The sequence below is a fragment of the Bacillus hominis genome (assembly GCF_030348325.1).
Taxonomy (GTDB): domain Bacteria; phylum Bacillota; class Bacilli; order Bacillales; family Bacillaceae_G; genus Bacillus_A; species Bacillus_A hominis.
In genome coordinates, this window is sequence record NZ_JAUCFS010000005.1 from 593,357 (window position 1) to 651,027 (window position 57,671).

A 57,671-nucleotide genomic window follows, 5' to 3' on the forward strand; every position below is an offset into this window, starting at 1 on the left:
CAAGAAATTGCAGAAGCTGCACAAGAAATTGTGGATGGGAAGTTCCATGATCAATTTATTGTAGACCCAATTCAGGGCGGGGCAGGGACTTCAATTAATATGAATACTAATGAAGTAATTGCTAATAGAGCGTTAGAACGTATGGGGTACGAAAAAGGTGAATATGCGAAAATTAGCCCAAACACTCATGTGAACATGGCGCAATCAACAAATGATGCGTTCCCAACTGGGATTCATATTGCAACTCTTATGATGCTAGAAGAACTTCTTGTTACAATGGAAAAACTCCATTCTGCTTTTCATGATAAAGCAAAAGAGTTTGATCACGTTATTAAAATGGGACGTACACATTTACAAGATGCAGTTCCAATTCGCCTTGGACAAGAATTTGAAGCATATAGCAGAGTGCTAGAGCGTGATATAAAAAGAATTAAACAGTCTCGTCAACATTTATACGAAGTTAATATGGGTGCGACAGCTGTCGGTACGGGATTAAATGCAAATCCAACTTATATTGAGCAAGTTGTAAAGCATTTACGAACTTTTAGTGGATTCCCTCTTGTTGGTGCAGAGCACTTAGTTGACGCGACGCAAAACACAGATGCATATACAGAAGTATCTGCAGCATTAAAAGTATGTATGATGAATATGTCTAAAATTGCAAATGATCTTCGTATTATGGCATCTGGTCCACGTGTTGGATTGGCGGAGATTCAACTACCAGCTCGTCAACCAGGCTCATCTATTATGCCAGGTAAAGTAAATCCAGTTATGGCAGAAGTAATTAACCAAGTTGCTTTCCAAGTAATTGGAAACGATCATACAATTTGCTTAGCGTCAGAAGCAGGGCAATTAGAGTTAAATGTAATGGAGCCTGTATTAGTATTTAATTTAATTCAATCCATCAGTATTATGAACAATGGATTCCGTGTATTCCGTGAATATTGTATTAAAGGAATTACAGCGAATGAAGAGTTGCTTAAGCAATATGTTGAAAAAAGTGTTGGGGTTATTACAGCAGTGAATCCTCATATTGGTTATGAAGCAGCTTCGCGCATTGCACGTGAAGCAATTACGACAGGAAAATCTGTTAGGGAGTTATGTTTAGAACATGGTGTACTTACAGCAGAAGAGCTTGATATTATTTTGGATCCATACGAAATGACGCATCCTGAAATTGCTGGCGCTTCTTTATTAAAGAATAAAGTGAAACTTTAATCAGTAGGGGGTGTCCATCCCCACTGATTATTAGCCTTCACCAATCGGGCTTTTACGGGCAGCCCGACTCCCACAAATAGCGGGATAAAAAAATGTAATGAAAAAAGCACCGATCCATTTGGATCGGTGCTTTTTTTTAGAAGATATTAAATACAGCGTTTAATTGAAGTAAGCTAATAACAGCTAAGAAGATTAAACTGTATTTCATTGCTGTTTTAAATAAGGCAGATTCTTGACCAACTAGTCCAACTGCTGCACAGGCAACTGCTACAGATTGTGGTGAAACCATTTTTGCCATTGTACCACCTACTACATTTAATGCAACGAGTGTAGAAGGAACGATGTTTAATTGGTCCGCAGTTACTGCTTGAAGCGGTGCGAATAATGAACCACTTGATACTACTGATCCTGTAATGAATACGCCAATCCATCCTAAGATTGGAGAAAGAACTGGGAATGCATTACCAGTAGAAGAGAATGCAAGTCCAAGTGTAGATGACATACCAGAGTAGTTCTCTACGTAAGCTAAAGCGATAACGCTACAAATTGTATATACTGGAGCTTTTAATTCTTTCATTGTTTCAACCAGTAATTCTTTAACCATTTTACCTTTTACGCGGTAAACGATAAGTGAAACGATAATTGCTAGTACGATCGCAGTAGTTGTAGAAGAGAATACATCGAATTTGAAAATCGCTGCGAAAGGTGTATCAGCCTTTGTAATTGGTGCAGTTTTCATAACCGCATTATGAAGACCAGGGAATTGAATGTTAAATACTAAGTTTGCCAACGGACCATCCGGAGCAAATAAAGCTTTAATCGGTTTTAAATTAAAGACTGTTACGAATGCAGTTAAGAATACGAATGGTGACCAAGCATATAAAATTTGATTGAATGTATGAGATTCTTTTTCTTCTTGTTTTTCTTCTTTAGCAGAAGATTTTGGTTGCCAAACACGTAAGAATAATGCAAGAGAGACCATACTTACAACGGCTGCGAAAATATTAGTAAGTTCTGCACCTAAGAAGTAAGTTACAAGGAACTGAGTAATGGCGAAAGAAACACCACTTACAAGAATACCTTGCCAAGTTTCTTTAATACCTTTAATTCCATCGACCATTGAAACGAGTAAGAAAGGTAAAATAATGCTAATGAAAGGTAAAATAAGAACAGTTTGACGACCTATAGTTAATGCATCTAATTGAGTTAATTGTGCAGGTACTGTAACTGGGATACCCATAGCACCCATAGCACCACCAGCGATATTTGCTACTAAACAAATACCTGCTGCTTTTAATGGATTAAAGCCCATACCTACAAGTAATGCAGCTGTAATAGCAACTGGTACACCTAGGCCAGCCGCACCTTCTAAGAAAGCACCGAAAGAATAAGCGATTAATAATACTTGTAAACGTTGATCATTTGTAATACTAGAAATACTATCACGAATTATATTGAATTGCTCTGTTTTAACAGTTAATTTGTAAAGGAAAATCGCTGCAATAACGATAGTACAAATTGGATAAAATCCAGATAAAACACCGAATCCGGCAGATGCTACAGCTACTGTTGCTGGCATTTTATAAACAAATATAGCAAGAATAATAGCGACAATCACACTGTAAAGACCAGCGATATAACTTTTCATTTTGAGTCCCATTAAACAAATGATGAAGCAGAAAATTGGAAGTGCTGCGATTAGTGCAGATAACCAAATATTGTTTAATGGGTCATAAATTTGTGTCCAAGTACTCATAATAATGACAACTCCTATCTATTATATGTGAAGAAATTCACATTATTTGTGAAACTATTCACAATCAACTTACATGCTTAGTATATTCTCCTTCAACACTATTGTCAACGTAAAAAAGTATAATTATTCCATAATAGTGTTAAAAGTAACGCTTTGTTCATAAAGTGGACAAAAAGCGTAATCAAATTGATTTGAATACGCTTTTATAAATTATTTACATATTCTTTCATTTTTTCATATGTCATTGGTCCTACATGCTTATATTGAATGATACCGTTTGTATCGATGACAAAAGATGTTGGAATGCTGATGATTTGATATGCGGCACTTGCCTGTCCTTTTTGATCTAATAGGACGGGGAATGTATATTTGTTTTCTTCAAGAAATTGTTTTACATCGTTCGGGTCTTTTTCAGTAGCTGTTGCATTTACAGCGACCATTTCAATCCCCATATTTTTAGTATCATGATAAAACTTTTCCATATCAGGCATTTCTATTTTGCATGGACCACACCAACTTGCCCAAAAATTCAATATTACTTTTTTTCCTTTATAGTCTGTAAGGCGAACTTCTTGACCAGTAGTTGTTTCCAGAAGGAAATCAAGGGCAACATTGCCAACTTCAGTTCCAATTGGGATGTTTGATTTTGAAGCTATATCTTCTTTTTTGTCTAATAGGAAGTGATCGATAATAGTCCAGCCAACCGCAATGCTAATTAACATAATAATAAACCATTTTTTAATATTACATCATCCTCCTTACTTAAATTTCCTTTTTATCGTAACAAAATGGTTAAATATGGTCAAATTACTTTACGATAAGTTATCAATTATAGACGATATTTTACAATATCATTACTGTACATTTCAGTAAGGTGAAAATATAACAAAAAGGCTGATAAATCAACATTTGTAAGCAAAGTATTACTATCCCTTTGTTTTGCTTTTTCTTTATATCATATAGTATAATATTCAAAATCAGCAGGGATTTTTTCCTGAACTGTGTGCTGATAAAAGGAGGAAAAATTTTTCAGCATTATAGGTTGATAAAGTTATGTCGTAACAGGAAATATAAGAACAGATATATAAATAAATAATAAAGAAAATAAAAAACGAAAATGAGGGGAACTTTATGAACCAAAATCAATTTGACTGTCGTATTTCAGAAGAAGACGTACAGATGTTAAGAGCATTAGCTCATCCGCTACGTCTACGTTTAGTAATGGAACTAATGCAGCGTGGAACATGTAATGTAACACAATTACAAGAGGTATTAGAAATTCCACAATCAACTGTTTCACAGCATTTAACGAAATTAAAACAAAATAAAGTAGTACGCTTTGAGAGACGCGGGTTAGAAGTGTACTATCAAATTCATAACGATAAAGTAAGTGAAGTAGTAAAAACATTATTTTCTTAATTTTTGAATATTATGGAAAGAAGACGTGTGAAATATACGTCTTTTTTTATTTGGAAAGGATGTAATAATAGGAAAATATTAGCGCGTGAGAAAGAAACAAACTATCGGTTGAAGTGCTAAATTGACGGAATATATTCTGAAGGGATATGAAAAGATAGAAAGGAGTGTTGTAAGCCAAAGGAGGAATAACATAATGGATGTAAAACGTGTGAAACAGATATTATCTTCTTCAAGTAAAATTGATGTTACATATGAGGGAGTCCCCGTATGGATTGAGAGCTGTGATGAGCAGAAGGGGAGTGCTCAAGTGTATGACGTATCCAACCCAGGAGAGAGCGTTCACGTGGACGTGACGGCTTTAGAAGAGAGGTAATAGAAAAGACGCTTCTAATTGTAGAAGCGTCTTTTCTATTTGCTATTCCATCATATGTGCAATTTTCTTAGAGAACATAAGAAGTACTAATCCTAGCACGATTACGATAACACCGATGCTTGCGAATACTTCTAAATATCCTAAAGATTGAGTGAAAGCAGCTAATTGTCCTGCTAATAAGTTTGCAAATCCAGTACCAGCTAACCATACACCCATTAATAAAGAAGCTAATTTAAGAGGAGCGATTGCACTTACCATAGATAATCCGATTGGTGATAAGAATAATTCACCAATTGTATGGAACATGTAAGTGAAGATAATGAAGAATAAGTTTGCTTTCATTGCAATATTACCTTCATCGCTACCAGTTTTTAAAACAGCTAAAGTTAGAACTAAATATCCAACCCCTAGTAAAATCATACCTAATGCCATTTTTGTTGGGATTTTTAAATCACCATTTTTTGTTTTTGAAAGTTTAATCCATAATGCAGAAACAGGTAATGCCAATAAGATAATGAACAATGGGTTTATAGATTGGAACCAAGGTGTTGGAATTGTAAATCCACCAATTGTACGATCTACGAATTTATCTGTATAAAGTGTTAAAGAACTACCAGCTTGTTCAAATCCTGCCCAGAAGAATACAACGAAACAAGTTAAAATTAAAATTGCAGCTGTACGTTTTTTCTCTTGTGCTGTTAAAGGTTTTTTCTCAATTACTTTTGCATTGTTTTCTTTAGATTTCTTTCCGACAACAGTTGTTCCGATTGAACCTAAGTAACGAGGTGCTAATGTATTAAATGCAATCTGACCAATGATCATACCGATACAAGCTGTTAAGAATCCGTATTTATAATCTGCGAAATAACCGCAAATGAATGGAGCGATAAAAGCTCCTAAGTTAATTCCCATGTAGAAGATAGTGAAGGCACTATCACGACGAGAATCGTTTTCGCTATATAATTGACCTAATAAAGTCGAAATATTTGGCTTGAAGAATCCGTTACCAATAACTAATAATCCTAAGCCTAAGAATAGTCCAGTTTTAGTGTTCATTGAAAATAGTACAAAGTTACCAAGTGCCATAATGATACCGCCGATGGTAATGGCGTGTCGTTTCGTAATGAAATGGTCAGTTAGCCAACCACCAATAATCGGTGTGAAATATACTAACATTGTGAAAATACCGTAAATCTGTACAGCAACTGCTTTATCAAATCCTAAACCGCCGCTTACTAAGCTCGTTGTTAAATAAAGAACTAATAAGCCACGCATTCCGTAATAACTAAATCTTTCCCATGCCTCTGTAAAGAACAACAAATATAATCCTGGTGGATGTTTTTTTGGTGATTGTTGCTCTCCAGCTTTTTCTAATTTTAAAGCTGCATCCATGTTTGTTTCCCCCTAATCCTGTATAACGGATATTTATGTAATTATTTTAATTCACAAAATATTTAGAAGTCAATAGAATTATATGGAAATAGAAAGAAAATTTCTGAAATAATTCATTTTTTCTTCAACCGTTATTGTATTTTTCCCTGAAAACGAGATAATAAGCGTTTTCAAATGTAGTAATTGAATTCTAAAAGAAAGTAAAATAGTGATTAATCAGAAAATTTAGATTAAAATATCTATTCCGATATAGAGAAAATACACTGTATTTACTTTTATAATATAACATATTGGGAATAAAAATACAAAATGAAATAATGTGACACTTCAGTGAAATGAAAAAACCAGCTCCATAAAAGGGGGAGCTGGTTTTTTTATTATTTAATAAAGCGTTTTTCAATGTCGTCTAGTAGTAAGTTAGCAGCCATTACACCGCCTGCTGTATTCCAAATAACGTCGTCAACTTTGTATGCTTTACCATTCTTCACTGCATTTAAATTTTTGAATAGGGGATCGTTTATATACTCTTTTTCTAGTTCAGATCCTTTTTTCTCATTTCCTTTATCGAATGTGAAGTAGAATAATACATCGCCATCCATTGCAGAAATACGCTCTTTAGATACATTGCGTTCTGCGAAATCATCTTTGTTTTGATCTCCAGGACGTTTAAATCCAAGTTCTTTTAAAATAACGCCAGAGAATGTATCACCGTGATAAATACGAACATCACCAGGCATAAAACGTACCATAGAAATTTCTTGATTTACTTTATCGCCAAGTTTGCCTTTTAAATCTTTCATACGTGATTCGTAATCAGCTAAAACTTTTTGACCTTCTTTTTCTTTATTTAATGCTTTCGCATAAAATTTGAAGTTATCTTTCCATTCACCACGTAATGTTTCAGAGAAAACAGTAGGTGCGATTGCTTTTAGTTGCTCGTACACTTTTTCGTGACGCATTTTGTTACCGATAATTAAGTCTGGTTTTAAAGAAGCGATAGTTTCAACGTTAACTTGTCCTTCATCACCAACAACTTTTACATCTTTCATTTTATCCTTAATATGCGGATACCATGGGTCACCTGTCCAAGACTTTACAGCACCGACCGGTTTCACACCTAATTCAAGTAAAGCTTCAGTTCCTTCATTAGTTAAAATAACTACACGTTTTGGATTGGCAGGAACTTCTGTTTTACCCATTGCGTGCTCAACTGTAATCGTTTCTTTTTTATTATCTTTTGTTGTTTCTTCTTTGTTATCTGGCTTTCCACAAGCACTTAAAAGGAGTGAAAATGCTAGTAATAATACAAATACTGTAAACGATTTCTTTTTCATGGAATTCATTATGTACCCCCTACATGTTGAGAATATTTTTCAATAGCAAGCATGATATTAAGCCTTTATCTGTTGATTGTCAATATATATTACTGAAAATAGTTCTCATTATCGTTGACAATGAGAATTAAGTTGAAATACACTTACAACGTATCATTATACATTGAAGGGGAAACGCTGCATGTTATTAAAAACAAATCAAGCAAAATGGATTGGATTATTTGTTGGAATCATTGCAGTCGTTATTTGTATTTGGGGAAGTATTATTTTCGGATATACAAATACGAGTTGGAAATTAGCGCTAGATGCTTTTTTCCATTTTAATGGTTCAAATGAACATATTATTATTCAAAATGTGCGTCTACCAAGGGCGTTAATTGCGGCTAGTGTTGGTGCTAGTTTAGCTATTGCGGGTTGTTTAATGCAAACTTTAACAAAGAACCCGCTTGCTGCTCCAGATTTTATAGGATTAAATTCAGGTGCTGCTTTTTTTATAGTTGTAGCAATTGTGATTTTTTCCGTTACATCATTATCAGCTTTCACTTGGATTGCCTTTTTAGGAACGGCAGTTGCAGCAGTACTAGTATTCGCTTCTAGTTCTTTAGGAAAAGAAGGGACAACCCCGCTCAAGTTGACATTAGCGGGTGTAGCGATAAGCGCTTTGTTTTCATCATTAACACAAGGGTTACTTGTATTAAATGAAAAAGCGCTTGAAGAAGTGTTATTTTGGCTTGCTGGATCTGTACAAGGGAGAAAGCTAGAAATATTACAATCCGTATTCCCATACTTATTAGTAGGTTGGATTGCATCCCTTATGATGGCAGGGAAAGTAAATACATTAATGATGGGAGAAGATGTCGCAAAGGGGCTCGGACAACGAACTATTTTAATGAAATCATTAGTATTACTTATTATTGTACTGTTGTCAGGTGGCTCAGTTGCTGTTGCTGGCCCAATTGGATTTATTGGCATCGTTACTCCTCATTTTGCAAGAGCTCTTGTTGGGGTAGATCACAGGTGGATAGTACCGTATAGCGGGTTGTTAGGTGCAATACTACTAATCTTGGCTGATATAGCAGCAAGATATGTCATTATGCCACAAGAAGTACCAGTAGGGGTTATGACAGCATTTATCGGGGCCCCATTCTTTATTTATATTGCACGTAAGAGAGGGCTTGGCAAATGAAGAAGTATATTCCGTTTCGTATAGGAAAAGAGGGGCTCTCGTTTTTAATGTATAAACGAGCTGTTCTAGTCTTATTAAGTTTACTAGCTATTTTAATAGGGTTATTTTTTGCCAGTGCGGGTATGGGTGATATGAAAATTGCTCCTTATGATGTATGGCAAGCGATTACCGGAAATGGCGATGCAATGTCAAATATGGTTGTAAATAAGTTTCGTATGCCGCGTATTTTAATTGCAATCCTTGTAGGAATCGCACTTGCTGTAGCGGGTTGTATTTTACAAGGGCTCGTTCGTAATCCGCTTGCTTCTCCTGATATCATTGGAATCACAGGTGGTGCAAGCGTAGCAGTAGTACTCTTTTTAGCGATATTTAGTGATAAAAACAATGCGCTAACAGTAAGCATTCATTATATGCCGCTCGCAGCTTTTGCTGGTGCGACAATTGTTGCGTTTTTTGTATATTTATTTGCATGGAGAAATGACGGGTTATCACCAATTAGTCTTGTTTTAATTGGTGTTGGATTTTGGGCATTAACGAAAGCGGCAACGACTTTATTTATGTTGTTAGCCCCAATTTATCAAGCGAGTCAAGCGAATGTATGGATTACAGGTACTGTTTATGGTTCTTCATGGCAAAATGTTATGGTACTTGCGCCTTGGGTTCTCATTTTAACGATCATATCATTTATCGCTGCTAGACATTTAAATGCACAAGAGCTAGGGGATGATATAGCAGTAGGACTCGGTGTTCCTTTAACGAAGTCACGCGTATTCATGTTACTACTTAGTACAGCTTTAATTGGTGGAGCAGTCGCTTTCGCAGGAGGAATTGGATTTGTCGGTTTAATGGCACCTCATATTGCACGAAGATTAGTTGGCTCTTTCTACGGTGCATTGCTCCCAGTTGCGGCGATTATCGGTGCAATTCTAGTACTTGCTGCAGATTTAATTGGGCGTACAATTTTCACACCACTTGAAATTCCAGCAGGGGTATTTACATCAGCGATTGGTGCACCTTATTTTATTTATTTACTTTATAAAAGTCGGAATTCATAAAGGGAGATGAATATGCAAAAAGCATTGGAGACGAAACGTTTGACGCTGTCTTATGGTGAAACAATTATTATTGATGAGTTGGATTTAGAAATTCCAAAAGGGGAAATTACAATCTTCATCGGTTCTAACGGTTGTGGAAAATCAACTTTATTACGCTCACTAGCTAGATTGTTAAAGCCAACAACTGGGGACATTTTGTTAGATAATCAAGCAATTCAAAGTATGCAAACGAAGCAAATTGCTCGTCAAATGGCGATATTGCCACAAGGGCCTCAAGCACCAGAAGGTCTTACAGTATTGCAACTTGTAAAGCAAGGGCGTTATCCATATCAAACATGGCTGAAGCAATGGTCAGAAAAAGATGAGGAAATGGTCCAGAAGGCACTTGCGGCAACGGGTATGACAGAATTTGCTGAGCGTGATGTTCATGCTCTTTCAGGTGGACAACGTCAACGTGCTTGGATTGCAATGACGCTTGCACAAGATACAGATATTATTTTACTGGATGAGCCGACTACATATTTAGATATGACGCACCAAATTGAAGTATTAGATTTATTATTCGAATTAAATGAAACAGAGCAAAGAACGATTGTTATGGTATTGCACGATTTGAATTTGGCATGCCGCTATGCAGATAATATTGTAGCAATTCAAGATAAACAAATATATGCACAAGGTAAGCCTGAAGAAGTGGTAGACGAAAAGCTAGTACGTGATGTATTCCGAATGGAGTGTCAAATCAGTACAGATCCGTTATTTGGAACACCACTTTGTATCCCGCACGGAAGAGGAAGACGATTAGTTAAAGAAGTTGCTCAGGCGATGAGATAACGAAAAAAACGATGATTGATTCATCGTTTTTTTATTTGGTACAAGAAAATAAGAGGAAGAGAGGAATCCGTAAGCGACGGTTGTATTCTTCCTCGATTTGGAAGTTTCCTTTACTTGGTGTAGCTTCTTTTAAGTTTGTAATTGTAAATCCGGCTTGTTGTAACAATGTGAAATACTCTTCCGTTGTACGATGATATTTAATAACCTCTTGGTCAATCCATGGTTCAACTCGTTTGCCTGTTTTAAAATAATCATCGACGAGCCAGCTAGTTCTTTTACCACTCGTTTGTAAGCTTTCAAATGAAGAGGTAATAAGGGGATGTTGAACACTAAAGGTAAAAACTCCGTTTGGCTTTAAAGTTTGGTATACATTTTGAAAAATAGTATCAAGACGTTCAATATAATGTAAAGCGAGTCTAGATGTTACTAAATCAAAAGTAGAAGGAGGGTATGTGTAGTCTTTGAGGTTTAAAAAATGAACAGTGCCATTTTCATTTTCTAGTTGTTTTACTGCTTTTTCATACATAAGATGGAAGCCTTCAATGCCAGTGTAAGAGTGGCAGCCATTTTCTAATAATTCCACACCAAACTTAGCGTCACCACAACCTAAATCGAGAATTTGCTTTCCTTGCACATTACCAATGAGCTGAAAGAATGTTGGTTTCTCAATCGATTCATTCGGGCTATTTTCGCGATATCTTCGTTTCATATATTGTTCAAAAAATCCTTCGTTATTATATACATCAGATTCTGTAAATGCCATGTTTGAAGCCCCCCCTAAATATTCTTTTAATTCTATCAAATATGAAAAGTAAAAGATAGATTTCTTGTAAGGAATCATTTATAATTTAAAATTGTAAGCGGTTACTTTAAACTATTTTTCTATAATAAATTCTGAAAACGTGTTAAGCTAGTAGAGGGATTATTAGAACTATTAAGACAATAATTCGCTTACATGAACGATGGGAGGCTTCACGATGTCTAGTAAAACACTTGCAAACTTTTTAGAAGAAAATTTAGAGGATTTAAAATCAAAGGGGCTTTATAACGTAATTGATCCGCTTGAAAGTCCAAATGGACCGATTATTACAATTGGCGGAAAAGAATATATTAACTTATCTTCAAACAACTATCTTGGATTAGCGACTGATAATCGCTTACAAGAAGCAGCAATTGGGGCAATTCATAAGTACGGCGTTGGAGCAGGAGCCGTTCGTACAATTAACGGTACTTTAGATTTGCATATTAAATTAGAAGAAACAATTGCAAAGTTTAAACATACAGAAGCAGCAATTGCTTATCAATCAGGGTTTAACTGTAATATGGCAGCGATTTCAGCTGTTATGGATAAAAATGATGCGATTCTTTCAGATGAATTAAATCATGCATCTATTATCGATGGTAGTCGTCTATCAAGAGCGAAAATCATCGTTTATAAACATTCTGATATGGAAGATTTACGCCAAAAAGCAATCGCGGCGAAAGAATCAGGTCTTTACAATAAATTAATGGTTATTACAGACGGTGTTTTCTCAATGGATGGAGATATTGCAAAATTACCAGAGATTGTTGAAATTGCAGAAGAGCTGGATTTAATGACATATGTAGATGATGCACACGGTTCAGGTGTACTTGGCAAAGGTGCAGGTACTGTGAAACATTTCGGCCTTTCTGATAAAGTTGATTTCCAAATTGGTACATTATCAAAAGCAATTGGGGTAATTGGTGGATATGTAGCTGGGAAACAAAACTTAATCGATTGGTTAAAAGTGCGTTCACGTCCATTCTTATTCTCTACAGCGTTAACACCAGCTGATGCAGCTGCTTGTATGAGATCAATTGAAATTTTAATGGAAAGCACAGAGTTACACGATCGTTTATGGGAAAATGGTCGCTATTTAAAACAAGGGTTAAAAGAACTTGGCTTTAACATTGGAGAAAGTGAAACACCAATTACACCTTGCATTATTGGTGATGAAGTATTAACACAAGAATTTAGTAAACGTCTAAATGAAGAAGGCGTATACGCAAAATCTATCGTATTCCCAACCGTAGCAAAAGGAATGGGACGCGTTCGAAATATGCCTACAGCAGCTCATACGAAAGAAATGTTAGATGAAGCAATTCGTAAGTATGAAAAAGTAGGGAAAGAAATGGGTATCATTTAATTAACGACATCTTGTGAATAGCTTGCAAATGAGGAGTGGGAAAAATGAAAAAAATTCTAGTAACCGGTTCTTTAGGGCAAATTGGTTCTGAACTAGTAATGAAACTTCGTGATGTATACGGTGCATCAAACGTTATTGCAACAGATATTCGTGAAACAGATAGTGAAGTAGTAAAGTCTGGTCCATTTGAAACGTTAGATGTAACGGATGGACAAAAATTACATGATATTGCAAAGCGTAATGAAGTAGATACAATTATTCATTTAGCGGCTTTACTTTCAGCAACTGCAGAAAAAAATCCGTTATTTGCTTGGAATTTAAATATGGGCGGACTTGTAAATGCATTAGAAGCAGCACGTGAATTAAACTGTAAGTTTTTCACGCCAAGTTCTATCGGTGCATTTGGTCCATCAACGCCAAAAGATAATACACCACAAGATACAATCCAGCGTCCTACTACGATGTATGGGGTAAACAAAGTAGCAGGGGAATTACTATGTGATTATTATCATCAAAAGTTTGGCGTTGATACGCGCGGTGTACGTTTCCCAGGCTTAATTTCTTACGTAGCTCCTCCAGGAGGCGGAACAACTGACTATGCAGTTGAAATTTATTATGAGGCGATTAAAAAAGGCACATACACCTCATATATTGCAGAAGGAACATACATGGATATGATGTATATGCCGGATGCTTTACAAGCGATCATTTCATTAATGGAAGCTGATCCAACTAAATTAGTGCATAGAAATGCGTTCAACATTACAGCAATGAGCTTCGAGCCAGAGCAAATCACAGCGTCAATTCGTAAACACATCCCGACGTTTACAATGGATTACGCAGTAGACTCAGCTCGTCAAACAATCGCTGATAGCTGGCCAAACTCTATTGATGCAACAGCAGCAATGAAAGAATGGGGCTTTAAAGCAGAATATGATTTAGACAAAATGACAACTGACATGTTGGCTAAGTTAAAAAAAAAGCTCGCATCTGAGTTAGTAATGAATTAATAGGAAGAGCCGATTCTTAGGAATTGGCTCTTAATTATTTTAGGAAGGAAGAAAAGCAACATGCAAAGAGTTGATGTTGTATATGCACTAATACATGATGAAGAAAAAGATAAAATATTAATGGTACATAATGTAGAACAAAACGTTTGGTCATTGCCAGGCGGGGCTGTTGAAAAAGGTGAAACATTAACGGAAGCACTAGTAAGAGAAGTGAAAGAAGAGACAGGTTTAACTGCTATGGCAGGTGGACTTGTTGCATTAAATGAGAAGTTTTTTGAGGGAAAGGGCCATCATGCATTACTTTTTACATTCCGAGCAAATGTTATAACAGGTGAACTTGGTGCAGAAGATGAAGGAGAAATTTCCGCAATCGAGTGGGTAGATAGAAAAATCGCGAATGAGCGATTCCCATACTACGATGGAGGGTTCGAATTATTGTTAGAAGTAGCCATTCCATACAAGTTTCAACCAGAAACAAAGTGAGTGAACGAAAAGCAGGAGCCAAAAGGCTCCTGTTTTTCTATTCAATCGTCTTCAGTAATAGTTTTTTCAACAATGGTTTAATCTTCAGGCGTAAATCTTCAGCATGATTTGCAACTAAGAAGTGATGGTTATAAATGTTTTTCATTAATTGATACGTCGCTTCTTTCGCTTCGCCTTCTTCGATGAAGATACCGATTACTTCCATACCACTTTTACGAGCAAGTTTGACAGCTTCATGCGTATCTAAAATACCGTCTTGTTGATAGTCCAGCGCAGAAGGCTCACCGTCTGTAAAGACAAGTAAGAATTTATGCTTTTCTGGTCTTTTCGCAAGCTTTTCAGAAACGATACGAATAATATATCCGTCGCGGTTATCTTCTTCTTCGCGAAGCTGCATAATTTCAGGACCCACGTTTGGTAACGTTGAGTTTTTGTATGTCACAACTTCATGGATAACATTCGGCTTATCTTCAGGTTTAGCACTAGAAGCATCTTCCCAAAATCCGCTAATAGCGTGCGGGATTTTTAAAGATTTCAATGCTTCATGGAATAGGACCACACTCTTTTTCGTTTCTTCCATTTTGTTATACATAGAACCAGAGCAGTCCACTAACAATTGGAATGCAACATCGAGCTCTTGTGATTCTTGCCCTTTTTTATAAAACATGCGTGGCTGCTTTTCAGTATAAATACGAAGGAATTTCTTACGAAGTCTTCCGTAGTATTTATCACTGTTTGCATTCGTTTTATTTTCAATTGTTTTTTCGATAATTTTCTTTAATTCTTTTACATCTTTATTAACGACTGATTTGATAGCTTGGTAATCTTTTTTCTCATCAGGATTTGATTTGCGAGCTTCTTTAAATGTATGAGAAGCTCCCACATTATACTTACCGTATGCACCCTCGTTTTGACTAGAAGCGTGTGAAGCTCTTGCTTCTTCTGTATCAGCACCATCAAAGTTGGATTGTGTACTTTTTTGAGAAGTACCTTGTACAGAACCAAGTGCTTGATCGCCATCTTCTGACTCACGAGCTGTATCACCCATCATGTTTGTTTTTGTTCCACTTTCTAGTTCAAAGCGTAAAAAGTTCTCGTTCTCGTTATTTTTATTTTCACGATGCCATGTCGAGAAGCTTTCATCCATTTTGTTTTTATTATCATCGTCATCTATGAGTTGCGTATCATCATTCGCTAATTCTTCGACGCGGCAGTTTTTTTCATCTGCAATAACAGATAAATAAAGCGGGGCATGTCCGAAATAATTATTAAGCATATCACTTTCAAGAAGTCCTTCTAAGCGATAGCGAATTTTCTCAACGATATACATAGTATCTTCCGTATTACGAGCTTGGAATGTTTCATGCAAAATTGATTCAATTTGCTCGAAATATTCATTATTAAACATTTCATATTTATCACTTGTTAATGAAAGGTAGCATAGACAAAATAGACGGTCACCGTGATAGTTACGAACACGATTTATTTCATTTTGTGAGCCGAAATAATTGCGATACATTTCTTTTCGGCGTTTGAAAATATGCTTTGTGCCAGGTCGTAAATTTTTGACGATTTCCTCAACACGTAAATCTTCTAATAGAACAAATAATTGTGTTAAAAACTTTTTTAGAGGCGATTCTTGTAATTCAATCGCATAAGAACGAATTAAAGTCATGTCCGAGTAATGTTTATTACCAAGTGCTTTTAAAAACACTTCGCTTTTTAATCCGATTACTGTATCCTCTTCTTTTCGATCATCCCAAAAGTGACTAATGACAACCTTTTTTTCAATTTCGTCGTAGTATGCTTTATAGCCATACTCAAGATAGGCATCGTCTTCTTTTAGAAGAGCATACATTAAGTTTTCCATTTGTAGAAACAGCGACGCATCAATTTTTTTGTCACTAAAAATTTGTCTCATGAATTATCCCTCAAAGAAATAACTTTCTGCTAATTCACGGACAGTCATTTGTTCTGTTTCATCGTTTAATTTTGCGATAATACTGCGTTCAATTGCACGCATAATAGGAATATACACACCTAAATCACATGCGTCGATAATTCCACGAATACTCGCTGCTTCTTCACTTACGCGTCCATCACGAGCTAAAGGCATAAGATCGCTTGCGAACGCAACGAACTTTTCAATTGTTGCAACATCATTTAATTTTGATTCAGATAGTAATAGTTCTTTTAATGTATCACCTTGAATGTAAGGAACTTCAATAATAACGAAACGGTTTTTTAGCGCCTCGTTTAGTTCACTTGTCCCAACGTAACCTTCGTTAATTGCAGCAATTACTCGATATTCATCATCACCGTATACAACTTCTTGTGTAAATGGATTTGTAATCATTTTACGATAATCTAACGCACCGTGAAGTAGTGGTAACGTTTCAGGTTTTGCCATATTGATTTCATCAATATATAGGAAATGACCGTTTTTCATTGCTTTCATAAGAGGACCGTTAACGAATGTAACTTCAGATGCACCATCTTTTGTTTGTAATGTGTTGTATCCTAAAATACCTTCTACATCTAAGTCGACAGAACAGTTAATGCTATGCATTGGTTTTTGGAATAAAGAAGAAAGAGTTTCAGCAAGTACTGTTTTACCACTACCAGTCGGTCCTTTTAATAGAATGTTTTTACCAAGAAGAAGAGCTGTAATGGCATCTTCGATGATGCTGTTATCAGATGCTTTATATATTTTCTTTCCAATTAAATGTGCATTTTCGCCAGCTTCTTGTTTGTTTTTTTCGTGAATTGTAGAAAGCTGATGCTTTAAATCAGCATGTATATGAAATTGTTCTAACATGTATTTCCCACCTAACATTATTTTCATAAAGTAATACATCTTATGATAACTTGTTTTAATATGGTATGCAAAGAAAAGGAGAGAGGGGAAATGGAAAAGAAAAAGCAATCAATATTATATTGATTGCTTATAGTAAAGGAGAAATGAGTCGCATGAAAGACTCTAATATTCGTTTTTTGATACTTCTTTTTTGGAACGAGTTCCATTTAATTTCAGTGGAATGCTTAAAGTCTTCTTCAAAATCATGTTTAATATCATGAACGGTTTCTGATTCATAAAGTACACTAATAATTTCATAATTCAATTCAAAACTGCGTACATCCATATTCGCTGTTCCAATGGTTGCAATTTTATCGTCAACGAGTACAATTTTCGCATGCATAAAACCATCTTTATAACTGTAGATGGAAGCACCAGCTTTTAAAAGTGGAGTGAAATAGGATTGAGATGCTTGATCGCTAATGATGCTATCACTTTTACCTGGATATAAAATGCGTACATCTATGCCGGAAATTGCACTTAAGCGTAATAATGTTAAAGTTTCTTGATCTGGAATAAAGTATGGTGTAGCGATCCAAATAGACTTTTTTGCAGAGCCCATAACAGCTAGTAAAGTATTACGAATACTTTTATCATCTGAGCTTGGCCCACTTGCGACAATTTGAACAGCACCTTCTGCATTCGAAATTTCTTTACCAGGGAAGTATTGTCTATTCATAAATTGTTTCCAAGAGTAAGTATTCAATCCACTAGAGGCATAGAGCCAGTCCTCTAGAAAGATTGCTTGTAATTTATATAATGCTTTTCCTTCTATTTTTAAATGACTATCACGCCAAACAGGGAATTTTTTCGAACGACCAAGATATTCATCACCGACGTTGAGTCCCCCAGTAAAACCGATTTCTCCGTCTACAATAACGATTTTTCGATGGTTACGATAATTGACCGTTTCAAGTAACCAAGCTGAAAAAATAGGGTCAAATTCTACAATTTCAATTCCAGCTTCTTTCATAGGTTGTAAAAAGCGTCTTCTTAAAGTATTACTTCCCAGTCCATCATAAAGGAAGCGTACAATAACACCATCTTTTGCCTTTTGTATTAAAGCATCTCGTACTTTTGTACCAATCTCATCAGATTTATAAATGTAGTATTGAATATGTATATGATGTTTTGCATGCTCGATAGCTTGCAAGATTTCTGAAAATGTTTGATCACCGTTTGTTAAAAGTTTTGTAGTTGTTCTATCTGCGGCAGGCCCGCCTCCAAATTTTTGTACGACTTCTGTTAAATGTATAGAACGTTCTTGTAATGGAACTGTAAGTGATAATTCTAATCGTCTTCTTTCTAAAATTTCACGAAATAATTTTCTTTGCTCTTCTGAACGATGGAGATGCTTTTTTCTTCTCCAACGGCTACGTCCGAAAAGAGAGTATAAAAGTACACCGATAATAGGTAGAAGCGCTAATACTAAAAACCAAGCTAATGTGCTTTGGGGAGACCTATTTTCGATAAAAATAACGAATGAAATCCCTACGATTGTGATAGACCATAGAACACCGACAAATGTATATAACGAAATAGCCGATATATTTAAAAGTAAAAGAACGATAGATACAATTGTAAATACTAATAATAATTGAACGATAGGCTTCTTCATTTTTATATAATTCCTCTAATCTTTCTTGAATATAGACTTTTTAAATAGGAAATGTAATGTGACACCTTTATTATAAAGTGTTTTGTGTTTTTTACAAAATGTAGGTATTTCCCTATACTCTCCGCATTTGTCCTACATACAGTATAATGTGACGTTTTTATATAAAAAAGGAGTTGAGTAAAATGTATGGTCGTCCAATTGGAGGATTTGGTCACGGCGGTGGTTTTGGTCATGGAGGTTTCCAGGGTGGCTTTGGACATTCGCCGTTTTTGGGTGGAGGTTTCTTTCCAGGGTTTGTAGCAGGTACTTTACTCAGTCCAACATTTGGTTATGGCGGATATGGTTATCCTTATTATTCAGATTATCCATACTATGCGGATTATCAACAGAATCCTTATTATTCCACATATTAAAGAGAGGCATAACTATATGCTAAAAGGAGAGGAAGAAAAATGAACTATACTGGAAATTATGGAGGATATGATCGGAATCATCACGGAGGGCACAATCATCACGGAGGGCACAATCATCATGGTGGACATAATCATCACAGTGGATACAATCATCATGGCGGACATAATCATTATGATCACTACCACCATCATGGTGGCGGGTGGGGCGGAGGATTTTTCCCAGGGGGTTTTGCAGGGGGCGTAGTAGGAGGACTTACAGCTGGGGCATTAACAGGTGCAGCTAGTGGTGGGGGATATTATCCAGCACCATACCCGATAACTTATCCAGCGCCGTACCCGGTACCATACCCAGCTTATCAACAAACATCGTATCCGTATTATTAACCTAAAAAAGAGGATACCCTCTTTTTTAGGTTAATAATGTATTTATTTATAAAATACTTCCAAAATCAAGGTGAAAATATGTTAATATTTTGTTATTGTAATTCAATGTGTTAAATGCAAATTTTGATTTTATATTATTATTTGTGAATAGTCGCATTTTGTATTTTAATCCTATTTCATTATGTATCAGCAATCAGATTTACATCTTAACATTTCAAGAAATAAAAGAGATTAGGTGTGAGGCCACATTAGTAGGGAATAGAGGCTAATAGTGATGAAATTGTCACTTTAAAAATTAAAGGAATGTAAGAGAATACTGTATAATAAGCTTAGATAAGCAGAGAGATGAGAAGCTTCTACTATAATTAAAACAGCACCATATTGCTTTTTATTACAAATAATATTATGTTATTTTAATCGGTCTATTTAATAATCTGGTTTATGTAAAGGTCTATTATGAGAAAATGAAATATCTCTATTTCTATGAAGAGAAACGAGTTGTGTTTTAGTCAGATAGGAAGCAAGGAGAGATGAGCATGCTAGAACAAAGAGATCATGCATTATATGACTCTTCATTGCAAGATTTAAAATTAGCATTAGATGAGTCTTCAATTGTTGCTATTACAGACCGAAAAGGTCTTATTACATATGTGAATGATAAATTTTGTAAAATCTCAAAATATAAAAGAGAAGAGTTAATAGGAAAAGATCACCGTATTTTAAATTCTGGATACCATCCGAAAGCATTTTTTCAAGTCCTATGGAAGCGTATTTTGAGTGGAAAAGTCTGGACGGGGGAAATTCAAAATCAAGCAAAAGATGGTACGTATTATTGGGTTAAAACAACAATTGTTCCATTTTTAAATGAAAAGGGAGAACCCTATCAATTTATTGCAATTCGAAATGATATAAGTAGTAGGAAAGAAGCAGAACAAAGATTACGATTAAGCGAAAGTCGTTATAGGGAACTTGCTTATCACGATGCGTTAACAAGTTTACCAAACCGTTTACAGTTAATTACGACTGTAAATAAGATGATTGCAGAGAAAATAGAGTTTGGTATGATTTACTTTGATTTAGATCGTTTTAAATTAGTGAATGATACGTTAGGTCATATGATAGGAGATTTACTTTTAAGCGAAGTCGCTTCACGATTGCATTATGTACTAGGAGATAAAGATGTTCTAGCTAGGCTGGGTGGAGATGAATTTGTGCTATTAACAAAAAAACATACACAAGATGAGATGAGGCAGTTAGCGACATCTGTGTTGTCATGCTTTCAAGCGCCATTTATGCTTGAAGGTCATGAAATATATATTTCAGCCAGTCTAGGACTTTGTTCCTATCCGCAAGATGGAAAAGACGTTGAAACATTATTGAAAAATTCAGATTTAGCCATGTACAGTGCGAAAGAGCAAGGAAGAAATGCGGCTTGCTTCTTTACAGATGAATTACGTGCGAAAATAAATCGTAGAATGAAAATAGAGTTTGCTTTGCAAAAAGCAATTCGTGACGAAGAATTAAAAGTGGCATTACAGCCCATTATTGATTTGAAAACAAAGAAATGTACTGGTATTGAGGCTTTAGCACGTTGTCAGACAGAAGAAGGTCCTATTTCACCAAGTGAATTTATACCTGTAGCTGAAGAGTGTGGACTTATTATAAAACTAGGAGATTGGGTACTAGAAAAGTCATGTCGACTGTTTAAAACTTTACCGGAGTATCAAGAGGGACTGAAGTTATCTGTTAATTTATCAATACAACAATTGATGCAAAAGCGATTTATTTTATCTGTTCGTAGTATATTGAAGCGAACAGGGTTTTCACCAAATCGTTTAATATTAGAAATAACAGAAAGTATAGCTGTACGTCATTTTGATTATATTATTGCTACATTACAAGAATTAAGAAGTATGGGAATTTTAATTGCTTTAGACGATTTCGGAACAGGGTATTCCTCATTATATTATTTAAAACAACTACCACTTGATATTGTAAAAATTGATCGTAATTTTATTCGTGAGTTTCATTATGATAACGCACAGCCAGAGCGAACGATTGTAAAATCGGTTATTGAAATTGCCCATAGTTTAAATTTATTAGTGGTTGCTGAAGGGGTAGAAACGGTAGAACAAGAAAGCTTATTACAATCAATGGGGTGCGATTTTGTACAAGGTTTTTATTATGCGAAACCGTTAGGTGTAGGTGAACTAAAAGAAAAGTTATTAACTGACTTTTAATAAAAAAAAGAGAAGCGGAAAGCTTCTCTTTTTTATTATTTTTTTTGTGAATCTTTCATTAAAATTGGATAAAGAATAAGGCCTAATACAAACAACCCAATTCCTAAGAAGAACGTTTTTAAATCAGCAGTTCCTGTTTTAATAACCCAAATGGAATATAAAAATGCTAGTGCAGTAATGATCCCATCTTTTATTCGAGATCCAGGCATTATATCATACGTTTCCCCCGTAATAACTAATTTTAACTGGTACAAGGTAGAAACAAGGTACGGGATTAAATATGCTAATGTCGCCACAACAATAGCGAAATTATATGCTTCTGAAACAGTACCAGAAATCGTTGAAAATAAGAAAATTTGTGTCATCACATTTGTAATAAATAATGATTTTGAAGGACTTCCTTTTTTATTTGTTTTTCCGAAAAACTTAGGGAAAAGCCCATTTTTTGCTGCTTGGTAAGGTACTTCTGAGCTAACAACGATCCATCCTACAGTAGAGCCGAATAAAGATACGAGTGCAAGTAAGGCCATTATATAAGCACCTTTAGTACCAATTGCTAAATTTAATGCATCTACTAATGGCTTTTGAGACTCTTTTAAAGCGTCTTGTGGAAGAGCACCCATTGTTAGTAGAGTAATTGCCATGTAAATAATAAGGGCGATAATTAATCCGAAAATCGTAGCTTTCTTAACATCGCGCTGAGATTTTGCGCGGTTAGAGAGCATAACTGCTGACTCAATACCGATAAACGCCCAAAGTGTTGCAATAGCAGCTGAATTTATTTGTCCACCCAACGCAATAGGTTGTCCAGCTTCATTCATAAATGTTTGACCATCCCCGAAATTAGAGGCATTGAAAATGAATAATGTGATTACAATAAACATTGTAAATCCGATGATTTTTGCGATCGTTGCAAGAAGGTTCATATTTCCTGCTCTATCAATATTTTGAGAAAGAATATATTGAATTCCCCATAGCATCATACTACATACTAGGAAGGTTAAAGCTTTTCCAAGTTCTAATGAAAATCCGTTTGTTGAAAAGAGAATTTGCTTACTTTGTAAAACTGGGAAGAATGTTGATAAATATCCGGCAAAGGAAATAATTACAGATGCTGTAGCAGCCCAGTTAGCAGCCCAATAACCCCAAGCCATACTATATCCTGCAACTTTACCTGCCTTTTGGGAAGTAAACATTGCTTGGGCGTAACTTTGTGGTCCTGCTTTTAATTCTGGTTTACGAATTGCTAAATTTCCGAATACGAGTGCAATCATAAATACACCAAGTCCTGTAATACTCCATGCAAGTGTAGATCCCATTGGACCTGATACGTGTGCTAAATTTGCTGGGAGCATAAATACGCCGCCACCAACCATATTCCCGATAACAAAAGCTGTTAAAACCCATAATCCCCATTTTTTCGTTTCCATTTTTGTTAACTCCTTTGTAGTAAGATTTGCTTAAACATCATTTTTTACTAGCTTTTTGGCAATAAAAAAAGAGCCATGTAGATAAAAAATACCTACATGGCTCTTCGCCTAACGTAGGTACAACGGGAATAACCCTTGTACCTACGCGTAATTTTTCCGCTAGGTTTCAAGGGTTACGTATGATGATGATGTTTTTGTGCAAATGTAACTACAATTGTTGTATAAGTAAGCATAGTTCTTTGCTCCCTTTCTCCTCTGATTTTGAAGTTAGTATACTACATGTTTTTTTGAATGAAAAGAAAAATATAAAAATTTTTATAAAAATACGTTTTAAAGATTAAATATTTACCTATATTTTTCTTGTACTGGAAAATAAGAGAGAGATTGGCAGAAGAGTGTAGCATGGTATAATACATATAGAATTAGAAGGTGACAAGGGGCTATTGTAAATGATGAGTAAGTATGAACAAATTTATATAGAAATCAGTAAGTCTATTGATAATAAGCAATTAAAAGAGGGATGCAAAATCCCATCAGAAACAGAATTAATGAAGCAGTATGAGGCAAGCCGAGGTACTGTAAGAAAAGCAGTAGATTTATTGCAAGAGCGTGGATATGTTCAAAAAATACACGGAAAAGGTGTTTTTGTATTAAAGCGCAAAAACATTGAATTTAACTTTGGTGGTATTGTAAGTTTTCAAGAAGAAAATGAACGTTTAGGACGTTACTGTATTACAGAAGTCGTGGAAATAGAGAAAATGAAAGCGACGAAAGATGTAGCAAAGTTATTAAACGTGAAAGAAAAAACGGAAATAGATCATATTAAACGTGTACGAAATATTGATGGAGAAAAAGTAATTTTAGATATAAACCATTTTGTATCGGAGTATATTCCAGGATTAACGAGAGAAATTGCAACTGCATCGATTTATAAATACATTGAGAAAGAATTAGGGCTACATATTAGCTATTCACAGCGGGTAATTGAAGTACAACCATGTACAGATGATGACCGAAAGTACTTAGATTTAAATGGAACAGACTATGTTGTCGTTGTAAAAAAATTTACTCATTTATACGATGGGAGTCAGTTCGAATATACGGAATCACGTCACCGTTTAGATATTTTTCACTTTTCGGATGTGGCGCGAAGAAAGTAAAGAGATGGAACAAAATATTGTTCTATCTCTTTTTTTTATAAAAAAATCACCAACTCGTATATACGAGTGTTGACTAACTTATATATACGAGTTAATATGTAAGTGTAAACGGTATCAAAAAAAGAAAAGAGGGACGGGAATATGGGGAAAGACTATCGCAAAACAGCAGAAGAATTGCTGCAATATATTGGTGGGAAAGACAATATCGATCAAGCGGCACATTGTGTAACGAGGCTTCGTATCGCTTTGAAGGATGAAAGTAAAATAGATAATGATAAATTACAGTCTGTTTCATTAGTGAAAGGAGCGTTTCATAACGCTGGGGTATTTCAAATTGTAATTGGTCCAGGTGATGTGGATCGAGTATACGCTGAATTGATAACGCTTGCAGGTATGAAGGAAGCAACAGTAGCAGATGTAAAGGACTCTGGAAATCAAAAATTAAATCCAGTTCAAAAGTTCGTAAAAGTATTTTCCGATGTATTTATGCCAATTTTACCGGCGATTGTAACAGCCGGTTTACTAATGGGGATTAATAATTTATTAGGGGCAAAGGACTTATTTTTTGATGGTAAAAATTTATTAGATGTTTATCCGAACTTAGGTGGACTTTGGGATTTAATTAATATGATGGCGAATACAGCATTTGTATTCTTACCAGCACTTGTTGGTTGGTCAGCGACGAAGCGTTTTGGCGGTAGTCCGATATTAGGAATCGTAATGGGATTAATGCTTGTGCATCCTGCCTTATTAAACGCTTGGGATTATGGAAAAGCAGCAACTGGTTTAGAGGGACAAAAGATTGAGTACTTCAATATTTTAGGATTGTTCCAAATTGAAAAGGTTGGATATCAAGGACAAATTTTACCAGTTTTAGTAGCGGCATTCGTATTAAGTAAAGTTGAAATTTTTTTAAAGAAACATGTACCGAATGCAATTCAATTATTAGTTGTACCAATTACAACGATTGTAGTAACAGGAGTGTTAGCTTTAGGAATTATCGGTCCAGTTACACGTCATATTGGAGACTTATTAACAGCTGGATTAGTAGGTGTATATGAAACAGTACCAGTAGTTGGAGCAGTATTGTTTGGAGCATTGTATGCACCACTTGTAATTACAGGTATGCATCATATGTTTATTGCTATCGATTTACAATTAATTGCACAGCACGGTGGTACATTCATTTGGCCAATGATTGCCCTTTCTAACATTGCGCAAGGTAGTGCGGCACTTGCGATGTTCTGGATCTCTAAAAATCAAAATGATAAAAGCATGGCATCAACATCAGCAATCTCAGCATATTTCGGTATTACAGAGCCAGCGATGTTTGGTGTGAACTTACGAAATAAATTCCCGTTCTATGCAGCGATTATAGGATCTGCTGTGGCAGCGATATTTATTACATTAAACGGTGTATTAGCACCGGCTATCGGAATTGGCGGATTGCCAGCATTTATTTCTATCATTCCGAAATCGATTCCAATGTTTATTGTAGGAATGGTAATCGCAGTTGTAATCCCATTTACGTTAACGTGGTTATTTGCAAAAAGAGTAAAACAGAAGTAGGAGGAAGTTAAGTATGAAAGATTGGCATAAAAGTGTAGTCTATCAAATTTATCCGAAAAGCTTTAATAGCTATTACAATAAAGAAACTGGTGATATAAAAGGAGTTACAGAGAAACTAGATTATTTAAAAGAACTTGGAGTGGATTATATTTGGTTAACACCGATATACCAATCACCACAACATGATAATGGATACGATGTAAGTGATTACTACAGTATTGATCCATCTTACGGAACGATGGAAGAGTTTGAAGAGCTTTTAGAAGAAGCGAAAGCACGTAACATTGAAATCATGCTCGATATCGTTGTAAACCACAGTTCGACGGAGCATAAGTGGTTTAAGGAAGCGAAGGAAGATAAAAATAGTCCATATCGTAATTATTATATTTGGCGTGATGAAAAAAATAATTGGCAATCTAAGTTTGGTGGATCTGCTTGGAAGTACGATGAGAAGACAGAGCAATACTTTTTACATCTATTTGATGAAACACAAGCTGATTTAAATTGGGAAAATGAAAAGCTTCGTGAAGAAGTATATGATATGATGCGCTTTTGGCTGGATAAAGGGGTAACTGGATTCCGATTAGATGTTATTAATTTAATTTCAAAAGATCAACAGTTCTTAAATGATGACGGAAGTACGGCGACAAGTGATGGCCGTAAATATTATACAGACGGCCCGCGCGTTCATGAATATTTACAAGAGATGAACCGAAATGTGTTTGAAGGGAAAGAGGTAATTACAGTTGGAGAAATGTCATCTACGACAATTGATAATTGTATTAAATATTCAAACCCTGAGCGTAATGAATTGAGCATGACATTTAGTTTCCATCATTTAAAAGTAGATTATCCGAATGGTGATAAGTGGACGAAAGCGGATTTTGATTTCATTAAATTAAAAGAGATTATGTCTAATTGGCAAATTGAAATGCAAAAGGGCGGAGGATGGAATGCGTTATTTTGGTGTAATCATGACCAACCTCGCATTGTGTCACGCTTTGGTGATGATGGAAAGTACCGAAACGAATCTGCAAAAATGTTAGCAACGGCTATGCATATGTTGCAAGGGACACCTTATATTTACCAAGGGGAAGAGATTGGTATGACGAACCCTAACTTTAATTCTATTGAGCAATATCGTGATGTAGAATCGTTAAATATATACGATATAAAGCGAGAAGAAGGATTATCAAAAGAAGAGATTATTGGGATTTTAAAACAAAAATCTCGTGACAACTCCCGTACTCCGATGCAGTGGAATGAAGAGGTAAATAGTGGTTTTACAACAAGTACACCTTGGATTTCAGTGGCTGAAAACTTTAAAGAAATAAATGTAGAGAAGGCATTAGAAGATAGAGAGTCTGTATTTTACCATTATAAAAAGTTAATTGAACTTAGAAAAAAATACGATGTCATTACAGAAGGGAAATATGATGTTTTAGGTGGGAATCACCCTAAGATTTGGGCATATACACGTACTGTAAAGAATGAAGTATTACTTGTTGTAAGTAACTTCTATGGAGAAGAAGTTGCTTACTCTGTACCAGAAGATGTTCAATTAGATGAGATGAAGCAAGAAGTTTTATTATCAAATTATAAAGATTCGAGTACGGATATAAACAATCTTATATTAAGACCGTATGAGTCGATTGTATATCGATGTACGAAATAAAGTGAAACTTTAATCAGTAGGGGGTGTTTATCCCCCACTGATTATCAGCCCTCACCAATCGGGCATTAACGGGCAGTTGATCCCCCATCTAACTTCTTTGCTTCCACTGAATTTTGAGGGGGGGCTTACTGCCCGTTAATGCGGGATAAAAAGGTTGTATGCCCACGAGGCATACAACCTTTTACTTTAAGACACCGCTATACAAAATATCCACTTCTACTTCAGGTTTAAACTTCACTTTTGCATAATCTTTATTCCAATTTTTTTTCTTCCATAAATCAGGATGATAAGCGATGAGATGTCTGCCGATTCCGAAAGCATCACAATTTGCTTTTTGTAGCTTTTTTGTTATTTGTTTTGCTTCTTTTGTGAATAGCTTAGATAATTCCTTTTGTAGTTTTTTCTTTCGCCCATTGTATAAAGATTATCGCTCGGTGCTTCAAGAGCTAATTGATGAATTAAATTTGGATCCGCTAAAGATTCGATATATAAGATTGTTCCTTTTCCATCTTGAAAAGGAACATCTAATTTTTTTATATCATCAGAATGGCAGAGCTTATTTTCGATGTAATTAACATTTTCTGCAAGTGATGGAAATATATGCTTTTACTATCATCTTGTTGTGAATTTTCCTGTTCGGCCATAATTTCCACCCCTTTTACAATGTAATCGTTTTTGTTAATTTTTGTTGTTTGTGAGAAATTTATGCTTGGATTATTTGAAAAAGTAGCTTGAAAGTTACGTTACGTCATCTTTTATACTAAAGAAAATAGGGTATAGGGGATGGTGTAGATGACTTTAAAATATATGTGGGGATGGAAAGAAATTTTATATTTATTTGTTTTCGTATTTCTGATTGTACCAGTAATGGTTGAATCTCTTTTTTATGATTATGCTTTAAAAATAATAGGGAACTCATTATATGCTGGAGTATTAATGGGGCTTATAATGGCAGTGATATTTACGTTTGTAGTTTATCTTTTTTGCATAAAAAGATATAAACTGTCGTGGAAAGATATTGGAATTCGGAAGCTTTCATGGAAAGATTTCTTGTGGACATTTGTAGCGGTTATTTCTTTGATTGTAGTTAGTATTGGTGTATTAATGATAATGGAGAAAATGGGTATTTCCTTTGACAATAGTAAAACGGATACGGTCCAAAATGATAAATCAATATATTCATTTTGTATCGCGGTAATTGGAGCGGCGGTTATATCACCAATATATGAAGAGATTTTATATCGAGGTGTTTTTTATACGTTTTTTCGAGATAGATATGGCATATGGGGCGGTGTGCTTATAAGTTCAATAATATTTACAGTTGTTCATATTCCCACATATAACACATTACCGGTGAATTTTTTAAGCGGAGTAGCATTCGCATGGTTATATGAGAAAACAAATTCTATTTTATCAGCTATGGTTGCCCACGCATTATTCAATTTCATAGCAGTACTTCTCACATTCATGTCGAATTAATTAGAGGGTACATATAGGAGGGAATAAAGATGGAAATAGCTGTGGAACGAGTTTTTACAAATGAGATTTTAGCAGAAGCTGCAAAGATATTTAATGTAACAGTGGAAGAAAAGCCACTTGGTGATTTTGAGAATTATATTTTTAAGGCGAAGGATAAAAATAATGGAGATTACGTATTACGCTTAACTCATTCTTCTCATCGTTCTAAAAAAGAGGTAGAGGCTGAACTAGATTTTTTACGGTATGTTGCGGAGCATGGGGCGAAAGTGGCGGGACCTCGTAATTCAATATCTCAAAATCTTGTAGAAGAAATCGGAGCGGAAGATGAGACTTTCTTTTATGCTTCCTTATTTACATATGCAAAAGGTGAGCAAGTACAAGGAGATGAATCGCCTTATTGGGGAGATCCTTTCTTTGAAGCATGGGGAAAAGCGATTGGACAACTGCATCGCCTTACAATGAATTATCCTAAAACAGACTACCGTGATACGTGGAAAGAGGATGAAAGTAGCATTGTTAATGAATTAGAAGATAAGAAAGTGAAAGAGATCGCTACTATATTAATGGATGAAATAAAGGCTCTTCCAATTGAAAGAGAAACATTCGGTCTTATGCATGGTGATATTCATCCAGGTAACTTTCATTATGATGGAAAAGAGCTAACAATCTTTGATTTTGATGATGCAGCTTATAATTACTTTATACATGATTTAGCAATGGTTCTTTATTACTCGGTTCTTTTTACACCGTGGACAGTGGAGGAGAAGACGACATTCGCTCGTAAACAGTTACAAGTGTTAAGAAAAGGATACGAATATGAACACAGGCTGGCGGATAGTTGGTATGAATCATTACCGTTATTTTTACGTTTACGTGATATAGGTTTATACGGCACGCTTCAAAAGAAGTTTAAAGGGAAAGATATGCCTGGTAATTTCAGGGGATTATCAGAACAACTCTACGAAAGAATTGTAAAGAAAGAAGCAATTGTGAATATATAATACATTCGTACCAAAACAAAGTGTGTAAAATAAATATATACTTTGTTTTTTTATACAAAAATATGTTTGTTTTATTAAAATAATATTGTCATAGATTCGGTATACATTTATAATTTTTATATATTCTGAAAATTCTTTATAAAAGGAGGTAGAGGGGTATTGGAAGCTATCGTAAGTTGGATAAATAATATTGTTTGGAGTCCCGCACTTGTCTATTTATGTTTAGGAGTAGGCTTATATTTTTCCATTCGAACGAGGTTTTTACAAGTAAGACATGTAGGAGAAATGGTGAAGCTTACATTTCAAGGAGAAAAGTCTGATGCTGGTGTTTCCTCATTCCAAGCGTTAGCACTTTCATTATCAGGGCGCGTTGGAACGGGAAATATTGCCGGTGTTGCAACAGCCGTTGCCTTTGGTGGTCCAGGAGCTGTATTTTGGATGTGGGCAGTAGCCTTTCTAGGAGCAGGTTCTGCTTATGTAGAATCGACACTTGCACAAATATATAAGACGAAGCATCAAGGACAATTCCGCGGTGGTCCTGCTTATTACATTGAAAAAGGACTAGGAGTTAAATGGTATGCATTAGTATTCGTTGCAGCAACAATTCTTGCAACGGGGATGCTGTTACCGGGTGTTCAAGCGAATAGTATTGCTGTAAGTCTGGAAACAGCTTTCGGTATCAATACTTCTGTATCTGGAGCGGTATTAGTAGCAGCATTAGCACTGATTATTTTTGGTGGAGTTAAGCGAATTGTTAACGTAGCGCAAGTTGTAGTTCCATTTATGGCGCTTGGCTATATTTTAGTAGCTTGTGTAATTGTCGCTATGAATATTGAAAAATTACCAGATGCTTTCATGTTAATTATAAAAAGTGCATTTGCACTAGAAGCAGCTTTTGGTGGAATTATCGGTTTAGCAATCTCTTGGGGTGTAAAACGTGGTATTTATTCAAATGAAGCAGGGCAAGGAACTGGGGCCCATGCGGCGGCAGCTGCTGAAGTATCGCATCCAGCTAAACAAGGGTTAGTACAAGCATTTTCCGTTTACATTGATACATTATTTGTTTGTTCAGCAACAGCATTCATGATGATTATTACAGGCATGTATAACGTATTTGATGCAAGCGGAAAAAACTTTATCGTCAATAAATTAAATGGTGCACAGCCAGGTCCTGGTTATACACAGGCAGCGGTAGAATCTGTTTTCCCTGGATTTGGAAACGGTTTCGTCGCAATCTCTCTACTATTCTTCGCATTTACAACAATTATGGCTTATTACTACATTGCAGAAACGAATATAGCTTACTTAAATCGTGATAAAGACCGTCCTTGGATGTCTATCGTACTAAAGTTTGTATTCTTAGGAGTTGTATTCTACGGTTGTGTAAAAACAGCAGCAACAGCATGGGCTTTAGGAGATATTGGTGTAGGAATTATGGCATGGGTTAACATTATTGCGATTCTATTATTACAAAAACCGGCATTGATCGCATTAAAGGATTATGAAAAGCAGAAAAAAGAAGGAAAAAATCCAGTATTCGATCCGCAGTCGTTAGGAATTAAAAATGCAGATTTCTGGGAGCATGAATACGGGAAAGATAAGAAGGAAGAAGTATCTTAATAGAATAGAAATGAAGGAGCAAAGGGAAATCCCTTTGCTTTTTTTATGGGCAAAAATGAAGTGAGAAGTTATTTTTGGGACTATTTTTGAATATAAAAAGAATGTACATGCTTTGTTAGTGGAAGGGGGGAGTATGTTGATAGAGTTTCGTAACGTAAATAAATATTACGGCAACTTTCAAGTTTTGAAAAATATTAATGTGCAAGTGAAAAAGGGTGAAGTGGTAGTAGTAGTTGGTCCTTCAGGATCAGGAAAAAGCACGTTGCTTCGGTGTATAAATCAGCTAGAGACAATTACAGACGGAGAGTTAATGGTACAAAATACGGAGGTACACAATGCAAAAACAGATATGAATGAATTACGCCGAAATATCGGGATGGTTTTTCAGCATTTTTATTTATACCCGCATAAAACAGTTCTTCAAAATATTACACTAGCACCTATTAAAGTAAATAAAGTTTCAAAAGAAGAAGCAGAGGAAACAGCGATGTTTTATTTAGAGAAAGTAGGAATCCCGGAGAAGGCTGGTGTATTCCCGCATCAATTATCTGGTGGACAACAGCAAAGGGTAGCGATTGCTAGAGGGCTCGCGATGCAGCCGGAAATTATGCTATTTGATGAGCCTACGTCTGCTCTTGATCCAGAAATGATCGGAGAAGTACTTGATGTTATGAAAGCATTAGCCAAAGAAGGCATGACGATGGTTGTCGTCACACACGAGATGGGATTCGCACGTGAAGTAGCAGATAGGATTTTATTTATGGATGAAGGTCAAATTATTGAAGATACAACACCAGCACAATTTTTTGCGAATCCTGAACAAGAAAGAGCTCGTTTGTTTTTAAGTCGGGTGTTAAATCATTAAAGGAGGAATTTCATGCTTAAAATGAAAAAGCTGTTTACTTTAATTGTATTTTCATGCTTATTCGTGCTTGTTGTCGCTGGATGTGGAAGTAAAAAAGAAGAGGCGAAAGAAACGAATACGAAGCAAGGCGGGGCCATAGAGCAAATTAAGAAGCGCGGGAAATTAGTAGTTGGGGTGAAGAATGATACGAATTTATTCGGGCTGAAAAATCCTTCAACAGGGCAGGTAGAAGGATTCGATGTTGATATCGCGAAGGCACTTGCGAAAAAAATTCTTGGGGACGAAAAGAAACTAGAGCTGAAAGAAGTAACATCTAAAACACGTATTCCACTACTGAAAAATGGTGATATTGATGCAATTATCGCAACAATGACAATTACGGAAGAACGTAAAAAAGAAGTTGATTTTTCAGATGTATATTTTAAAGCGGGGCAATCGTTACTTGTGAAAAAAGGAAGCAATATTAAGAGTATTGATGATATAAAACAAGGTGTGAAAGTATTAGCTGTAAAAGGCTCAACATCTACAAATAACATTCGTCAAAAGTCACCAGAAGCGACTGTATTAGAATTTGAAAATTATAGTGAGGCATTTACAGCGTTAAAAGCGGGTAAAGGTGATGTTTTAACGACAGATAATGCAATTCTTTACGGAATGGCAAAACAAGATTCTAATTATGAAGTTGTAGGGAAAATTTTTACGGATGAACCGTATGGAATTGCAGTGCAAAAGGGTGCAGAGGATTTAACAAAAGAGATTAATAGTTTATTAAAAGATATGAAAGCTAATGGAGAATACGATAAATTATATGAAAAATGGATCGGTCAAAAACAAGAAAAATAAAGTGACACTAATTGGAATAAATAATAAGAATGAGAGGATGAGGGATGCTCATCCTCTTCTTGTAAAGAAAGAGGGGAGAATATGTGCCTGATTTTTCTATATTAACGAATAACATTGATATGTATTTAGAAGGATTTAAATATACAGTGATGTCTAGTGTATTTGCATTAATAGGAAGTTTTATTTTAGGAGTCATTTTGGCGGTAATGCGTATAGCGCCTATTCGCGTTTTAAATTGGATCGGATCTGCTTTTGTGGAATTTGTAAGAAATATTCCACTCGTATTAATTGCATTTATATTTTATTTTGCTCTACCTGTAATAGGAATCACTTTGAATGGCTTTGTAGCAGGGACAGTTACGCTTACTGTGTATACTGCGGCCTTTATTGCGGAAGTAATTCGTGCTGGTATTTTATCAGTCGCAAAAGGACAAATGGAAGCGGCGCGCTCTTCAGGGCTAACATATGTGCAAGCGATGTACTACATTATTTTACCTCAAGCGATGAAAATCGTAATTCCTCCTCTAGGAAATCAATTTCTCAATTTAGTAAAAAACTCTTCTATACTCGGAATTATTGCTGGGACGGATTTAATGTATCAAGGAGATTTAATTTCAACGAAGACGTTCGTTACGTTTGATGTATATATATTTGTCGGGATGTTTTATTTAGTATTAACAATTCCGCTAAGTATGCTAGTGCGTTATTTAGAAAGACGCTTAGCAAAGGAGGCGGTGTAAATGGATTTTAAGGGAGCAATAACAGGTGATCATATTCTATTTTTATTAAAAGGATTGCTCATCACATTAGAGGTAGCGCTCGTAGCAATTGTACTTAGCTTTATTATTGGTAGTGTAATAGGGATTGTGCGGTACACAAAAATGCCCGTCGTCTCACAAATACTAGGTTTTATCGTTGAAGTAATTCGGAATTTACCGTTACTTTTAATTATATTTTTTACGTATTTTGCACTTCCAGAAGCAGGCTTGAAATTAGAAATTATAACAGCTACAATTGTTGCTTTAACGATATTTGAAGCAGCAATGATATCTGAAATTGTTAGAAGTGGCTTATTGTCTATCGAAAGAGGACAAATGGAAGCGGCACGCTCTTCAGGATTAACATATGTCCAAACGCTTTGGCACATTATTTTACCGCAAGCACTTAGAAGAATGGTTCCTCCGCTTGTTAGTCAATTTATTTCATTGTTAAAAGATACGTCATTAGCAGTTGTTATATCATTGCCAGAGCTTATGCATAATGCTCAAATTATTAGCGGACAGAATGTAAATTATATGATTCCGACATTTATACTAGTAGCTTGTATGTATTTCGTTGTAAACTACGGTTTATCAATTTTATCTAGAAGATTAGAATTACGTTAACTCTTACAAAAAATGTAAGGGTTTTTTCCTTATAAATCCTTTTTTACCTCAAATTAGTATCGCAAGCTCTTAATAATTGAATTTTTATATTGTTTTATCAGAAAAGTTTTAATTTTATATAGAAATTGTAACCGCTTTCGTGTATATTTTTATTATCAGAAAATTTTAACAAGAGATAGGGGTACTTGTAGGGGAGGATTAAGATGCAGCAAACAACGAATGAGAAATTACATCGTACGATGAAGAGTAGACATTTATTTATGATCGCACTAGGTGGGGTAATTGGAACTGGTTTTTTTCTAGGTTCAGGTTACACTATTAATCAGGCTGGACCAGGGGGAGCGATCCTTTCATATTTAGTGGGCGGATTTATTATGTATTTAACAATGCTTTGTCTTGGAGAGCTAACGGTAGCAATGCCAGTTTCAGGATCTTTCCAAAAGTATGCGACGAAGTTTATTGGACCAGGAACTGGGTTTATGATCGGCTGGTTATACTGGATTGGATGGGCAGTAACAGTAGGATTAGAATTAACATCGATCGGTTTAATGATGAAAAGATGGTTTCCGAATGTTGATGTTTGGGTATGGTGCCTTGTATTCGGGGTTATTTTATATGCTTCAAACGCTATTTCAGCGAAAAGTTATGCTGAATTAGAGTTTTGGTTCTCTAGTATTAAAGTAGTTACAATTCTTGCATTTATTGTTCTTGGTGGTAGTGCATTATTAGGATTTATACCATATGACGGAAAAGAAGCAGCACCTCTTTTCTCTAACTTTGTAAGTGATGGCGGGCTATTCCCGAACGGACTGGCAGCGGTATTACTTACGATGATTACAGTTAACTTCTCGTTCCAAGGAACAGAGTTAATCGGGATTGCAGCAGGAGAGAGTCAGGATCCTGAAAAAACAATTCCACGTGCGATTCGTAATACAGTATGGCGTATTATGATATTCTTCATCTTAACAATGACAATTTTAGTAGGATTAATTTCTTGGAAAGAAGCAGGAGTAATTGAAAGTCCATTCGTAGTTGTATTTGATAAAATCGGTATTCCATATGCAGCTGATATTATGAACTTCGTTATTATTACCGCTTTATTATCTGTAGCGAACTCAGGATTATATGCAGCAACGCGTATACTATGGTCACTTGCAAATGAAGGAATGGCACCAACTTCTTTCAAGAAAGTAAATAAACGAGGTATTCCGATTACAGCGTTAGTCGTAACAATTGCTGTTGCGGCGTTATCCTTATTAACAAGCTTCCTTGCAGAAGATACAGTATATATGTACTTATTATCTATAGCTGGTTTATCTGCTGTTTCAAGTTGGATCATTATTGCTTTATCCCAACTTCGCTTTAGAAGTCAATATTTAAAAGGTGGAGGAAAATTAGAGGACTTAAAGTATAGAACACCACTATACCCGCTTGTTCCAATTTTAGCTTTAATTACAAATAGTATCGTTGTTATTAGTTTAGCGTTTATTCCAGAACAACGAATGGCATTATATTGTGGTATTCCATTTATCATTTTCTGCTACATATATTATTATATGAGTAAGAAACGGAAGAAACCGATGAAAGTGGAGATGGAAAAAACAAATGAAACTAACAATCAAACACGATGATATAAAAGCAGATTTATCGTACGGTCAATTAGCGATTGGAAAAGAAAATGGATATTCACCGTTACAATTACTCGTTTCTTCTATCGCAGGATGTAGTGCAATTGTCTTTCGCACAATTTTAGAGAAAAAACGTATTACATACGATACGTTTACAATTGAAACTGAAATTGAGAGAAGTGAAGCTTTATCGAAACCAGTTGAAAGTATTCATTTGCACTATAAAATTAAAGCGGAGAATATTACAGAAGAGCAGTTGGACAAGGCGTTGCAGCTTGCAGTGAAAAATTGCACAATTGTTCAATCTGTAAAGGATAGTATAAAGGTTACAGAAACAATTGAATTAGTAAAGTGAAATGTAAAAACGTGAGAATAGGGCGCTCACGTTTTTATGTTTTTAACAGAGGGGGTTTTGTCCATCTCCCACTGATTATTAGCCTTCACCAATCGGGCTTTTACGGGCAGTTGATCTCCTACCTAACTTCTTTGCTTCAGCTGAATTTTGAGGTGGGAGTTTTACTGCCCGTTAATGCGGGATAAACCAGACAGAGTTACAATTTGTTAAAATGGTGGAGTCTTTAACGAGCTAACACATTACCATATGCATGTCGTACCAAGGTATAAAGAGCGCTCGTTTGCTGAGTTTTATACGGTACAACCGGGAGAAAAGCAGAATCATAACTTTGAAGAAACAAAGACATTGTTAAAAGAAGAGATAGAGAAAATACTGCATACTGAAAAGGCGTAAGAGGAGTTTTCTTACGCCTTTTTAGTCTTCATACATATTTAAAATTTCTTTCGCACGTATACGCAAACCGTCTATTAAATCTTGCGGTTCTAAAACTTGTGCATCTTTTCCAAACCGATAAAATAGAGGCGTAATAAAATTAATTTCGCCTTTATCAATTGTTGAATTTATATATCCGGTCCCATCTTCGTTTACTACAACGAGCTCTTCAAGGTAAGGAACGCTTTTACATTGGCGCACGCCCTCTGCCCTTAGTAAAACATGTAACTGAGTAGGACCGTTTATTACGTTAGAGTTAGAGGCGAACCATTCTTCTAAATTCATGAATGTATCTTCATTTTCTTCCGTTGATAATATAGAAAGAATACGATCGACACGATACAGTAATACTTTTTTTCTACTAAAGTCATAGGATGGCAAATACCATAAACCATCGTGAGCATATATACCGATAGGATGAACATGTTTTGTTTTTATCCCCGATTTAGACTCGTATTGAAAGTGTAAATTTTTATTTTCGATAGCAGCGGTTAATACTTCGTTTAAAAAAGGCGTCTTAATTGATCTCTTCGGGTTCCAAAAAGCGATATAAGACCGTATTTTATCAACTTTCGCTTTCGCATCATTTTGTAGAGAGCTATACAGTTTATGAGTAACAGAATTGATTTCTGTATTAAAAGGCAGGTCTCGGTAGTAGCTTAAAGATTGAAAGGCAAAAAAGATGGAGACAGCTTCTTCCTCCGTAAATAAAATAGGGGGAATTACTCTGTTCGTTAATACTTTATATCCTCCGTTGCGACCTTGTTCAGCATAAATCGGTAATCCCATATCGCTTAAATCTAAAATGTATCTATGGACAGTACGAACGGAAATATTAAATTCATCAGCTATTTCTTGAGCTGTAAATGTTTTTTTCGCAGAAGCAAATATAAGAATATCTAATAAACGTTTTGCTTTTGACAAATACATCACCTTTTTTCTTTTTTAACATGACGTAAATTGTCATGTTTTATTGTTAATATCATAATGTTATCAAGATGAGATGCAAGGAGGAAAAGATATGTCACGCGAAATAGTTTTATTTATTGCAGCGAGCTTAGATGGATATATTGCGAAAGAAGATGACGATTTACAGTGGTTAATGGAAACGGAAGGAGAAGGAGACAACGGTTATACAGAAATGTACGAAACGATTGATACAATAATCATGGGAAAAAGAACGTACGATTATGTAGTAGAGCATACTGAAACATTCCCGTACCTAGATAAAAAATGTTATGTTTTTTCTCGTTCAGAAAAAGGCTCAAATGGAAATCTGGAATTTGTAAATGAAGATGTAGTGGAGTTTACAAAAAGGTTAAAAGCACAAGAAGGATCTAAAATATGGATGGTCGGTGGAGGGAGTCTATTAAGAGAGTTCTTTAAGAATAATCTAATTGATGAATATGTTGTCACGATTACCCCTCACATATTAGGCTCTGGAGTTTCGTTATTTCAAGAAAAGAATCCGGAAATTAATTTAACTTTAACGGATACGAAACGTTTTGGACAATTTGTAAATTTATATTATAAGGTAAAATGATAAAAAACACGACTATTGATGATAGTCGTGTTTCTACATAAATGGCAAGGAAATTGTAAAACAAGACCCATGGTCAAGGTCACTTGTTACAGTAATATTTCCGCCGTGTAGTTCTACAATTTCTTTTACGATGGATAGCCCTAAACCAGTGCCGCCTGTAGCTCTAGAGCGCGCTTTATCAACGCGATAAAAGCGGTCGAAAATGTGGGGGAGGTCTTCTTTAGGAATACCTTCACCTTCGTCCTTAATTTTGATGAAAATACGTTTATGTTCTTCTGTAACAGAAATATTTATAGAAGAATGTTCTTTTGAATGTCTATAAGCGTTATTTAAAATGTTTACTATAACTTGTTCGAATCGCTGTTCATCTAATTTTACTAGCAGTGAAGGAGGACAAGTGAAAGAAACTTTAATATGCTTTTCTTCGAACATCACGTTTACTTTTTCGGTTATGCGAGTAAGGAAGGTATGTAAATGCACTTCCTTTACTTGAATGAAAAAATTATGCTTTTCCATCTGAGCGAGTGAAAATAAATCTTGAACTAAGTTTGTAATATAATCAGATTCGTCTTTTATGATGGATAAGTATCGTAAACGTTGCTCAGGAGTTGTACTTTCTTTTAATGCAATGTCAGCATAACCTCTTACGTACGTTAAAGGTGTTCGTAATTCGTGAGCAACACTCGCTAGAAATTCACTTCTTTCTGTTTTCATATAATGTAAATCATTTGCGAGGGTTTGAATAGATTGTGCTAGTTCACCAATTTCGTCATTTCGAGTAGTCGTTAATGAAACGGATAAATCACCCTTACTCATTTTTTCAGTCGCTTGTTTCATGTGTAACAATGGTTTCGTTAACAAACGTGATAATAGAAAGATGGTGATGGCTGTTAATAGAAAAGTAATGACTCCGGCGATAATGAATTGTCTTGTTAGCCCGTTAACCATTTCTTCGATTGATTCCGTCCCGAGAAACATATATACATAGCCTTCCGTTTTTCCTGCCACTACAATTGGGCTAACTGTACATATATAATTAGATGTTTTCCAATGATTTTCTATAATTGCTCCATCATGATCTGTTCGTGTTTGCATTCTTTCAATATGCTTTTTTATAGTGGTATTTATTTCATTAGATTTAGCTAGTACGTCCTTATTTGAATTTGTAATAACAACAGTTGTTTCAGCTTCGGATTCCATTAAAGCGACATGTGAGATTGTTTGCCTGTCAAAATACTTTTCAAGGACATCTCGGTGACTATTTCCGCGCTTTAATAAAGCGGTCATTTCTTCATTTACTCTATTGTTTACGAGGCTATAATAGAGCAAAATAAATAGAACGCTTTCGATTAAAAGTGTGACAATTAGAAAATAAAATCCGAATTGAATAGAGATTCGTTTCATCGCTTTGCTCCTTACTCTAGGGTATCAATCCATCGATAACCTACTCCGTATACAGTCTTTAAATGATGATCAATAGGAAAATTTACTTTCCGTAATTTATCACGTAAATTACGAATATGTGAATCGACTGTACGATCTTCTGTATTTGTATTGAATCCCCAAATTCGTTCAATGAGCTGATCGCGGCTCAATACGTAGTTCACATGGCGTAAAAATAGTCCGAGCAAAGAGAATTCGATTGGAGTGAGAAGAAGTTCTTCATCATGGACAGATACAAAATGTTTTGCCTCATCCCATAAAATGCCGTGATATTCAATTTGCGCATGTTGATTCGTACGCCGTAAAACAGCTTCAATTCTTGCGAAGAGCTCCTCTTCGTGGAATGGTTTCGTCACATAATCATCTGCTCCAAGTTTTAGTCCTTGAACGACATCTACCGTTTGATCACGAGCAGTTACCATAATGATTGGAACGTTACTAAATGATCGAATTCTTTTGCACGTTTCCCATCCGTCCATCTTTGGCATCATAATATCGAGTAAAACAAATTTGAAGTTTCGATTTTCTATATGTGAAATAGCTTCTTCTCCGGATACTGCACATACGCAGTTATATCCGATTGGAGTAAGATAAAGAGTTAATAATTCAAGCATTCTCGGTTCATCATCTACGAGTAGTATATCGATCATAGAGTACCTCCGTATTTGTGGTTATTACTTAAATTGTAAGTCAAAATCATGAAGAAATGGTGCAGATTATAATGCATCTGCATAATTTCTTCAGAATTGCTTGTTATTGTAAAGTTGAAATTTCATTTTAGGTAATCATATTGGCTCGAAAATGATTATTACGGAGGCGGTATAATGAAAAAAATGACTCGAATTTTGGGAGTAACGATCATTACAGCAGTTGGTCTTGCTGCATGTGGACAAACGAATACAGACCATAAAAATCATGAATCTACAAAAGAGAAGAAAACAGAGCAAAAGGAAATGAAAATGAATCAGGAGGTAACTGCGCCGAAAGAAATGAATGCCGGGGCATCGAATGATTTATTAACGACAAGTTTAAAAAATGTGACGAGATTAAATACAAATGATCCACTCAAAATGGCAGTATTAACTTCGCAAACGATATGGCCAGCAACTCATAAGGAGAATCAGCCAGGCGCTGTTATTTTAGTGCCAGTAAGCGAATGGCAATTAGGTATTGCAAGTGCGGATCTTATTCATCATCCGAATAACGGACCGATTTTATTTATAGAAAAAGAAGCGGTACCTGAAATGACGTTAAAAGAAATAAAAAGATTAAATCCGCTCGGAACGAAAGATGGAACGCAAATTATGGTGATGGGTGATGTAGGTGCAGCTAGCCTAGATCAATTAAAAGACTATAAAGTAAAGCAAATAAAAGAAACGGATTCAGCTAAGTTTGCGAAAGATGTTGATAAAGAATATGCCGATATAACAGGGAGTTATCCAAATAGCGTTATTATTGGTTCATCTGAAGAAGAAGGACGTTTATATACAACGCCAGCTGTAAATTGGATTTCTCATATGCCAGAACCACTTTTATATGTAGAAAAAGATAAGGTGCCAGAAGCGACAAGTGAGGCATTGAAAATGAGAAAAGATAAAGCGAATATATATGTGTTAGGACCAGAAAAAATCATTTCAAAAGAAGTAGAAAAAGAGTTAAGTAAATATGGGAAAGTAACACGTATTAGTGGGGAGACTCCAACAGAAAATTCGATTACGTTTGCGAAATTTAAAGATGAAAAAACGAAATTTGGCTGGGGGTTCACAAAACCTGGTCACGGTTTGTCGTTTGTTTCAAGCAAAACACCAGACTTAGCAATTGCGGGAGCACCTTTTTCACATATGGGTAAACATGCCCCTGTTATCTTATTAGAGGAAGGAAAAGCTTCACAACCAGTTTATGACTTCCTTGCTACTATTCAGCCGAAATTCAAAGGTGATCCGACACTTGGCCCATACAATCATGGATTCTTATTAGGGAATACTGAAAATATTTCATTTGAAACACAAGGGATATTAGATGAGAGGTTAGAGATTGTTCAAGAAAATGGTCAAGGTCACGGTGGACATTAATGAAATGAGAAAAGACGCTACAAAGGTAGCGTTTTTTCTTTAGGAAAATTTTACATAGTAAAAAATCCTCTACTCGTTATATAATAGCCTTCGTGCAGTCGGCCTAGATTTTCTTATGGAGAAAATCAAATGATAAAAGAGTAGAGGAGTGGTATTTTGTTTCAAACGATAAAGAATGATTGGTTCTCCAACGTGAAAGGGGACGTGCTATCGGGAATTGTTGTTGCTTTAGCGTTAATTCCTGAAGCGATAGCTTTTTCCGTTATTGCAGGCGTAGATCCGACCGTTGGATTATACGCAGCCTTTTGTATTGCAGTTACAATTTCATTTGTGGGCGGCAGACCTGGGATGATCTCAGCTGCAACAGGTGCAATGGCGTTATTAATGGTGACGCTCGTGAAAGATCACGGTTTACAATATTTATTCGCAGCGACAATAGTAACAGGTATTGTCCAAATTATTTTTGGGGTATTCAAACTTAGTTCATTTATGAAATTTGTTCCGAAATCAGTTATGAGTGGTTTTTTAAATTCACTTGGAATTTTAGTTTTTACAGCGCAATTGCCGCATTTTAAAAATGCAACTTGGCAAATGTATGCACTTGTCGCATTAGGACTTGCAATTATATATTTATTTCCACGTATTACGACGGCTGTACCGTCTACACTTATTTCAATTATTATTGTGACAAGTATTGCACTTATGAGCGGATTACAGTTGAAAACAGTAGGGGATATGGGAAGCTTACCGAAAGAATTACCATTCTTTAGTATTCCTGATGTACCGTTTACACTTGAGACATTAGGGATTATTTTACCGTACTCAGTTATGCTTGCAATTATTGGTTTACTAGAGTCATTATTAACGGCTTCGGTTTTAGACGATATGACACATACGGAAAGTAATAAACATAAGGAAGCACGTGGCCAAGGTATTGCAAACATTGTCGCTGGTTTCTTCGGAGGAATGGCAGGATGTGCAATGATTGGACAATCTGTTATTAACATTAAATCAGGCGGGCGCGGACGGTTATCAACATTTGTAGCGGGTGGGTTTTTAATCGTATTGCTATTTGTTTTAGGTGATTACGTTGTTCATATTCCGATGGCTGCTTTAGTTGCTGTTATGATTATGATTTCGATTGGGACGTTTGATTGGCACTCTGTAGCAACGATTCATAAAGTACCAAAAGGAAACGCTTTTGTTATGCTCGTAACAGTTGTGATTGTCCTAATCACACATAATTTAGGATTAGGTGTAATTATCGGAACGATAATTAGTGCAGTTTTATTTGCATTCAATATGGCAAAGATTCACGTGAAACATTCGTATATTGAAAATAAGAAAATATACGAAATTCACGGCCAACTTTTCTTCGCATCTACGACAGAGTATATAAATGCTTTTTCATACAATGAAGATGTGAAAGAAATTGAGATGAACTTTACTCATGCACATGTATGGGATGATTCAGCAGTAGCGGCAATTGATAAAGTTATAATGAAGTATGAACAGAACGGTGTGAAAGTAAGGATCACAGGGTTAAATGAACGAAGCTCGAAGATTGTTTCAAATTTAGCTACTTATAATAAGAAAATTGCTAGTTAATAAAGCCTCCTTTTTAGGAGGCTTTATTATATAATACGGGTAGGATAACGAAAAGGGGATTCAGCATATGTACAAACAAATTATATTAGCATGTGATGGTTCTGAACATGCACTTCGAGCAGCCGAGCATGCAACATATATTGCGAAATTTAACGAAGAAACACATGTTGAAGTTGTGTACGTAGTAGATAATAGAACGGCAAAATCAGATATTATACAAGGACAAACGGATTTAGAAACAATATCAGCTAGTCGAAAAGATAAATTAAAAGAGATTGAGAGTTTATTAAAGAAAGGGAACATTACCTACAAAATTACGATTCTACATGGCGATCCAGGAGATACGATTGTTCAATATGTAAATACAGGTGATATAGATCTTGTTATTGCTGGGAGTAGAGGGCTAAATACATTGCAAGAGATGGTGCTTGGTAGTGTAAGTCATAAAATAGCGAAGCGTGTGAAATGCCCGGTGATGATTATAAAGTGAAACTTTAATCAGTGGGGGGGTTTGTTCATCCCCCACTGATTATTAGCCTTCACCAATCGGGCATTTACGGGTAGCCCGACCCCTACCGAACTTCTTTGCTTTCGCTGAATTTTGAGGCGTGGGTCTTACTGCCCACAAATAGCGGGATAAAATAAATTGAGTGAGATATTATGTAGTGTAAGTAGGACCTTGATATAATTCAAGGTCTTTTTTTGTGTATAAAGGGGGAGAGTGTGGACATAATAGATATATAAGTTTAGAGGGAAATTGTTAACTTACAAATTTGTAAGTTAGTTGTCAGCGAAATCGATGTTATGAAATTTTTTCCATTGATAAAATAAGAATATCAAAGGGGATATAGGAAGGATGGAAGGTATGAAATCATTTCAAAATTTATCATATAGTCAAGGGGTAAGCTTAATTTGTTTAGGGGGATTTGCTGGATCTGTTATGTTAGCTGTTTTAGTAAAGATGTTTCAGCAAATGTTTTAATCGTATGAATAGAAGGGAATTGATTAATATAAACAGCAAGAGAAGAACGATAAATAAAAAATAGCTCTTCGCATGTAAGTAAATGCGAAGAGCTATTTTTATGCTTATTTTTCTACTTCTGGTTTTTCACTTGTTACAGTAACGTCTTTCCATTGTGAAGTTATTTGGTTCACTTGAGTGTCGACATTATAATTTTTTACTCGCTTATTAACACCTGTTAAATCAAATGTGTAATGAATTGGAATCATCGGTGCTTCATCATGAATTAATTTTTGCCATTTATCGTATACTTCTTTACGATATTTTTCATCAGTAGCTTTTTCTGATAATCCTTCGTTTAATAACTTAGTATTTTCATCATTTACCCAGCGCTGATAGTTAAATCCAGCATCTTTGCCCCATAGGCCAGAAAGGTCAGGATCAGAACCAGTGTTCCAAGCACCAGAGAAAATATCAACCTTCGGATCATCTTTTTTAATCATATCACGCATGGCATTAAATTCGTGTAAGCGTCCATCAACCAGCTCTACTTTTAAGCCGATATCTTTCCAAGATTGAATATAGAATTTTGCCAGCGGTTCACTTGTTTCACTACCGCTACTAGCTAAGAAGTTAATTTTGAGCTCATTACCTTTTGGGTCCTCACGGAATCCATCACCATTTTTATCTTTATAGCCAGCTTCATCTAATAGTTTTTTCGCTTTATCTACATCTAAGTTATATGCACCAACATCGTTATTATGGTACTTTGGCATAGATGGTGGAATTGGAGAGTTAGCTGGAACGCGAAGTCCATGATATACTTTCTCCGCTAATTTTTCTCTATCAATGGCATGTGCCATCGCTTGACGTAAACGAACGTCTTTGAACTTATCGTTATCCATTACAGCTTCGTTCTTTGCTTTGTCCATATGTCCAAATTTAAATCCGATATAAGTGTAAGCAAGATCAGTTTTACCAATTAGTTGTGTATTCTTCAATTTACTTACGTTCGGATATTGATCAGCAGTAATTGATGCAATATCAATATCACCTTTTTTCAGAGATGCACTAACAATAGATGGATTTACCACTTTTAATGTTACATTTTTTAGTTTAGGTTTGCCACCCCAGTAATCATCGAAGCGTTCATATTCAACAGATTCACCAGGAACGATTTTCTTTACTTTAAATGGACCGAATCCAATTGGATTTTGACGGATTTTATCAGATTCTGCTAGTTTTTCAATTGGTACATCGCCTAAATATTTTTTAGGTGTAGGGTATGTCCAAATACCAGTTTTCAGTGAAGGGTTTACTTCTTTATAAGTAATTGAAATTGTTTTTGGGTCAACAACTTTAATACCAGAAATTTTGTCAGCTTTTCCAGCGTGATAGTCTTCCATACCTTCAATCATTTGCATTTGTGTATCGTAACGAATACCTGTATATTTACTATTACCAATAATTAAGTAAGAATATTCTAAATCCTCAGCTGTTACAGGGTTACCATCGTGCCATTTTACATTATCTTTAATCTTAATAGTAATTGTTTTTTTATCTTCAGAAATTGTATACGTTGCAGCACCGTCATTTGTAATTTCCCAGTTTTTATCTGTAGCTAATAAACCTTCATCAAAGAAATCCATAATTTCTGAATCTGGAGCAACTTCATACAATACTCTACTTAAAACACCAGCGAAAGGTGAATTTGAAACGAGTCCATATGTTAATGATCCGTCTTTAATTTCTTTACCATCATTTTTTACAGCAGAACTAAATTTATTTGTTTCTACTTTTTTCGTATTTGCTTTTTTGCTACCGCTATCGGCACCCCCACATGCAGATAGTAATAATGTTGAAGCAGCAACAGTACTTAATACTTTGTACAGTTTTGGTTTGTTCATAACTTCTCCACCCCTTATCCTTTTCTTTGTCTCGCATCAGCCGCACGCTTTAACGCTTGACCAATAAAATTTATACACAGCATCAACACTAAAATCATGATCGATGCGGGTAACCAAATCCACCATTTTTCTTGCAATACATCTGGGTTTGTTGCGTAACTTACAAGTGTACCAAGACTCGGTGTGCTTTCTGGTAGACCGAAGCCTAAGTAAGTTAAACTAGATTCAATCCCGATGTTACCAGCAAGATTTAATGTAATATTTACGATGATAATAGAACTTAAATTAGGTAATATTTGCTGGAAGATTATCTTCCAATTTGGTGTTCCTAACGTTTTTGATGCAGATACATAATCAAGTTCCTTCTCAGTCAATACTTTAGATCTTATAAGTCTTGCTTTTCCGACCCATAAGAAGGTAGTCATTATGAGAATAAATGTTGTAATATTGAAAGTTGGAACGAGTGAGATAAACACGATAACAATCATTAAGAATGGTAAAATCATCATGAAATCGATGAAACGCATAATGATGTTATCTACAACACCTCCAAAATAGCCAGCAATTAGTCCCATCGTAAGACCAATCATAGTTGATAAAAGAGTAATAGCTAAGCCAACTGTAAAGGAGTTACGTGTACCAATAATTAATTGTCCGAAAATATCACGGCCTCCATAATCAGTTCCTAACCAATGTTCAGCAGAAGGAGGATCGTAAATGGCAAACAGATCGACTCGGACGATATCTTCTTGCTTCATAATAAATGAAGTTGCATAAACGGCTATTAATATTAAAGCTAAAAAGAATAGGGAAAACATTGCTAGTTTATCTTTACGAAATTCTCGCCACATAATGGAGAAACCAGAAGGGCTCTTTTCGTAATGAATGACTTCAGTTTGTTTTTCAGGATTTGCTAACATAACGTTTCTTCACCTCCATTAATCAATACGAATACGTGGATCAACGATGCTTAGAATAATATCGGAAAGAAGAGTCCCGAGTAGCGTTGCGAATCCAGTAAATAATACAAGAGCAGTTACGACACTGAAATCACGTTGAGTGATAGATTGGAAAAATAGTTGTCCAATTCCTGGGTAGCCGAAAATATTTTCTAGAATGATAGAGCCCCCAACTAAACCTGTAATTTCATATCCTAAAAATGCTGCAATTGGTAAAAATGAGTTTCGTAAAATATGTCTTGAATATACTTTAGATTCTGGTACACCTTTTGCTTTTACCGTGCGTACAAAATCTTTATGTTTCGTATCAATAATTTCACTTCGTAAATATTGTACAGTTCCTACTGTTCCAATTAATGCCCCAGATAAAGCTGGTAAAATCATATGATTGAATTTACTTAAATAGTAATCAAATGATCCGGCTGCAACTTGTGGATCAACGCTACCACTCGTAGGGAAAATTGGATATAAAAAGCCGAATAAGAATAACATTACTAATCCGAAAATAAAGAGTGGTGTACCGAATCCTAAAAAGTTATAGAGTGTAATGAGTCGATCAGCCCATGTATCATTCCAACGTCCACTTATAACCCCAAGTGGAATAGCAATTAAGTAAGTAAGAATAAGAATAAGAAGAGCTAACAGTACTGTATTGCCAAGACGTTCCCCAATAATATCTGTTACTTTCAATTTATGAGCATAAGAAATACCGAAATCCCCTTGTACAGCATTTGAAATCCAGTGTACATATTGAGTAGGAAGAGGATCATTTAAACCTAGTTTTTCACGTTGTTCTTCAATCACTTTTGGATCCGCTTTTGGGTTTGCTAGTTCAGCGCCACTTAATGCATCACCTGGCATTGCCTTAGCAAGTGTAAAGACGAGTACACTTAATATGAATAATTGCGGTATCATAACTAAAACCCGGCGTAATATAAATTTCCACATGTTTTATCACTCCCTTATGGTAATGCCACCCGGTGAGTTGGCGAGATTGGTTTTAAATCGTAAGCACGACCGTTTTCATTGAAATAGTTTTCGTACGATTTTTCGTACTCAGAGCTTACTTGCTGACGTAATTTACGCTGCTGTTCTCGGTTTTCAGGACGAATATCAGGAATTGCTGATATTAGGCGTTTCGTATAGATGTGCTGCGGATTTTTATAAATCTCGGAGCTGGTCGCTTCTTCAACAAGTCGCCCACGATACATTACACCGATGCGGTCGCACATATGGCGAATTACACCTAAATCGTGACTAATAAATAAATACGTTAATCCGAGTTCAGCTTGCAAATCTTGTAAGAAGTTTAAAACTTGAGCTTGTACAGAAACGTCTAGTGCAGATACTGGCTCATCGGCGATAATAAGCTTTGGTTTTAATGTAAGTGCGCGCGCAATACCAATCCGCTGTCTTTGTCCACCGGAAAATTCATGTGGATATTTATAAATAGACTCTGGATTTAACCCAACTTTATCAAGGTATTCTTGAACTGCTCTACGTTCTTCATCAGGTGAGAGCTTTTCAAAATTTCGAAGAGGCTCGGCAATAATATCGATAACACGTTTTTTCGGATTTAATGATGAATACGGATCTTGGAAAATCATTTGGATATCTTTTCGTTGTTCTCTTAACTCAGAGCGGCTTAACTTCGTTAAATCTCTATTATTAAAATGAATGCTACCGCCTGTCGCTTTCGTTAAGTGCATAATTGCTTTACCCGTTGTTGATTTGCCGCTACCTGATTCACCAACGATTCCGTATGTTTCACCAGGTTGTAATTCAAAACTTACGCCATCAACAGCACGTACGTAGTCTAATGTGCGACCGAAAATACCACCTTTAATTGGAAAGTGTACTTTTAAATCTTCTACTTTAAGCAGTGCCATGAGTTACGTCATCTCCTTTCTTATGTTGGAAGTTGAAGTGCTTATAGCAAGTACAACGTACCCAATGGTCTGGTTTTACTTCATGTAAAACTGGATTTTCCTCATGTTGATCGGGTCTAACCCATGGAATTCGGGTTTGGAAGCGGCAACCTGTGCGAGGAAGTTTCGCTAATGATGGAACAACCCCTTGAATCACATGTAATTTTTCTTTTTCAGCATATGCAGATGGAATAGAGTTTAATAAAGAGCGTGTATACGGATGAAGAGGGTTATTAAATATCTCTTCAACATTGCCTGTTTCTACAATTTGTCCAGCGTACATAACGACGATACGATCGGCTGTTTCTGCAACAACACTTAAATCATGTGTAATTAAAATGATGCCCATTTTCGTTTGTTCTTGAATAGATTTCAGTAAGTCTAAAATTTGTGCTTGGATGGTTACGTCAAGAGCTGTTGTTGGCTCATCTGCAATAATGAGTGCTGGGTTACAAGCAATCGCAATTGCGATTACAATTCTTTGTCTCATTCCGCCAGATAATTCATGTGGGTATTGTTTATATGTAAGTTCTGGTTTTGGAATACCAACTTGATGGAGTAGTTCTAAGGTGCGTTCTTTCTTTTCTACTTTCGAAAGGTTTGTGTGGTAGTCTAAGTTTTCTTCGATTTGTTTTCCAACTGTCATAAGAGGATCGAGTGCTGTAAGAGGTTCTTGGAAAATCATTCCGATATTTGAACCGCGTACTTTATTTATTTCAGCGGTTGACATGCTCAGTAAATCCTTATCTCTATAATAAATCTCCCCTTGTAATTTTGTGTTTGCCTCATTATGCAGTCGCATAATGGAAAGGGCAAGTGCACTTTTCCCGCATCCTGACTCACCAACAACCGCGACAATTTCATTTTCATGAACAGTTAATGAAACATCGTCAACTGCTGCATGATACTGATCTTGTATGCGAAAGGAAGTCTGTAAGTTTTCAATACGAAGAAGTGGATTCTTCATGGCTATCCCTCCATCTTTTCTGAAAAAACTAAATATTGTGTATGTTGTTGTTATTTTAATATAAAATGACATTGTTTGACAAGAGTAAATATTCAAAAATCTTTTTATATAGAGATGAAATGCAGTAACATAGGCATAAAAAACCTTCTCAGAACGCTAATAATAATAAAGTGGATTGATGAATTATTTGTAAGAAAAAAGTAGTATATGTAGAAAAAAGAGAGGTGTTCTGGAAAGAACTTCCTCTCTTTTCTTTGTAAGTATAATATTAGTGTTTAAGCTTGTTTTTGTTTTGCAGATCCTGTATTTAAAGTAAGAGCAAGGAAGAACATTGCAAGCACACAAGAAGCAAGGAGCAAAATGAATCCGCCGTCCCATCCGAATCCATCTACAATAAAGCCCATAGCTGCGCTAGCAAAAGTAGCTCCACCTAGGTAACCGAAGAACCCAGTTAAACCAGCGGCAGTTCCAGCAGCTTTTTTTGGTGCTAAGTCTAGCGCGTGTAGACCAATTAACATAACAGGTCCGTAAATTAAAAATCCAATTGAGACAAGTGCGATACTATCAACCATTGGATTACCAGGAGGGTTTAGCCAGTAAACAAGAACTGCGATAAATACACCAACCATAAATAAAATACCAGCAGGTGCGCGGCGTCCTTTAAATAGTTTATCACTCATCCATCCGCAAAGAAGCGTGCCTGGAATACCAGCCCATTCATATAGAGCGTAAGCTGTACGTGAGCTACTATGGGTAAAGCTTTTTTCCTCTACTAAATAAGTAGGAGCCCAGTCTACAACGCCGTAACGAACGAAATAAACAAAAACGTTAGCGATAGCGATGTACCATAAAAACTTATTGTTTAATATATATTTAAATAAAATTTCCTTTACTGAAAGTTCGCGTTCGCGATCTTTTACTTTTTCATTTGATGGATATTCCCCAGTATGTTCTTCAATAGAAGGCAATCCGCAAGATTGAGGTGTATCTCTCATCGTAATTAATACATAAATCCCAACTAAAATCGAAAGAATACCTGGGAAGTAAAATATACTTTTCCAGTCATTTGCAAAGAAATATAAGCCTAATGTAACGAGAGAAGGCATAAGTGCGCCACCGACATTATGAGCGACGTTCCAAATAGACATTTTTGTACCACGTTCACTAACGGAGAACCAGTGAACCATCGTACGGCCACAAGGAGGCCATCCCATACCTTGTACCCATCCGTTTAAAAACTGAAGTACAAACATAAGTGTAATGCTCGTTGTAATGAAAGAAAATGAGCCGAAAATAATATTAATGATACCTGATAAAAATAGCCCAGCTGCTAAAAAATAGCGAGGATTACAACGATCGGATACGATACCCATAAGAAATTTACTTAATCCGTAAGCGATAGATACTGCTGAAAGGATAACTCCAAGTTCCCCTTTACTAAAGCCTTGTTCGATTAAGTATGGCATTGCGAGTGAAAAGTTTTTTCGAACAAAGTAGTAACCCGCATAACCGATGAAGATGCCTAAGAATACTTGTAAACGCAATTTACGATATTCGCTATCAGTGCGATCAGCAGGTAAGCGTTCTGCGTGGGGCGCAGGTTTAAATAATTGTGTGAAAAACATAAAATAAAAATCCTCCCCTAATTAATTGGAAGCGTTTTAAGACAGAGAGAATACAAAAAGGCTATGAAATATAAAAAAGTTCCCTTTTTTATGATTCATAGCCGTATACTCCGATTCTCCGTGACTGTCAATATTAACTTCGACGAAAATTATACAACTTTGTGACAGAAATGTAAACGTTTTTATGAAGAAAGTTGTTGACGTATTTTGTTTGTGGGATTAATATTTAAATACGTTAAATATTTTATTGCTTAAATAAGAGGTGGATAACATGACAAATGACATGACTCATATTGATAAGATTCAAGCTCTTACATTCGCTATAGGAAAGAAAATGCAAACAGAGCTATTAGAACAAATGCAAGCATCAGGACTTACACCACCGCAGTTTTATATTTTAAAGATTTTAGATCATTATGGAGCTTCAAGAGCGACACAATTAGCGGAAAAAATGTACGTAAAACCGAGTGCAATTACAGTAATGATTGATCGTTTAATTGATCATGGGTTAGTAGAGCGCTATCACGACGATAATGATCGCCGCGTAGTTGTCATTGAGCTAACTAAAAAGGGGAAAGATACAGTAGAAAAGGCGATGGCGGCTCGTAATGAGCATATTGCAAAATATTTTTCACACTTAGAATTACAAGAGAGGGAAGATTTGTTACGCCTCTTTGAAAAGCTAGAAACAATTATTTGCGGGACACCAGAGAAAAAAGAGAAAAACTAAGAGGAATTGAGGAGATTACATGGAGCAACAAGAAAATCAGAATAGAAAGTTGTTGTTAATCGGTTTAGTAATCGCGATGCTATTTGCTGCATTGGACGGAACAATCGTTGGTACAGCAATGCCGCGTATCGTCGGTGAACTAGGCGGATTAAGTTTAATGACATGGTTAACAACAGCTTACATGTTAACATCAACAACGGTTGTACCGATTGCAGGTAAATTAGCGGATTTACTTGGGCGTCGTAACGTATATATAGCAGGATTAATTATCTTTATGGTTGGTTCAGCGTTATGTGGTATGGCAAACGGTATGACAGAATTAATTATTTTCCGTGGTATTCAAGGTCTTGGTGGCGGTATTATGATGCCAATGGCTATGATTATTATCGGGGATATGTTCACGGGTAAAGAACGTGCCAAATGGCAAGGTATTTTCGGTGCATTATACGGTCTTGCTTCTGTAATTGGACCACAAGTTGGTGGTTGGATTGTAGACGCAGTGAACTGGAGATGGGTATTCTATATTAACTTACCAGTTGGTATTTTAGCGACAATCTTTATCGCAATGGGATTAAAAGCACATAAACAAACAGGACCAATTAAAATTGATATCGCTGGAATCTTCACGATGATTCTCGGTGTTGTAAGTTTATTACTTGCGTTAACGTTTGGTGGGAAAGATTATGCATGGGGTTCTTGGCAAATTATCGGGTTATTTGCACTAGCTGCCATTGGTATTGTTAGCTTTATTATCGTTGAAACGAAGGCTGAAGAACCAATTTTACCGATGCATTTCTTTAAAAACCGCACATTTACAATACTGAATGCGATCGGTTTCTTTATGAGTATCGGAATGTTTGGAGCAATTATGTTCGTACCGTTCTTTATGCAAGGAATTGTAGGCGTAAGTGCTGCTGAATCAGGAACGATTATGACACCGATGATGATTACAATGATCGTTATGAGTATTATCGGTGGTCAACTTGTATTAAAAGTTGGTGTGAAACCACAAATTATTACAGGGATGCTTATTATGGCTGGTGGTTTTTGGTTATTAACAACGATGGATATGCACACAACTAAGCTTACAGCTACTTCTTATATGATGGTTATCGGTTTAGGAATGGGTCTTGTTATGCCAACATTAACATTGGCGTTACAAGAAAGTTTCCCGAAAAAAGATCTTGGTGTTGTAACATCATCAAGTCAATTCTTCCGTCAAATCGGTGGAACATTCGGTATTACAATTTTAGGATCAATTATGAATAACACTTCAGGTACAACATTAACAAATAAATTAGTACCTGTACTAGATACATTCCCGAAAGAAGCGGGACAAATGGTAACAAAATTTAAAGATATGATTCATACAGACCCACAAGGTCTATATTCGATGCTCTTTAATCCAGAAGCATTAAAACAAATGCCAGAAGCATTCTCTAGTAGCATCGTACCAATTTTAAAAACCTCTTTAGTAGACTCACTTCATACTGTATTCTTAACAGGATTAGTATTTATCGTAGTAGGTGCCATCTTCACGATTTTCTTACAGAAGATTAAACTATCTGATCGAAAAAAAGGTGCTGAAGAGCCTGCAGTAGAAGAGAAAGAACAAACTGTATCATATTCGTAATGAAAAAGCATCGCCTTATGGCGGTGCTTTTTTTGAGTATAACCTTAAAAGCTTTTTAGTGAGAAATGATTGACGTATTTTTATAAATGCGTTATATTATTTTGTGTAAACGGTTACATGAAATGAGGAGAAAAGAGAATGAGTACGATTAAAGACGTTGCAAAATTAGCAGGGGTATCTGTTGCGACCGTTTCCAGAGTGTTAAATAAAAATGGATATGTTCATGAGGATACATTAAAGAAAGTAGAGCGAGCAATTGAAATGCTAGATTATAAGCCTAGTACAGTAGCACGTTCTTTATATAATAAAAAATCTCGTTTAATTGGCTTAGTTGTTCCGAATATCGTAAATCCATTCTTTCCAGAAGTTGCACGTGCCGTAGAAGATGTAGCACATAAGCAAGGTTACACAGTTGTCCTTTGTAACTCTGATGAAAGTTTAGAAAAAGAGAAACAATATATTGATGTACTTAGACAAAATAATGTGGATGGGTTTATTGTAGCAACGAATCCACAAAATAGTGTTAATTACATGAATTTGTCTATTCCAGTTGTTGCGATTGACCGTATGTTTAATGAGCGCATTCCTACTGTATATGCAGATAACTATGCAGGGAGTCAGGCGGCGACAAAGTTATTAATAGACAAAGGTTGTAAACATATTGCACATATTCGCGGACCACGTGATGTGAGCACAGCTAATGAACGTTTTGAAGGTTTTGTAGACGTTATTACGCAAAAAAATCTTTCTTATATGATTGCAGAGAGTACATTCGATCCAGCTAATAGTGAACAGGTCGCGGTGGAATTATTAGAAGAATATCCGCATATTGATGGGATTGTTGCTGGGAATGATTTAATTGCAATTGGTATTGTAAAGGCTGCCTTGCAAAAGGGGATTTCTATTCCAGACGATTTACAAATTATCGGATTCGATGGAATTTCTTTAACAGAAATGATGTATCCATCTATTACAACTGTTGCACAGCCAATTTATGAAATGGGGAAAATTGCAACAGAATTGTTGTTAGAGCAGATGAAAGGCAATCCATTAGAAGAGAAACACTATCGTTTACCGATTGAAATTATAGAACGAAATACAACGAAGTAAGGAGATGAGACAGATGCCAAATATTGCAGTAGTAGGTAGTATTTCAATGGACTTAGTGGCTGTTTCAAAAATACGGCCGAAAGCAGGAGAAACGGTAATTGGTGAAGCGTTTCATACGATCCCAGGTGGAAAAGGAGCCAACCAAGCAGTTGCTGCAGCTAGATTAGGAGCAAATGTAGCGATGGTTGGTGCAGTAGGAAATGATGATTACGGAACAGTAGTTAGAAAAAATTTAGAGAACGAACGAGTTTTTATCGACTATGTGGTACCGGTTACAGATAGAACGACTGGAATTGCTCATATCGTTTTAGCAGAAGAGGATAACAGTATTGTTGTCGTACAAGGAGCAAATGCTCTTGTAAATGAGTCGATTGTAGATCGTTCAAAAGACCTTCTTGTAAAAGCAGATATGGTTGTTCTTCAACTAGAGATTCCGCTGGAAACAGTAAAATACGTTCTGGCAATTTGTGAGGAGCATAAAATTCCGGTTATGTTGAATCCAGCTCCAGCACAAGTTTTATCAGAAGACATTTTAGAAAAGGCAACGTACATTACGCCAAATGAACATGAATGTCGCATTGTATTAGATGATTTTACGTCACCAATCGAGGATTTATTGGCAAAATACCCAAATAAACTATTGATGACTGAAGGATCTAATGGTGTTCGTTTCCATAATGGTACGGAGATTGTACATGTTCCTGGTATTGCAGTTGATGTAGTGGATACGACTGGAGCGGGCGATACATTTAACGGCGCGTTAGCAGTTGCGCTTTCTGAAGGAGAAACACTTCAAAAAGCAATTCGTTTTGCGAACATTGCTGGTGGTCTTTCTGTAACGAAACTTGGTGCACAAGGCGGTATGCCAACGAGAGATAGAGTACGTGAAGTGCAGGTGATTATCGGATGAAAAAGCACGGTGTATTAAATAGCGAAATCGCTGCAGTCCTTGCTTCACTTGGACATACAGATACGATCGTAATTGCTGATTGCGGGTTACCTATTCCTGATGGAGTAAAACGAATCGATTTAGCAGTAGAAATTGGAAAACCTAGTTTTTTAGACGTATTACAAGTTGTTGCTGATGATATGGCAATTGAAAAAGTGACATTAGCAGAAGAAGTCATTACAAATAATGAAGAAGTAAATAAAGAAGTTGAGATGCGATTAATAGAGCCAGCATTTGAATATGTGTCTCATAAGGAATTTAAAGAGTATACAAAGAGAGCGAAGGCGATTATTCGTACTGGAGAAGCAACGCCTTACGCGAATGTTATTTTACATGCAGGCGTGATTTTTTAACAAAGGGATGTGATGAGAATGCACATTGAAATGAAAAATATTTCAAAAGCGTTCAATGGTAATCCTGTTCTAAAAAACGCACAGTTTATGATTGAAACAGGAGAAGTCCATGCATTGATGGGGGAAAATGGAGCGGGGAAATCGACGCTCATGAAGATTTTAACAGGTGTATATAAAAAAGACAGTGGAACAGTCACGATTGATGGGAAAGAACGAACTTTTAAAAATGCGAAAGAAGCAGAAGAGTATGGTATTGCATTTATCCATCAAGAGTTGAACATATTACCGAATTTAACGGTAGCTGAAAATATGTTTCTTGGAAAAGAGTTAATGTATGGGAAAACAGGTATTTTACGTACGCGTCAAATGAATGCGATTGCCCAGCAGCAATTGGGGAACCTTGGTCTACAAGTGAAAGGTTCTATGCTAGCGGGTGAATTATCTGTTGGACAACAGCAAATTATTGAAATTGCTAAAGCATTAATGACAAAGGCGAGCGTTATTATTATGGATGAACCTACAGCGGCATTAACAGATCGCGAAATTGAAACTCTGTTTATTGTTATTAATAAATTACGTAAAGAGGGCGTTTCATTCGTTTATATTTCACACCGGATGGAAGAAATTTTTTCAATATGTGATGCTATTACGATTTTGCGTGATGGAGAATATGTAGGGAAAAGATTAATTCCGGAGACATC

53 protein-coding genes and 2 pseudogenes (2 of these 55 running past the window's edge) are annotated in these 57,671 nt (G+C 35.8%); 36 read left to right on the forward strand and 19 right to left on the reverse strand.

The window, feature by feature from the left end; genetic code table 11:
• Positions 1–1,218, forward strand: the 3' portion of a protein-coding gene (gene aspA / locus QUF93_RS05460; protein WP_289358080.1) for an aspartate ammonia-lyase. It extends 219 nt beyond the left edge of the window; the window shows 1,218 of its 1,437 coding nt (coding positions 220–1,437); the start codon falls outside the window, past its left edge; it ends in the stop codon at positions 1,216–1,218.
• A 136-nt stretch (positions 1,219–1,354) separates the two neighbouring features.
• Here the strand turns inward: aspA and QUF93_RS05465 are convergent, their stop codons facing one another.
• The gene (locus QUF93_RS05465; RefSeq protein WP_289358081.1) at positions 1,355–2,974 is read right to left on the reverse strand and encodes an L-lactate permease; all 1,620 of its coding nucleotides are present in this window, start codon (positions 2,972–2,974) and stop codon (positions 1,355–1,357) included.
• A 203-nt stretch (positions 2,975–3,177) separates the two neighbouring features.
• Positions 3,178–3,696, reverse strand: coding sequence for a TlpA disulfide reductase family protein (locus QUF93_RS05470; RefSeq protein WP_289358082.1), 519 nt, complete (start codon positions 3,694–3,696; stop codon positions 3,178–3,180).
• 409 nt (positions 3,697–4,105) lie between these two features.
• Here QUF93_RS05470 and QUF93_RS05475 point away from each other — a divergent pair, with 409 nt between their 5' ends.
• The gene (locus QUF93_RS05475) at positions 4,106–4,393 is read left to right on the forward strand and encodes an ArsR/SmtB family transcription factor (RefSeq protein ID WP_001075217.1); all 288 of its coding nucleotides are present in this window, start codon (positions 4,106–4,108) and stop codon (positions 4,391–4,393) included.
• A gap of 193 nt (positions 4,394–4,586) precedes the next feature.
• Complete coding sequence (locus QUF93_RS05480; RefSeq protein WP_289358083.1) at positions 4,587–4,766, forward strand: acid-soluble spore protein H; 180 nt, start codon at positions 4,587–4,589, stop codon at positions 4,764–4,766.
• A gap of 42 nt (positions 4,767–4,808) precedes the next feature.
• Here the strand turns inward: QUF93_RS05480 and QUF93_RS05485 are convergent, their stop codons facing one another.
• The gene (locus QUF93_RS05485) at positions 4,809–6,158 is read right to left on the reverse strand and encodes a peptide MFS transporter (RefSeq protein ID WP_289358084.1); all 1,350 of its coding nucleotides are present in this window, start codon (positions 6,156–6,158) and stop codon (positions 4,809–4,811) included.
• A gap of 377 nt (positions 6,159–6,535) precedes the next feature.
• Positions 6,536–7,501, reverse strand: coding sequence for an ABC transporter substrate-binding protein (locus tag QUF93_RS05490; RefSeq protein WP_289358085.1), 966 nt, complete (start codon positions 7,499–7,501; stop codon positions 6,536–6,538).
• Between the two features lie 172 nt (positions 7,502–7,673).
• Between QUF93_RS05490 and QUF93_RS05495 the strand changes: the two genes are divergently transcribed.
• The 3 genes from QUF93_RS05495 to QUF93_RS05505 are packed head-to-tail and all read left to right on the forward strand — an operon-like array spanning position 7,674 to position 10,567.
• Complete coding sequence (locus QUF93_RS05495; protein ID WP_289358086.1) at positions 7,674–8,678, forward strand: FecCD family ABC transporter permease; 1,005 nt, start codon at positions 7,674–7,676, stop codon at positions 8,676–8,678.
• Positions 8,675–9,733 carry a FecCD family ABC transporter permease gene (locus QUF93_RS05500; RefSeq protein WP_289358087.1) on the forward strand — a complete coding sequence of 353 codons (1,059 nt, stop codon included), beginning with the start codon at positions 8,675–8,677 and terminating at the stop codon, positions 9,731–9,733. Before QUF93_RS05495 ends, QUF93_RS05500 begins: the two co-directional genes overlap by 4 nt.
• A 12-nt stretch (positions 9,734–9,745) precedes the next feature.
• Positions 9,746–10,567 (forward strand): petrobactin ABC transporter ATP-binding protein FpuD, encoded by an 822-nt coding sequence (locus QUF93_RS05505; RefSeq protein WP_289358088.1) that lies wholly within the window; start codon positions 9,746–9,748, stop codon positions 10,565–10,567.
• 31 nt (positions 10,568–10,598) lie between these two features.
• On the opposite strand, the gene QUF93_RS05510 is transcribed toward QUF93_RS05505, so the two are convergent.
• Positions 10,599–11,330 carry a class I SAM-dependent methyltransferase gene (locus tag QUF93_RS05510; protein WP_289358089.1) on the reverse strand — a complete coding sequence of 244 codons (732 nt, stop codon included), beginning with the start codon at positions 11,328–11,330 and terminating at the stop codon, positions 10,599–10,601.
• A 214-nt stretch (positions 11,331–11,544) separates the two neighbouring features.
• Here QUF93_RS05510 and QUF93_RS05515 point away from each other — a divergent pair, with 214 nt between their 5' ends.
• The 3 genes from QUF93_RS05515 to QUF93_RS05525 are packed head-to-tail and all read left to right on the forward strand — an operon-like array spanning position 11,545 to position 14,228.
• The gene (locus tag QUF93_RS05515; protein ID WP_002116108.1) at positions 11,545–12,735 is read left to right on the forward strand and encodes a glycine C-acetyltransferase; all 1,191 of its coding nucleotides are present in this window, start codon (positions 11,545–11,547) and stop codon (positions 12,733–12,735) included.
• A gap of 44 nt (positions 12,736–12,779) precedes the next feature.
• Complete coding sequence (locus QUF93_RS05520) at positions 12,780–13,745, forward strand: L-threonine 3-dehydrogenase (protein ID WP_289358090.1); 966 nt, start codon at positions 12,780–12,782, stop codon at positions 13,743–13,745.
• Positions 13,746–13,805: 60 nt separating this feature from the next.
• Entirely contained in the window at positions 13,806–14,228 is a 423-nt protein-coding gene (locus QUF93_RS05525) for an NUDIX hydrolase (RefSeq protein WP_289358091.1), read from the forward strand.
• 37 nt (positions 14,229–14,265) lie between these two features.
• On the opposite strand, the gene QUF93_RS05530 is transcribed toward QUF93_RS05525, so the two are convergent.
• The 3 genes from QUF93_RS05530 to QUF93_RS05540 form a co-directional block, all read right to left on the reverse strand.
• Complete coding sequence (locus QUF93_RS05530; protein ID WP_289358092.1) at positions 14,266–16,149, reverse strand: vWA domain-containing protein; 1,884 nt, start codon at positions 16,147–16,149, stop codon at positions 14,266–14,268.
• Positions 16,150–16,152: 3 nt separating this feature from the next.
• Complete coding sequence (locus QUF93_RS05535) at positions 16,153–17,046, reverse strand: ATP-binding protein (protein WP_088057511.1); 894 nt, start codon at positions 17,044–17,046, stop codon at positions 16,153–16,155.
• A gap of 127 nt (positions 17,047–17,173) precedes the next feature.
• Complete coding sequence (locus QUF93_RS05540) at positions 17,174–18,703, reverse strand: cardiolipin synthase (protein ID WP_242214516.1); 1,530 nt, start codon at positions 18,701–18,703, stop codon at positions 17,174–17,176.
• A 182-nt stretch (positions 18,704–18,885) separates the two neighbouring features.
• On the opposite strand from QUF93_RS05540, the gene QUF93_RS05545 reads away from it, so the two are divergent.
• The 3 genes from QUF93_RS05545 (at position 18,886) to QUF93_RS05555 (ending at position 21,740) form a co-directional block, all read left to right on the forward strand.
• On the forward strand, positions 18,886–19,116 hold the full coding sequence (locus tag QUF93_RS05545; RefSeq protein WP_289358093.1) for a hypothetical protein: 231 nt from the start codon (positions 18,886–18,888) through the stop codon (positions 19,114–19,116).
• A gap of 39 nt (positions 19,117–19,155) precedes the next feature.
• Positions 19,156–19,500 carry a hypothetical protein gene (locus tag QUF93_RS05550; RefSeq protein WP_088057513.1) on the forward strand — a complete coding sequence of 115 codons (345 nt, stop codon included), beginning with the start codon at positions 19,156–19,158 and terminating at the stop codon, positions 19,498–19,500.
• A gap of 536 nt (positions 19,501–20,036) precedes the next feature.
• Positions 20,037–21,740 (forward strand): putative bifunctional diguanylate cyclase/phosphodiesterase, encoded by a 1,704-nt coding sequence (locus QUF93_RS05555; protein WP_289358094.1) that lies wholly within the window; start codon positions 20,037–20,039, stop codon positions 21,738–21,740.
• Positions 21,741–21,775: 35 nt separating this feature from the next.
• Here QUF93_RS05555 and QUF93_RS05560 read toward each other — a convergent pair whose 3' ends face one another.
• Positions 21,776–23,170 carry an amino acid permease gene (locus QUF93_RS05560; RefSeq protein WP_128282800.1) on the reverse strand — a complete coding sequence of 465 codons (1,395 nt, stop codon included), beginning with the start codon at positions 23,168–23,170 and terminating at the stop codon, positions 21,776–21,778.
• A gap of 449 nt (positions 23,171–23,619) precedes the next feature.
• Between QUF93_RS05560 and treR the strand changes: the two genes are divergently transcribed.
• The 3 genes from treR to treC all read left to right on the forward strand — a co-directional run bounded on the left by treR (position 23,620) and on the right by treC (position 27,574).
• Positions 23,620–24,330, forward strand: coding sequence for a trehalose operon repressor (gene treR / locus QUF93_RS05565; protein WP_289375227.1), 711 nt, complete (start codon positions 23,620–23,622; stop codon positions 24,328–24,330).
• 141 nt (positions 24,331–24,471) lie between these two features.
• On the forward strand, positions 24,472–25,899 hold the full coding sequence (gene treP / locus QUF93_RS05570; protein ID WP_289358095.1) for a PTS system trehalose-specific EIIBC component: 1,428 nt from the start codon (positions 24,472–24,474) through the stop codon (positions 25,897–25,899).
• Positions 25,900–25,912: 13 nt separating this feature from the next.
• Positions 25,913–27,574: an alpha,alpha-phosphotrehalase gene (gene treC / locus QUF93_RS05575; RefSeq protein ID WP_289358096.1), complete on the forward strand. Its 1,662-nt coding sequence runs from the start codon at positions 25,913–25,915 to the stop codon at positions 27,572–27,574.
• Between the two features lie 181 nt (positions 27,575–27,755).
• Here the strand turns inward: treC and QUF93_RS05580 are convergent.
• Positions 27,756–28,024: pseudogene (locus QUF93_RS05580) on the reverse strand (Ger(x)C family spore germination C-terminal domain-containing protein); the annotation flags it as partial.
• Positions 28,025–28,366: 342 nt separating this feature from the next.
• Between QUF93_RS05580 and QUF93_RS05585 the strand changes: the two are divergent.
• The 10 genes and pseudogenes from QUF93_RS05585 to QUF93_RS05630 form a co-directional block, all read left to right on the forward strand.
• Entirely contained in the window at positions 28,367–29,053 is a 687-nt protein-coding gene (locus QUF93_RS05585; protein ID WP_289358097.1) for a CPBP family intramembrane glutamic endopeptidase, read from the forward strand.
• Positions 29,054–29,082: 29 nt separating this feature from the next.
• Positions 29,083–30,054 (forward strand): phosphotransferase enzyme family protein, encoded by a 972-nt coding sequence (locus QUF93_RS05590; protein ID WP_289358098.1) that lies wholly within the window; start codon positions 29,083–29,085, stop codon positions 30,052–30,054.
• A gap of 159 nt (positions 30,055–30,213) precedes the next feature.
• On the forward strand, positions 30,214–31,674 hold the full coding sequence (locus tag QUF93_RS05595) for an alanine/glycine:cation symporter family protein (protein ID WP_289358099.1): 1,461 nt from the start codon (positions 30,214–30,216) through the stop codon (positions 31,672–31,674).
• A gap of 136 nt (positions 31,675–31,810) precedes the next feature.
• The gene (locus QUF93_RS05600) at positions 31,811–32,539 is read left to right on the forward strand and encodes an amino acid ABC transporter ATP-binding protein (RefSeq protein WP_434476079.1); all 729 of its coding nucleotides are present in this window, start codon (positions 31,811–31,813) and stop codon (positions 32,537–32,539) included.
• A gap of 12 nt (positions 32,540–32,551) precedes the next feature.
• On the forward strand, positions 32,552–33,382 hold the full coding sequence (glnH, locus tag QUF93_RS05605; RefSeq protein WP_289358101.1) for a glutamine ABC transporter substrate-binding protein GlnH: 831 nt from the start codon (positions 32,552–32,554) through the stop codon (positions 33,380–33,382).
• An 83-nt stretch (positions 33,383–33,465) separates the two neighbouring features.
• A complete protein-coding gene (locus tag QUF93_RS05610) occupies positions 33,466–34,122 on the forward strand; it encodes an amino acid ABC transporter permease (protein ID WP_289358102.1) in 657 nt (218 codons plus the stop codon).
• Entirely contained in the window at positions 34,123–34,767 is a 645-nt protein-coding gene (locus tag QUF93_RS05615) for an amino acid ABC transporter permease (protein ID WP_289358103.1), read from the forward strand.
• 203 nt (positions 34,768–34,970) lie between these two features.
• Positions 34,971–36,398 carry an amino acid permease gene (locus tag QUF93_RS05620; protein ID WP_289358104.1) on the forward strand — a complete coding sequence of 476 codons (1,428 nt, stop codon included), beginning with the start codon at positions 34,971–34,973 and terminating at the stop codon, positions 36,396–36,398.
• Positions 36,373–36,750, forward strand: coding sequence for an OsmC family protein (locus QUF93_RS05625; protein WP_289358105.1), 378 nt, complete (start codon positions 36,373–36,375; stop codon positions 36,748–36,750). The genes QUF93_RS05620 and QUF93_RS05625 overlap by 26 nt, the downstream gene beginning before the upstream one ends.
• 183 nt (positions 36,751–36,933) lie before the next feature.
• A pseudogene (locus QUF93_RS05630) lies at positions 36,934–37,143 on the forward strand (HIT family protein); the annotation flags it as partial.
• Positions 37,144–37,164: 21 nt separating this feature from the next.
• Here QUF93_RS05630 and QUF93_RS05635 read toward each other — a convergent pair.
• On the reverse strand, positions 37,165–38,106 hold the full coding sequence (locus QUF93_RS05635) for a helix-turn-helix transcriptional regulator (RefSeq protein ID WP_289358106.1): 942 nt from the start codon (positions 38,104–38,106) through the stop codon (positions 37,165–37,167).
• A 97-nt stretch (positions 38,107–38,203) separates the two neighbouring features.
• Between QUF93_RS05635 and QUF93_RS05640 the strand changes: the two genes are divergently transcribed.
• A complete protein-coding gene (locus QUF93_RS05640; protein WP_289358107.1) occupies positions 38,204–38,725 on the forward strand; it encodes a dihydrofolate reductase family protein in 522 nt (173 codons plus the stop codon).
• Positions 38,726–38,758: 33 nt separating this feature from the next.
• On the opposite strand, the gene QUF93_RS05645 is transcribed toward QUF93_RS05640, so the two are convergent.
• Both QUF93_RS05645 and QUF93_RS05650 read right to left on the reverse strand, forming a co-directional pair.
• A complete protein-coding gene (locus QUF93_RS05645; RefSeq protein WP_289358108.1) occupies positions 38,759–40,129 on the reverse strand; it encodes a sensor histidine kinase in 1,371 nt (456 codons plus the stop codon).
• An 11-nt stretch (positions 40,130–40,140) separates the two neighbouring features.
• Positions 40,141–40,818: a response regulator transcription factor gene (locus QUF93_RS05650; RefSeq protein ID WP_002116154.1), complete on the reverse strand. Its 678-nt coding sequence runs from the start codon at positions 40,816–40,818 to the stop codon at positions 40,141–40,143.
• A gap of 174 nt (positions 40,819–40,992) precedes the next feature.
• Here QUF93_RS05650 and QUF93_RS05655 point away from each other — a divergent pair, with 174 nt between their 5' ends.
• From QUF93_RS05655 to QUF93_RS05670, 4 genes are all read left to right on the forward strand, one after another.
• Positions 40,993–42,240, forward strand: a complete 1,248-nt coding sequence (locus QUF93_RS05655) for a cell wall-binding repeat-containing protein (protein ID WP_289358110.1) — start codon at positions 40,993–40,995, stop codon at positions 42,238–42,240.
• A 156-nt stretch (positions 42,241–42,396) separates the two neighbouring features.
• Complete coding sequence (locus QUF93_RS05660) at positions 42,397–43,848, forward strand: SulP family inorganic anion transporter (protein ID WP_289358111.1); 1,452 nt, start codon at positions 42,397–42,399, stop codon at positions 43,846–43,848.
• A gap of 67 nt (positions 43,849–43,915) precedes the next feature.
• The gene (locus QUF93_RS05665; RefSeq protein ID WP_002116162.1) at positions 43,916–44,338 is read left to right on the forward strand and encodes a universal stress protein; all 423 of its coding nucleotides are present in this window, start codon (positions 43,916–43,918) and stop codon (positions 44,336–44,338) included.
• Between the two features lie 375 nt (positions 44,339–44,713).
• Positions 44,714–44,830 (forward strand): DUF4027 family protein, encoded by a 117-nt coding sequence (locus QUF93_RS05670; protein ID WP_033795461.1) that lies wholly within the window; start codon positions 44,714–44,716, stop codon positions 44,828–44,830.
• Positions 44,831–44,934: 104 nt separating this feature from the next.
• Here QUF93_RS05670 and opp4A read toward each other — a convergent pair whose 3' ends face one another.
• The 6 genes from opp4A to glpT form a co-directional block, all read right to left on the reverse strand.
• Complete coding sequence (gene opp4A, locus QUF93_RS05675; RefSeq protein WP_289358112.1) at positions 44,935–46,716, reverse strand: oligopeptide ABC transporter substrate-binding protein; 1,782 nt, start codon at positions 46,714–46,716, stop codon at positions 44,935–44,937.
• 14 nt (positions 46,717–46,730) lie between these two features.
• Entirely contained in the window at positions 46,731–47,636 is a 906-nt protein-coding gene (locus QUF93_RS05680; RefSeq protein ID WP_289358113.1) for an ABC transporter permease, read from the reverse strand.
• An 18-nt stretch (positions 47,637–47,654) separates the two neighbouring features.
• Entirely contained in the window at positions 47,655–48,623 is a 969-nt protein-coding gene (gene opp4B, locus QUF93_RS05685; protein WP_002116173.1) for an oligopeptide ABC transporter permease, read from the reverse strand.
• Between the two features lie 14 nt (positions 48,624–48,637).
• Positions 48,638–49,564, reverse strand: a complete 927-nt coding sequence (locus QUF93_RS05690) for an ABC transporter ATP-binding protein (protein ID WP_002116176.1) — start codon at positions 49,562–49,564, stop codon at positions 48,638–48,640.
• Positions 49,551–50,570, reverse strand: a complete 1,020-nt coding sequence (locus QUF93_RS05695; protein WP_289358114.1) for an ABC transporter ATP-binding protein — start codon at positions 50,568–50,570, stop codon at positions 49,551–49,553. The genes QUF93_RS05690 and QUF93_RS05695 overlap by 14 nt, the downstream gene beginning before the upstream one ends.
• A 275-nt stretch (positions 50,571–50,845) precedes the next feature.
• On the reverse strand, positions 50,846–52,195 hold the full coding sequence (gene glpT, locus QUF93_RS05700) for a glycerol-3-phosphate transporter (protein WP_289358115.1): 1,350 nt from the start codon (positions 52,193–52,195) through the stop codon (positions 50,846–50,848).
• A gap of 271 nt (positions 52,196–52,466) precedes the next feature.
• On the opposite strand from glpT, the gene QUF93_RS05705 reads away from it, so the two are divergent.
• From QUF93_RS05705 to rbsA, 6 genes are all read left to right on the forward strand, one after another.
• The gene (locus QUF93_RS05705) at positions 52,467–52,925 is read left to right on the forward strand and encodes a MarR family winged helix-turn-helix transcriptional regulator (RefSeq protein ID WP_002116182.1); all 459 of its coding nucleotides are present in this window, start codon (positions 52,467–52,469) and stop codon (positions 52,923–52,925) included.
• Between the two features lie 19 nt (positions 52,926–52,944).
• Entirely contained in the window at positions 52,945–54,558 is a 1,614-nt protein-coding gene (locus QUF93_RS05710; protein ID WP_002116184.1) for an MDR family MFS transporter, read from the forward strand.
• 138 nt (positions 54,559–54,696) lie between these two features.
• Positions 54,697–55,668 (forward strand): ribose operon transcriptional repressor RbsR, encoded by a 972-nt coding sequence (rbsR, locus tag QUF93_RS05715; protein ID WP_002116186.1) that lies wholly within the window; start codon positions 54,697–54,699, stop codon positions 55,666–55,668.
• Between the two features lie 13 nt (positions 55,669–55,681).
• Complete coding sequence (rbsK, locus tag QUF93_RS05720; RefSeq protein WP_289358116.1) at positions 55,682–56,578, forward strand: ribokinase; 897 nt, start codon at positions 55,682–55,684, stop codon at positions 56,576–56,578.
• The gene (rbsD, locus tag QUF93_RS05725; protein ID WP_002116190.1) at positions 56,575–56,970 is read left to right on the forward strand and encodes a D-ribose pyranase; all 396 of its coding nucleotides are present in this window, start codon (positions 56,575–56,577) and stop codon (positions 56,968–56,970) included. The genes rbsK and rbsD overlap by 4 nt, the downstream gene beginning before the upstream one ends.
• An 18-nt stretch (positions 56,971–56,988) precedes the next feature.
• A protein-coding gene (rbsA, locus tag QUF93_RS05730; protein ID WP_289358117.1) for a ribose ABC transporter ATP-binding protein RbsA crosses the window boundary here: on the forward strand, positions 56,989–57,671 show its 5' portion. 802 nt of this gene lie beyond the right edge of the window; only the first 683 of its 1,485 coding nucleotides appear in the window; it begins with the start codon at positions 56,989–56,991; its stop codon lies beyond the right edge, outside the window.

What these genes read in the sequence shown, in the direction of transcription:
- QUF93_RS05465 (WP_289358081.1), bottom strand. Translation starts at nt 2,974, where the DNA reads ATGAGTACTTGGACACAAATTTATGACCCATTAAACAATATTTGGTTA.
- QUF93_RS05470 (WP_289358082.1), bottom strand. Translation starts at nt 3,696, where the DNA reads ATGTTAATTAGCATTGCGGTTGGCTGGACTATTATCGATCACTTCCTA.
- QUF93_RS05475 (WP_001075217.1), top strand. Translation starts at nt 4,106, where the DNA reads ATGAACCAAAATCAATTTGACTGTCGTATTTCAGAAGAAGACGTACAG.
- QUF93_RS05480 (WP_289358083.1), top strand. Translation starts at nt 4,587, where the DNA reads ATGGATGTAAAACGTGTGAAACAGATATTATCTTCTTCAAGTAAAATT.
- QUF93_RS05485 (WP_289358084.1), bottom strand. Translation starts at nt 6,158, where the DNA reads ATGGATGCAGCTTTAAAATTAGAAAAAGCTGGAGAGCAACAATCACCA.
- QUF93_RS05490 (WP_289358085.1), bottom strand. Translation starts at nt 7,501, where the DNA reads ATGAATTCCATGAAAAAGAAATCGTTTACAGTATTTGTATTATTACTA.
- QUF93_RS05495 (WP_289358086.1), top strand. Translation starts at nt 7,674, where the DNA reads ATGTTATTAAAAACAAATCAAGCAAAATGGATTGGATTATTTGTTGGA.
- QUF93_RS05500 (WP_289358087.1), top strand. Translation starts at nt 8,675, where the DNA reads ATGAAGAAGTATATTCCGTTTCGTATAGGAAAAGAGGGGCTCTCGTTT.
- QUF93_RS05505 (WP_289358088.1), top strand. Translation starts at nt 9,746, where the DNA reads ATGCAAAAAGCATTGGAGACGAAACGTTTGACGCTGTCTTATGGTGAA.
- QUF93_RS05510 (WP_289358089.1), bottom strand. Translation starts at nt 11,330, where the DNA reads ATGGCATTTACAGAATCTGATGTATATAATAACGAAGGATTTTTTGAA.
- QUF93_RS05515 (WP_002116108.1), top strand. Translation starts at nt 11,545, where the DNA reads ATGTCTAGTAAAACACTTGCAAACTTTTTAGAAGAAAATTTAGAGGAT.
- QUF93_RS05520 (WP_289358090.1), top strand. Translation starts at nt 12,780, where the DNA reads ATGAAAAAAATTCTAGTAACCGGTTCTTTAGGGCAAATTGGTTCTGAA.
- QUF93_RS05525 (WP_289358091.1), top strand. Translation starts at nt 13,806, where the DNA reads ATGCAAAGAGTTGATGTTGTATATGCACTAATACATGATGAAGAAAAA.
- QUF93_RS05530 (WP_289358092.1), bottom strand. Translation starts at nt 16,149, where the DNA reads ATGAGACAAATTTTTAGTGACAAAAAAATTGATGCGTCGCTGTTTCTA.
- QUF93_RS05535 (WP_088057511.1), bottom strand. Translation starts at nt 17,046, where the DNA reads ATGTTAGAACAATTTCATATACATGCTGATTTAAAGCATCAGCTTTCT.
- QUF93_RS05540 (WP_242214516.1), bottom strand. Translation starts at nt 18,703, where the DNA reads ATGAAGAAGCCTATCGTTCAATTATTATTAGTATTTACAATTGTATCT.
- QUF93_RS05545 (WP_289358093.1), top strand. Translation starts at nt 18,886, where the DNA reads ATGTATGGTCGTCCAATTGGAGGATTTGGTCACGGCGGTGGTTTTGGT.
- QUF93_RS05550 (WP_088057513.1), top strand. Translation starts at nt 19,156, where the DNA reads ATGAACTATACTGGAAATTATGGAGGATATGATCGGAATCATCACGGA.
- QUF93_RS05555 (WP_289358094.1), top strand. Translation starts at nt 20,037, where the DNA reads ATGCTAGAACAAAGAGATCATGCATTATATGACTCTTCATTGCAAGAT.
- QUF93_RS05560 (WP_128282800.1), bottom strand. Translation starts at nt 23,170, where the DNA reads ATGGAAACGAAAAAATGGGGATTATGGGTTTTAACAGCTTTTGTTATC.
- treR (WP_289375227.1), top strand. Translation starts at nt 23,620, where the DNA reads ATGATGAGTAAGTATGAACAAATTTATATAGAAATCAGTAAGTCTATT.
- treP (WP_289358095.1), top strand. Translation starts at nt 24,472, where the DNA reads ATGGGGAAAGACTATCGCAAAACAGCAGAAGAATTGCTGCAATATATT.
- treC (WP_289358096.1), top strand. Translation starts at nt 25,913, where the DNA reads ATGAAAGATTGGCATAAAAGTGTAGTCTATCAAATTTATCCGAAAAGC.
- QUF93_RS05585 (WP_289358097.1), top strand. Translation starts at nt 28,367, where the DNA reads ATGACTTTAAAATATATGTGGGGATGGAAAGAAATTTTATATTTATTT.
- QUF93_RS05590 (WP_289358098.1), top strand. Translation starts at nt 29,083, where the DNA reads ATGGAAATAGCTGTGGAACGAGTTTTTACAAATGAGATTTTAGCAGAA.
- glnH (WP_289358101.1), top strand. Translation starts at nt 32,552, where the DNA reads ATGCTTAAAATGAAAAAGCTGTTTACTTTAATTGTATTTTCATGCTTA.
- QUF93_RS05615 (WP_289358103.1), top strand. Translation starts at nt 34,123, where the DNA reads ATGGATTTTAAGGGAGCAATAACAGGTGATCATATTCTATTTTTATTA.
- QUF93_RS05620 (WP_289358104.1), top strand. Translation starts at nt 34,971, where the DNA reads ATGCAGCAAACAACGAATGAGAAATTACATCGTACGATGAAGAGTAGA.
- QUF93_RS05625 (WP_289358105.1), top strand. Translation starts at nt 36,373, where the DNA reads ATGAAACTAACAATCAAACACGATGATATAAAAGCAGATTTATCGTAC.
- QUF93_RS05640 (WP_289358107.1), top strand. Translation starts at nt 38,204, where the DNA reads ATGTCACGCGAAATAGTTTTATTTATTGCAGCGAGCTTAGATGGATAT.
- QUF93_RS05645 (WP_289358108.1), bottom strand. Translation starts at nt 40,129, where the DNA reads ATGAAACGAATCTCTATTCAATTCGGATTTTATTTTCTAATTGTCACA.
- QUF93_RS05650 (WP_002116154.1), bottom strand. Translation starts at nt 40,818, where the DNA reads ATGATCGATATACTACTCGTAGATGATGAACCGAGAATGCTTGAATTA.
- QUF93_RS05655 (WP_289358110.1), top strand. Translation starts at nt 40,993, where the DNA reads ATGAAAAAAATGACTCGAATTTTGGGAGTAACGATCATTACAGCAGTT.
- QUF93_RS05665 (WP_002116162.1), top strand. Translation starts at nt 43,916, where the DNA reads ATGTACAAACAAATTATATTAGCATGTGATGGTTCTGAACATGCACTT.
- QUF93_RS05670 (WP_033795461.1), top strand. Translation starts at nt 44,714, where the DNA reads ATGAAATCATTTCAAAATTTATCATATAGTCAAGGGGTAAGCTTAATT.
- opp4A (WP_289358112.1), bottom strand. Translation starts at nt 46,716, where the DNA reads ATGAACAAACCAAAACTGTACAAAGTATTAAGTACTGTTGCTGCTTCA.
- QUF93_RS05680 (WP_289358113.1), bottom strand. Translation starts at nt 47,636, where the DNA reads ATGTTAGCAAATCCTGAAAAACAAACTGAAGTCATTCATTACGAAAAG.
- opp4B (WP_002116173.1), bottom strand. Translation starts at nt 48,623, where the DNA reads ATGTGGAAATTTATATTACGCCGGGTTTTAGTTATGATACCGCAATTA.
- QUF93_RS05690 (WP_002116176.1), bottom strand. Translation starts at nt 49,564, where the DNA reads ATGGCACTGCTTAAAGTAGAAGATTTAAAAGTACACTTTCCAATTAAA.
- QUF93_RS05695 (WP_289358114.1), bottom strand. Translation starts at nt 50,570, where the DNA reads ATGAAGAATCCACTTCTTCGTATTGAAAACTTACAGACTTCCTTTCGC.
- glpT (WP_289358115.1), bottom strand. Translation starts at nt 52,195, where the DNA reads ATGTTTTTCACACAATTATTTAAACCTGCGCCCCACGCAGAACGCTTA.
- QUF93_RS05705 (WP_002116182.1), top strand. Translation starts at nt 52,467, where the DNA reads ATGACAAATGACATGACTCATATTGATAAGATTCAAGCTCTTACATTC.
- QUF93_RS05710 (WP_002116184.1), top strand. Translation starts at nt 52,945, where the DNA reads ATGGAGCAACAAGAAAATCAGAATAGAAAGTTGTTGTTAATCGGTTTA.
- rbsR (WP_002116186.1), top strand. Translation starts at nt 54,697, where the DNA reads ATGAGTACGATTAAAGACGTTGCAAAATTAGCAGGGGTATCTGTTGCG.
- rbsK (WP_289358116.1), top strand. Translation starts at nt 55,682, where the DNA reads ATGCCAAATATTGCAGTAGTAGGTAGTATTTCAATGGACTTAGTGGCT.
- rbsD (WP_002116190.1), top strand. Translation starts at nt 56,575, where the DNA reads ATGAAAAAGCACGGTGTATTAAATAGCGAAATCGCTGCAGTCCTTGCT.